Consider the following 57,671-nt stretch of genomic DNA (forward strand, 5'->3'; position numbering starts at 1 on the left):
ATCCACCTGCGCAAAGTCCTATTGGCAATGCCGAGTATCTCACAAACCTTTCTAGTACTGTAATAGCGCTCCAAAGGCCTACAAAAATCTTAATAAACCTTTACACTTGAAACTGCTGTGAAACCCTCTGGGTGGTATGTTGAAAGAGCAAGTTCAGTCTTTTCCTGGAAAATCCTCAAAAATCCAGGAAAATCGCATAAAACCTAATAAAAACGCATAAATCCTAATAAATCCGCGGAAATCTAAGCTCTAAGGCAGTTCATTCTATTCCAAAAAACTCGATCCTTTACAACATCCTCAATGTGAAAATGGGATATATCAGTTTCAAGTGTTACCTCAGGGTGGAACCTTATGCCTCCTTTATAAGGTCCAAGCGCATTGTTGTACTGGACTCTATAACCTTCGAACACTTCTAGTTTGCCATTATCCATTCTAATGGGAATCTTTACCTGCATCGCTCTATCTGGCTTGCTGAAGAAACTTATGATTATCTGAGCAAGCCAGCTAGGTCTATTGATTTTTTAAATGATGTACCGCTCTATAGTAATTCCATTATTGATATTTACTATGCGATTCAGGAACCATATAAAATATGATCGAATGGAATTGACCTAAAAGTCGATTGATCTTTAAAGCTTCTATGCGAATCGAACGAGGCCTTCCTTATACCTCTTCACTGCATCTGCTATTTGTACTAGAGCCCTTTCGAGCATGGATCTAGGACATGCTATATTAATCCTCTCGAAGCCCTCGCCTCCGCTTCCAAATATGTATCCCTCATCGAGAGCAACCTTTGCAATATCTCGCATGAGCCTTTCAAGCTTTTTCGGATCTGACTCAACCTTTCTGAAGTCCATCCAAACGAGGTAGGTGCCCTCAGGCTCTATAACTTCAACTTCAGGCATGTTCTCCTCAACGAACCTCTTGAGAAAATCTAAGTTTCCCTTCAAGTAGTTCAGCATATCATTGAGCCAGCCCTCTCCTTCTCTGTACGCCGCCTTTACAGCTTCTTCTGCGAAAACATTAGGCTTAGAAATCCCCATTGCCTCGAGAGAGCTCCTGAACATCTCCCTCATCTTTCTGTTGGGAACTATTATGTTGGAAGCCTTTATTCCGGCTAAATTGAAGGTCTTCGAAGGAGAGGTGCACGTTATCGAGATATCTGCGAGTTCTTCTGAAATTGACGCGAAGTTCTTGAAAGATATTCCGGGATACCTTATATCAGAATGTATCTCATCCGAGACAACGATGAGGTTGTTTTCAATTGCAATCTCGCCCAACCTCTCAAGCTCTTCTTTCCTCCACACCCTCCCTACAGGATTGTGAGGATTGCATAGTATGATCATCCTAGCCCTTGGATCCTTCGCCTTCTCTTCCAGATCTCTGAAGTTCATTTCATACCTCTTGTCATGAAGAACGAGGGGGTTGGCAAGTATCCTCCTCCCATTGCTCTCCACAGATCTGAAGAACGGATAGTAGACGGGAGGCTGCACTATGATCTTATCCCCAGGATTGGTGAATGTAGCGATTGCTGTGCTTATCGCGGGTATTACCCCAGGTGTATACACGATCCACTCCCTCTTTATGCTCCATTTGTATCTCCTCTCAAACCAATTTACAACGGTCTCGTAGTATTCCTCTGTCAGATCGGTGTATCCGAAGATTCCATGCTCTGCCCTCTTAATAATTGCATCTATGACGGGCTTCGGAGATTGAAAGTCCATGTCTGCTATCCACATGGGAATTAGATCATCTGAACCGAAAGTCCTCGAAAGGAAGTCCCACTTTTCAGACCCGGTTCCCCTCCTCTCAACGATCTTATCAAAATTTGACATTTTCCTCGCCTTCTCCGTTTTAATATGAAGTTCTCAGTATAAATGTTTTTAATGAGAGAAATTTTTCCATGAAAAATTTATATTTAAATGTCTTTCTTAATATTAGAGGAATTTTCATGATGATGAAAAACTTAGTGATAGAAAACGTGAGGATATTTTCAAGCGAGAAAATGAGTCTTATTGAGAATGGGAGGATCGTGATCGAGGGAGGATAAAGGAAGCCTGAAGCGAGGGGAGCGTTGAAGCTCCTAAAGAGCATGAAGTTATAGACGGGAGAGGAGGGTTGCTCTCCCTAAGCTCATAGATGCTCACCTCCACATAACCGGAATGAGATAATTGCAGACATAATGCTGGTTAGAGAGAATTCACTTTTTAATGTAGGATCTCTACTGAACAGTGATAAAGTTGAGCTGTTGTGAAGGGAGGAGAGATCATAAAAAATAAGCTTAAAGAATGATTCAAAAAAGAATTGGTTTAGAAAAATTACTGTGTGCTCTTTTTCAGCTCCTCTATCCTCGCTTCTATATCCTTCTTAACATCTTCCAGGTACTTTCTCATATCCTCAAGGTACCTGAGCTCTGCGCTCTTATCAGCCCAAAAAGGTGCTACCGGATAAGGATAGCTCGAGCTATATGGATAGCCATAGTACCACCAGCACCATCCTCTCCCATACTTCCATCCAGGCCTCTCCCATGGAGGCAAATAGCTGAAAGGACCGTTACCCGGATAGGGGCTCCAACCTCTACCCCAGCCTCTACCCCACCATCCCATTTTTTCTCTCACCAATTATGAAATATGTTTCTAAAACTTTATAAACTTTTCTGCAAATTTTCGCTTAAAAATTTTGAAACATAGATTTTCAAAATTTCTGTAAAATATAAATAGCATCATATTGATCCTAGTATTTGTTCTCTAGCAATGATATCAATCATCTTTATAAAAAGCGAGAGGATGATGCATGGATGCTTCAGAGAGGATAAATATTTCTTTTGCGCTCTCTCTTTCAGCCTTTTTATCTTCGGCCTATGCGCTTGTTCATTTGCTCTTAACAGATAGCGCGGGAATATCCTTTGATTATGCTATATGGATTTCATTCTTTTTCTCGGTTCTCTCTACATATTTAGAAGTTAAGAAGTTCTTCACAAAGCCCCTTCCATCTACGATTCTTTTTGAGATCACGGGTTCTTTCCTTTCAATATCAGGCAGGATAGGATCAATAATAGCCAACAGGGTTTTCGAGGTAGGGTACTTTTTTCCTCTCTTCGGCTCTTATTACAATACCTTAGGAATAGAGCTCTCATTATTGGTCATAATAGGGTCTTTCCTCGTGTTCTTCCCCTCTCTTATACATGCAATAAAGGGGGATGTGATCTCTTTTTATAGCGAACCTAATATAGAGGTGTCTTTCTCGACGATAAAGCATTTTTGGGTGAATTCTGTTGCCTTTTTCTCGAATAGGCTGATCTTGATAGCCCTGATCTCTGGAGTATTTGCATTTCTCTTCAGATTCTACCCGGAAATAACATACGGATCTTGGCTTATTGGATGGGACACTCCAGAATATGTTGCCCACCTTGAGGACTTTGCAGCGAAGCTCAATCCATTCACAAGCTACTACTGGCAGGGAGGGATGAGGCACATACCTCCAATGCTGGACTTGCTTCTCTCTCCGTTTGCGCTTATTGGCAAGGCTTACGGGATCTTCAAAATTTATCCGAGCTTTGCATTTGGAGCTTTAGCATCGCTCTCTTCCATCATCGCATATAAGCTCTATAACGTAAAACCAAAAGGGGCAATTATCTCAGGGCTCTTCACATCGCTCTTCGTTTTAAATCTGAGGATCTCTTATGATTACCAAAGACAGCTGCTTGGTTCTGTATTCCTCTTATCTTTTCTTTTAGCAGCTGAAATGTGGAGGGATGATATAAGCATTTCAAAAGCTATTGCATTAGTTGCTTTAGGAGTCACCGCGTCAATGAGCCATGAGGTTGTAGGATTCGCAGTATTCGTCTCTTCAATAGCTCTCTTTTTGGTCTCTTTTAAGAGCAGATCGCTTTATGGAGCAGCTTCTTCTTTATTGATTGCAGTATCTTCATTTTTCCTTGAAGCCTGGTACTGGAGTGGGGTTGTAAGCTACGCTCCGAGCATTGGTTACCTTCCTGTGGGAATTGTCCCCTCCTCTTATGGTATCGATGCCCCACTTGTTTTGAGCTATTTGATTGCGGGAATGGGCATTGCGATCCCCTTCTCTCTGTATACGATGAACAAGCATCCCAAGCTGCTGATAAACGTATCGACAATTGCACTCTTGCTAGCGGGAATTTCTCCTCTTTTAGCTCCATCTACAAGCGTCACCACTTGGTACAGGTTCTTAATAGGAGCTTCTCCTCTAGTCTCAACTCTCTCCGCTGTGGGAGCTGTTGAAAGCCTGAGGGATTGGAGGGCTCTCATCGCTTTCTTCGTCATATTCTCTCTTCCAGGCTTATCATTTGCATATGGCTACAACCTCTCCACATCATATACAAGAGAGCTTACCGAGTTCCCCTACGGATTGGTTCCAGCAAGCGCCGATTGTGGTTATTTGAATGTAGAAAAGTACTTCGAGGAGAACTACTCAAGCAAAGTTCCGATAATCGCGGATCCCGATATTGCTAGGTATGTCCATCTTGCTGTAAGAAATCCAACTCCAAGCGAACTTATTTGGTCGTATCCCTCTAACAGCACATTCTGTTATGCATCAAGCATATATAGTGAAGCTTTCGTTGTTACGAGGTATGATATTGCAAGTATGAATAGCATATGCATTTCAAGCTATACTTTGGAAGAGAACATCAAAGGGGTGGGATCATCTATATACATATACAAGATAAGTTTTGAAAATGAAACAAACAAAAGCTAGAAATAATTATACTCAATAAACTCACTTATTGAGATATAATATAAAATTTATTAGATGAACATCTATACAATAAATTGAGGGAAGTTGATGGAGACATGCGTTGTAATTACGACATATAAAAGAGCTTGGGCACTTCCATACTCTATTGCATCTCTGAAAGATCAGAGCATTCCTCCATCGAAGGTGGTATTTGTACTCAAACCTTCTGGAGATGAGAGCGAAAAGGTAATAGAGGAATGTGCGGAGGGCTTAAACTATGAGATTGTAATTCAAAATGAAGGAAATGTGGCAATGGCTGTAGAGCTTGGGATAAAAGCCTGCAAAGAGCATGATCTTATACTATTCCTTGATGATGATGCATTAGCTTCTAAAAACTGGATTGAAAAATATACGGAATTCTTTGAGAGGAATAAAAGTGCCGGAGGGGCTAGCGGGATTGTCTACAAAGCAGTGCTTGAAGATAATAAAGTTTCTCTAATCGATGAGCCTTTTTATGGAAAAGAAAATTATACGGTAAGAAGCGGTATTCATAGAAGACCATTGCCGGAATATAAAGATTACTGCGAATGGCTATCTACTTCTGGTCTTATAGGAACAAAACAATGCAATAGCAGTTTTATTCCATCAGTAATTTTAATCGGAGTAAACATGGCATTTAAGACAAATGCTGTTGAAAAATGTCCTTTAAGCGCACTGTATAAAAACAGTAGAAAGTGTCTGCATTATGAAGTAATGCTTAGTTATTGTGCAAAAAAGAAAGGATTCGAAACTTATAGGATAGTGGAAAAAGGTTTATCTCCTAAAGTTTACCACATCGCTAACGTAGAGAGTTTAACTAGGGGAAAAGGTTTATCTCATCAATTCTGGATTCAATATGATTTTTCGAAAGATTACTGGAGGCTGAGAAAGTTAGGAGCTAGAGTCAATTTTCTCCACTATTTGATCGCTATGGGGATAATAGCCAGAGGAAACCTATTTATAAAAATCCCAGCAACATTATATGCTATTGTAAAATAAACTGATGTGCAAATTTTTAATAAACAGATTTATTTTTGGAAGCTAACTAGCAATATTAGTGTCGTTTAAAAACTTTGAGGAGTTCAACAGCTTAAGGGTTATCGGAACTGAGGAATATGTCCTTGATGTAAATTTGCTAAAAAACGCATCAAGCGACATTTATTGGAGGATGACGTTTAAAAAATATTTGAAAGCATCGAAAAAGAAGGCACTGATTCGTTATTTAGATTCATTAAAAGAGGATGATTTAAGATTTTCAATCAGCGAGTTTTTGAGAGTTTTTCTTAGATTTTCTCTTAACACTCTTTTCTTATTCTTTCTCCTTCTTTTGCCCATTTCCTATTTTGCAAGCATAAAACTGTTCTATCTTCTCCTCTCAGCTGACATAATTAATTTGTTCGCTTTCCTATTGTACAAGAAAATGAAGGGATATCCGTTTTTGAAAGGCATCGTAAACAGAATAAAATTCATGATCTTTTCATTTTTAGTTTTTATATGGACTCCATATGCGTTGAGGGAGATCAGAAAGTTTTCAAAAAGTAGATAATCAACTTTAATTTTATAGTATAATAAACCTTGATAGCTGGTGAATATATTGAAGATCTGCATATTTTTTTCCACTCTCAATACCCTAGGAGGAGGAAATGTTGTTCTTGAAAGAATGATCGAGATCTCAAAAAAGCGAGGAGATTTTGTTACGCTGATCACAAATGAGCCAACAAATTGGGAAGGCCTTAATAGATATTATGCAAACGGCTTTCCCAAGCCTGACAGAGATCTACACGCGTTGCCAGTAAATGTCAACATCTTTGGAATTTACCTAAGGATCCTTCAGCCTCTCCATCCTTCCATGCAAAAGGACTGCGATCTCTATATTAATGCCCACGGAGACTTCATGCCCTTTCCGGTTGACGTAATTTATTTGCACTACCCAACTTTCTCAATGACTTCTGAGCAGTTTATGGATGTGAAATACAATAAATCTCTTTTCTGGAAAGCATACTTCATTCCGTATCAAAAAATTCAGGAAGCCATAGCCGGCCACTTCAAAAACTCCGGTATAATTTTAACGAACTCAAAATTTTCGCAAGATGCTATAAAGAGACACTTGGGAAAAGAGTCTTTCGTTATCCACCCTCCAGTTGATGTCTCGGACTTCATCCCAGCATCTAAGAATGAGGAGAGGGAGGACAAGGTAATAACGTGCGGGAGGTACTCTCCAGAGAAGAACTACGAGTTCGTTTTGAGGGTTGCCTCTCTCCTCCCAGAAATAAAATTCGAAATAATAGGTTCGGCGAAGGAAAAGGTCTCATATCAGTACTACAGCAAGCTTGTCAAGATGAAGGAGGAAATGAACCTGAAGAACGTCTCCCTATTAAAAGACCTCCCCAGAAAGGAGCAGGTTGAAAGGTACTCGAGGGCAAAGGTCTACTTCCATGCAATGAGGGGGGAGCACTTTGGGATTGCCCCTGTAGAAGGAATGGCGGCCGGATTGATTCCTGTGGTCCATAAAATAGGGGGTCCATGGACTGACATCGTTGATTATGGAAAGTATGGATTTGGATATGAGAGCCTGGAAGATGCGAAGCGAGCCATTGAAAAAGCTATAAACAACTATGAGAAGATGAAGGATTCTGTTGTTGAGAGATCGCAGTACTTCTCATCAGATAGGTTCGACAGAAAGTTCTCAATAGTTCTTGAAGCGTTTGAAAAAAATAAATAGAGAGCTTATTTTTATGTCAGATTCCGAGCTCCCTCTTAGCTATTTCGACAGCCTCCCTTACTTTAGTTCCCGCTGGAACTGTTATGCCTTTCACCTTTACTTCATCCAAGATGGCTTGGGCGTTTGGACCGAATGCGGGAGCTACCACAGCTTCAGCCCCTTCATCAATTACAGTTTGTATGATTTTAACAGCAGCTCCGCTCTCTGCATTTGCACCAGGATTGTCTATAGCCTTAACATCCAATATTCTTCCTTCATCCTCTAGCTCAACAAATACAATTTTTGGAGCCCTCGCAAATTTTGAAGCTACTATATCTTCTAATCCTCCACTTCCTTCACAAACAACAGCAATTTTGCGCATGCTATCACCAAAATACATATTTTGAAAGCTCATAAAAAACTATGAATATATACAAAAGGACTCTTTAAGCTTTCTCTCCAGGCTTGATGATAATCGGCACATATCTTGCAGGCTTAGAAGGCCTGTGAGACCTAGACCAGTCGCTCCACCCTCTGATTATCCTTTCCTCAACAATCCTTGCTATCTCAACGAGCGCCTTTGATGCGGGAGCTTCATTATACTGCTTGATGAGGGGCCTCATCTCAGCCATTGCTTTTGGAACGTGATCATCGTATGGCACCATCCCTATCACATCTATGTTCTCCTCTCTTGCATACTTAATTATTTCCTCAACGAATTCGCTGTTCATGTCGTATTTGTTAATTACAAGAGCTGAGGGAAGAGAGAACTGCTTAGCGATGGTATGTATCCTCTTCAGATCGCTCAAGCTTGCCGGAGTAGGCTCCGCTACGAGCAAAGCAACATTTGCTCCGGAGAGAGATGAGATGACCTGGCACCCTATTCCTGCGGCACTGTCCACTACAGATATTGTATTTTCTTTAGCCATAGCCTTAGCCCTGTTCTTTATTTCCGTTACTAGCCTTCCGCTGTTGGGCCTTCCAGGTGAGAGCTCCGAAGCCCAAAGAGGGAAACCGTACTTAGTATAGGAGAGCCTGATAACACCTCTGTTCACCCTCTTCCTTCTTATAGCCTTTTCAGGGCATGCGAGGGAGCATGTCAGGCATCCTTCACATATCATCGGATTTATATAGTACCTTCCTTCAACTAAGCTCACAGCACCGTATGTGCAGACATTGTGACATATCCCGCAGTTAACGCACCTGAAATAATCTATTTCTGAAACCCATGAGTCGGAATATGGCTCCTCCTTATCCCACCTCTCAACTTCAAATATTAGGTGGAGGTTTGGAGCGTCTGCATCAGCATCAACTGCTATGATATCATATCCTCTCTCTTTTAGGTACAGAATAAGCGTAGATGACAGAGTGCTCTTTCCTACTCCTCCCTTACCGCTCGCAACTGCTATTTCAAGCATTTTCCCACCTCTTAAACAACATCGAGTATTTCCTTAGCGATTGATCTGAAGATCTTAGAGATCTCGTGATCTGGATAGAATTCGACAATTGGGATCCCTCTTACATAAGCTTCAACGAGGTCTCTCGAATAGGGTATCTTTGCCTTTATTACTGCATTGTGCTTCTTCGCTATCTTCTCAGCTATGCTGTACATTTTCTCAGAAGATCCTATACCCCACCTGTTCACCAATACCCAAGCATCTATCCTGAGCTCATTCAGAACTTTGAGAATGAGCTCAAGGTCGTGAAGGCCTAAGGGGGTAGGCTCCGTCACAGCCAATGCTATCTTGGATCCCTCTAAAGCTGTAGATACGTGATTCGCGGTCCCAGCGCTCGTATCAATGACAAGGAGATCTCTTGAAAGGGAAATTGCCTTCTTCTTCGCTGGAAGGACAACTGGAGGAGTATGCTCTTCCCCCTCCCTAAGCATGCCTGTAACTAAAGTAAATTCGCAGTCTTTCAACCTCACCCTCGTGTAGTATATATAGCCTTCAACACGCTTCCCCTCAACTATAGCCTTCTCCGGACATGCGAAATAGCAAGCCCTGCAACCGCTACACAGCCTCGGGAGGACCATGGGCATCTTCTCCCTAGTCATTATTATCCCGCCTGTATCGCAAATCTTCGCACAGACCCCGCAACCTGTGCACTTCTTATAGTCTATGAATGGAAGCATTATCTCTACGGGCTCCTCGTTCTCAAGCTTAGCATTTAAAAGCAAGTGATCGTTTGGGGCCTCAACATCGAGATCTGCAAGGACCAATTCCCTCTCTCTAGCCAAAAGGGATGCGATATTAACTGCGACCATGCTCTTCCCTGTTCCCCCCTTACCCCCGGTAACTCCTATGCTACCCTTCATGAAATCCACCTCTCTTCAGAAGTTCAGGATAATGCGGATCCCTCACCACGATCCTGTTTAAGGAGATATCATCTAAGCTTCTGATCTCATCAAAAACCTTTTGGATTACATCTGAAACTTCGCGAGGCAATTCTACTTTCTCTTCGCATACATATTCAAAGCACTTTTTCTGCTCATTGATCTTTATGCACCTCTCGCTCCCATCCTTAATTCTCCTCTTTATTTCCTCTATTTCTGGAACTGCAAACCCTGCTTGGAACCCATCAACTTTAAACCTCAAGGCAATTGTGCCTTTTTCTTTAAGCATTTTCCAGTTTGCAAGAACAAGCATCCTGCTTATTCTGAAAGGAGAAGTGCAACCAGCTATGCTTAATATATATGCGACTGTATCCCTTATTGAGATCATTTTTATATCTCCCATAGACGTTAACTGCTCCTATCCTTTTCAAGTTTTAATATATACTTTTACTGCCCCTCACCTCTTGGAAAAGGAAGGATTTATATATAAAGAATTCAGTAAGAAACTTAGGTGAAAGTTTGACTTTAGCGGATATTGCAAGCATACTGTTCTGGTTCGTCTTCTTCCTTCTCATTTTCTCTCCAACCACGTCTCAAGCGAGGATAAGGGCTGCGAGGGCTAGGATACTAGCTTCTCTAGAATCCAAAATGAAGATGAGGTTTATAACTTTAATACACAGGCAGGAGAGGGTAGGGATATTTGGAATCCCCGTATATAGGTACATAGATATAGATGATAGCGAGGAGGTACTAAGAGCGATAAGAGAGACCCCTAAGGATATGGGGATAGCGATCATTCTTCACACGCCTGGAGGACTGGTCCTAGCCGCATCGCAGATAGCACTTGCGCTTAAGAGGCACCCAGGAAAGAAAGTTGTTATAATCCCGCACTATGCGATGAGCGGGGGAACTCTGATCTCCCTCGCAGCAGATGAGATATGGATGGACAGAAATGCAGTCCTGGGACCGATAGACCCTCAGATACAATTCCAGCAGTACGGGTCTCTCCCAGCTCCGAGCATTATTAAGCTCGCTAAGATGAAGGGTGAGAGGGCAGAGGATATCACATTGATAATGGCTGATATTGCTGAAAAAGCGACAAAGGGCGTTCAGGAAATTGTAGTCGAACTGCTCAGGGACAAGATGGGAGAGGAGAGGGCTAGAGAGCTCGCTGACCTTCTAACTAGAGGAGACTGGACTCACGATCACCCGATCACGTTTGAAGAAGCCAAAAAGCTCGGCTTGCCAGTAAAGGATGAGATCCCTGAGGAGATCTATGACCTTATGGCTCTCTACAAAGCTCCTCTCATGCAAAGGTCTGGAGTAGAGTACATCCCCTACACTCCGCAGAGGTCTGGAAGATAAAATTAAAAAGGCAGGATTATTTCGCTCCCAGTCCTAACAGAAACGTATTTTTTACCATATTTTTTCTTAACATACTCTTTAGCCCTGCTTCCAGAGCAGTGCGCTGGGGCGATGTATTCACTCACTTCTGCAAGTCTATCTAAAGCCCTCAGAGGCGGCTCGTGAAACCCACCTATAGTGAAGTATATTTTCCCCAACCTTTCAAAGACCTTTTTCGCAATAACGTCTATGCCTGGATGACTGCATCCTACAATGAGGATATTCAGATCATCAATTTTCAAGACCATCGAATGCTCCTTCAATCCAAGGCTTGAAAGGGGTCCTGTAGAGAATACTCCTTCTTCTATCTCTTCAAATTTTTCTACTACTATAGGGAGGAGCCCGAGCTTCCTCAAAATTCTATCCTTATCAGGCACATATACCTTGAAGCTCTTCTTCCCCTCAAAATATTCATATCCTCCGTAGTGGTCGCCATGATAGTGGCTCAAGAATGAAAAGTCGATGGAGCTCAGATCTATGTTTAGCTTTTGTGAGTTGTAGGCTATGATCTCCCCTCTTGTATCTGCATCGAAGAGTATCTCTCTTCCATTGAACTCTATGAACAGGCTCCACCCCCAGTCATTCCTCAATCCTGGAGAAGGCTCATTGTCGTTTAAAACGACCATCTTCAGCTTTATTTTTTATACACCACCTTTCTCATGGAATACGTGCTCCCCTTTCGCGATAACATCCCTTATCCTCAAGCTTTCTCCTTCAAGCAAGAGGATATCAGCGTCCTTCTTTTCCTCTATCCTCCCCTTATTGCTAAGCAGTAAATGATCGGGTTCAAATCCTATATAAGTTTATATTAGTTGGTGCATCCCTTCTTGGTTCTGCATGTGGCTTAGTGGCTTTCGAGAGCAAGGTATTTGAGGAATATATTTTCTATCTCAAATCAGATAATCAATATCAGCCCCTATAAACCTTTATGAAGCTAAAACAGCTTGTCTAAGCACTTGTAAGTAGAAGTTATAAATTGATTATTTCCTCGTGGTAGAAAACTTTTCTGCGGTACATCGCTACTTGAACATAGTGGTAGTAAAGAGCGTAAACTGAATGGGATCCTCTGTCCAATCTGTATCGCATAGTTATATATCTTTTTTTATAACTATAAGAACAATTCTATAGGGGGCTATTCATTCCTCCTTCATTGAAGGGGAACTTTTCTCCTTAACCCCCAAAAAGTTAAAAAAATTAAGGCTTATATATTACTATCCTGACCTTTCCATCCATGCAGCTTACTCCGATTACAGCCCTCAGGTTACCCTCTTTGAGCTCAAACTCCTTCGAGAATCCTTCTATTCCTACATCAACCCACCAGCCAAGCCTATTGAGCTCATAAGTCTTCTCCCTATCGTTTAAGTCGCACTTATCCTTTACGCTTAAGATCTCCTCAATGATTCCCCCCTTTTCGATCTCGTTTAGAGCCTTCCACGTCTCCACATCAGAGACGGTGTAAAAATAGGAGAACTCCGCTTCTTCTTTTCTCACCGATACCTTTTTCCATCCGGAGAAGAATACAGACAGGCTATCCATAATTACACCTCAAACATAGAAATAGGAAAATGCCCAGTATTTTCCATTCAAATAAGTGAAGAACACCATCACATTATCATAGTTGCTGTTGACCTTAATGTTTAAGAGTTGAACTGAAGAGGTGTTGAAGTACAGAGGATATAGGTTGATCCCGTTGCTCCCAAGCCAGAGGCTTAGAGGATAGTAGCTCGAGTCTGAAGAGTAAATCGGTTGCACCATAACCTGAGAGCTCTGCACCTGAATAACTGGCAGGCTCGTCCATTCGCTTGGATCGCTGAGGTTGAAGAAGCCCAATCCTTGGGAAGGCTCGCTTATCTGCTCCTGACCTAAGTATATAAAGGAGTTTTTCTGGATCGTGAGAACTGCTAGATAAATGGTTGATCCTTGAACGTATCCGACTTGGTAAACAAGGTTGCTACTTGAAGGATCGCTGTAAACCTTTAAGAGATTCAAGCTCATTGCGCTCTGCGATATTTCGCTTGAAATGTACTGGTTATTACTCAGATTTGAGCTGAAATCCTGAGCATAATACCAAAGCCCGCTGCTCATAGCGAGAACTGCCGCTATCAAAATGACAGTAGATATGAGCTCACTTGATGCCCTCATCTTCTTGCTACCTCGAATAAAGCTGGAATCCAATGAACTCCACCCCCAGAGTTACCTCATCATTGTTTGTCCCAGTTTCACTGTCATAAATATAAGGATCCCAAAATGCAACGGCGACCTCATACAAATGAGGAAAATAGGGCACTGGCAAGACAACGTTTATAGAGAATGAGGTTGTGCTCGGAGGATAGCAGGATTCAAGAGATGCAAGGTCTTGGTAGGTAAAGTTCTTTGAGCTTACAACTGAGTAGCTATTGTTCACATCTAAAAGCATTATTGACAAAAGCCCCCTATCTGTAGCAGTAATTGTTGAAAGCACATTTTGCCCATAGATACTGTCGTGGAAGTAGAGAGACGCCACGACGTCTACTCCTAAATATTGAGTACCATTTATAGGCACCTGAGTTAAAATCATCTCAAGAGGAACTGTAGTGTAGTCAACAGCGACATATTGAGCTTGAGCGCTTTTACCCGGAGGGATGCTGTCACCTGAACTATACGTGTCTGCAATAGTAAAGACACGAGGTTTATTGCTTCCGCCTCCTTGGACGGAATGGGAAAAGCTGAAGTCCTCGGTTGTAAATATCAGCTCTGGGTAACCATTCCCATCTGTATCAGCTATTATAAGATACGGATCATATGTGCTTGGCTTATTCGCAAGGCTAGTATTTGTGTTATAGAACTTTATGCTGCTAGCAACTCCTTGGATAATAATAGTAGTTTGAGGTACATTTATCATATTTGGAAGATTACTACTCGTATATATTTGCTCATCAACACCACCATAGTAATATTTGCCAATGCTCTGCGTTCCATTATGCCATATATAGAAATATGAGTTTGAATATGAGTTATAAGTATAGTACTTTATTGCTATGTTTGTAGCATTTAATCCTTCTATTTTTATCCTCCAAGGATTTGAAGATCCTGAAAGCCAATTTGCAAGTATGAAAGCGAAATTACTGGATGAAGAAGTTGGGGTCCATCCGCTATTACCGTACGTGATATTAAAACTGCAACCTACTGAGCTAACATTAAAATAACCGCTTTTTGAATCAAGCGGACTGGCGATTGCACCAGTGATAAGCATGTTAAAGACGGGATTAGATGCGTTTCTGTTGGGATTGCTCTCCCACTCCGGCTGGAATCCATTTATTATATTTCCAGTTAAGTTCAGCATTATGCTCACAGTTGCATTGTCGCACTCTTGATATAAAACTAAAGGATATGATATGTTTGTGGTAAGGCTATTCAGCCTGTAAACTCCTCCAGATAGATTTTGAACGAACGAGCTGGTTGGAGTAGCTATAAGATTCTCATCTAGCGAAATCTTTCCGCTTTTTATCTCATCCTCTAAATTGCTTGTAAAGAAGGTAACAGGATTGAGCAAATAGCTTATTCCGTTTAGATTCTGATTCAAAAGATATGAATAAGAGGCTTGATGCACATAAATAATGCTCCCATCGAGAGTTGTTACTGCTATTGGAATGTAATTGTAAGTAGGGAACCTCATGACTATGCTAGATCCAGGAGGTAAAAGGGCAAAGTTTTGAGAAAGAGAAGAACCTCCTGAAAAAGTAGGATTAAATTGAGAGAGAAAGCTTGTGCCGTTTATGCTTAAGGGAACAAATAAAATGCTTCCAGTCGAATTTACTATGAGATAAGCAAGATACTCATTTAGTGAACCTGTATTGTCGATTTCAAGGGTCCCATCAGAATATAAAGTAAGATCAACAGCCTTATTGACTCTCGAAACTGCATTGCCTACAAGCTGGTTCATATTTACAGTGAGCTTGCTCGATGAGTTCATAAAGCTCTGAAAGAGGGGAAAGATTAAGGTTGCTAGAATTGCGATGAATATTATTCCAGCTATTAGGTTTGCACTGCCTCTCAATTCCACCTTTCCCCTCTTTTAAGCATAAAAATTAAAAAAAATATATTGAAAAGAACAATCTCTTTATTATTTAGATATTGCTGTCAACTGTGTGCTGTATGATCCTCCAGCGCTTGTAATTATTGTAACTTGATAAGACGTACCTGGGGTAAAGCTTGTAAGACCGACATCGCTAGAGGTTACATTTATTATAAAATTAAAATCACTTCCAGCTTTTACTGTTATAGGTGCACTTGTCTGTATATCGCTACTAGGTAAGTTAACACCATTGAGCTTAACAGCAATTATTTGAGCATCTGCAGATCCAGAATTCTTGACGTGGAGCCATATTGTTGCATTAGTATTATTAGTACTAGATAATAACGTCATATTGCTGTCTGGCAAGATACCGAGTTGCTCTCCCCTTCCTGCACCACCAATTATACCCGACATCCACAGCGCTACTCCAACAGCTAGAGCGATCGTTATCACAACTAGTATTACCGTCGCGATAATAGGAGATATTCCTCTTTTCTCCATATTCCCACCATTTGTTATCATTATACATTCATATATGAGCGATAGATATAAAAGAGAGAAACCCTTCTCTTTTTAGCACATATACATATTGGTTTTTATACAGTAAAAAATTTATATAAACCAAAATATAAACATATCTCCAAATTTTTCTCAATCTTTTGTAGAAAAGTATCACTTCATCGGCATCGAGAATATTGGGACGAGGAGTATGTTTATCGTGAAGAGGGAGACTGCTAAGCTGACTGTTACGAGTATTACCGCGTGCTTGAATCCTCCTGCCACAGTCAAAGAAATGGACTTCCCAACCAATAGCCCTGCAAGCCATGAGTTCATGAGGAGCCCGAGGAGGAGCTGAAAGGTAAGAGAGGAAAGCCTAGCAGGGTTCACGGAAGAGTATGCACCTACAGCTGAGGCTCCGGTTGGATTCATTACATGCAATGATGTGACCATAAGATAAATGATCATGACCGTTGAGACTATGTTGAGAATTGAACCTATGTACGGGAGAAATACATCGGACCTAAGAGATGTCTTGAGCTGATTTTCAAAATCGGAGAGCTTTCTCCCATAAGAAGCAATCGTATCAAGAAGTTGCGGGGTTCCGCCGCCGTACTCTATTATATCAACGAGCATTCGCATTATAGCCCTCATGAACCAGTTCTTGTACCCTACAATGGCTATCCTCACGGCCCTCCTCATATTGACTCCAACTTGAAGAGAAGATGATAGCTTCCTCAGAATTGGGGTGAAGCTTCCGTAGTCCTTGCTACTTAAATAAATTATGCTTTTCTCAGGGTTCAGCCCGGCCTTCCTAATCTCAGAAAGATCGGTCAGGAAGCTCCCGAGATAGCGAGAAATGTTCCTCTCCATCTTCTCTATCCTTCTGTACGCAAGCATAGGAGGAATTGATGCTAGTATAAATGCAATACCTATTGCGGAGATCGCTAGGTTTACGCTCATTCTATCTGGAGAGGTGAAAACCCTATATCCTCCTAAAGCCATGAGGATCGAAAATGCGAATAAGCTTAAAGGTATCGATATTCCCAAATAGAGATAAGGCTCCTTATAAACAACGTTATACTTTGGGAGGATCCCCCCTACTATTATTATTGAAAATATTGTCACTATCGGCATTAGTATGAAGTTGAAGGTCACTATCATCGGTGTTGCACTCATGCTCGATCCTATGTATTGCGATAATCCCCCTCCCTGTACAGCAATTATTATGTTTATCGTTAACCCGACGACAACAAAGATAATCATGTAAGTGCTCAATACAGTTCCAACCCCCTCAACGAGCTTATCCATGTCCCTCTCCTTCTCCTTAAAGTAAGATTCAGTTTTTAACTGGAGGTAGTGTACCACATCGCCCCCTCCCCTTATCGTAGAGACGTAGCCTATCATGAACTCTCTGAACTCCTTGCTCGGGTGGTTCTTAGCTACAGACTCTATCGCGCTTAGAGAGTCTAAGCCAAAGATCCTCATGTTCCTCTTGATAAGCTGCGCCTCCTTCTTAATAGCATCGAAGAGGTCGCTCTCAGCTATCGCCTCTATAACCCTCTGAGGCCCTATGCCGGAGACAACCATAGAAGTAAGGTAGGATGCAAAGAGGGGGAGCTCGGATTCAACATTGTGAGCCCTAGATGATATGTATGAGTTCAGAAATGCGATTCTGAGGAGGAAGTAGAGGATTGGAGCGAAGAGGATCAGAATGGGGAGCACTACGCCAAATGCTTTAAGATTGAGGACTAAGGCTTTAAATTGGATGAAAAGGTATACAGAAATTATAAGCGATGGAACTGCGATGAGAAAAGTATTCATGAGCAGCTTTGATGCATAAACTACTGGATGGTTAAAGGACATTGCCTGCTCAAGCTTATTATCTAGTTGGTAGGTTTTTACTAGCTTTTTCCCTAGCTTTCCGAAGTAGAAGAGGGAGATCCTCTCATAGAGGAGGGAAAGACCTATCCCCTTCTTCTCTTTCCTTCTTCTGAAATGAATCAAATTCCCTCCACCCTGCCTTCAAGCCTTCCCCTCACTTCACTCATGAGCTTCTCAGGATTCTGGTAATACATCCTAACGTACTTTGCTATATCCAAGTAAAACCTCTTTTTCTCTAGCCTCAAATACCTTAAAACCAGCTTCCTGTTCTCTATCTCCTTCTCTATCCACTCCATATCTTTCCCTCTCATCTCAGCTATCTTTTTCAGGTTCTCGCTTTTCGAGATGTCGAAGTAGAACTTATCTTTGTTTGGATCCCACCTAAATATTTCCACATAGTCTCCGTAGTCGTATATTTCCCATAGGTTTGTTATCCTCCTAACGATCTGAAAAGTCCCATCAGGGTTGATTATCATCTGCCTCTTCGTAACAAAAGCGAAGTTTAAAAATGGGACAAAGGACTTGGGTATGTTCATGGGCTCGCTCGTAAGCCTGTTTATAGCCTGAACTACGCTCTCTGCATGGAGTGTAGTTAATCCTCCATGTCCAGTAGCTACAGCCTGCATTAGCGAATAAGCCTCCTCCCCCCTCACCTCTCCCACTATTATGTAGTCCGGTCTGTACCTCAGGCTCACCTTTATTAGATCGAAGAGGTTTATTTCCCCTATCTTCTCGCTCCCTATGCCGTAGCTTTGCCTCGTAACAAGCTGAACCCAGTTCTCAAGGGGGAGTCTGAGCTCAGGAGTGTCCTCTATAGTCACGACCTTCATTGAAGGCCTAATGAGGGAGGCTATAGCATTCAGGGAAGTAGTCTTTCCAGAGCCTGTTACTCCAAGAACTAACCCGGTCATCTTGTGCTCTAGCATTAGCCATAAATATGCGCTCATTTCCTCCGAGAGGTTGTTCCATCCAATCATATCAACAAGGGTAATGGGATCTTCGCTGAACTTCCTTACGGTAAAGCTCGATCCCTTTGTAGTCACCTCCTTCTTGAAAGTTCCCGCGAGCCTGTGCCCTCCTGGAAGGATTGCATCAACTATGGGGAAGGCGACGCTTATATGAGCACCAGCCATGTGAGAGAGCTTAACGAGGAAGCTGTCCAGGGCCTCTTCATCGTCGATTTTAATGTTTGTTGGCAGGCTCTCGTACTTCCTGTGCCAAACATAAATTGGCTTCCCAACTCCGTCGCATGAAATATCTTCGATGTTTGGATCCCTCATGAGGGAGTCGATATATCCATAACCCACTACATCTCTTTCGATGTAGTACATCATCTTCGCCCAAGAAACTCCAGGAGTCCTCCCGAGCCTTATCATGTACTTTTTAAGTATCCCCTTTGCGCTTTCCTTAAAGTACTGCATCGTGTCCGTTCCACTTGGAGGTGGGCTGAGCTCCCTTATAAGTATGTTCACCAAAATGCTGTAGACCCTAGTCTCTAACGGACTGAGCCTGACCTCATCTAGAGCGTAAATGTAACTCCCGTCATCTCTATTGAACATTATCCTGGCGTATGCCCAAGGCGGATTTAAGGGGTAACTCTCAACTTCGCTATAGTTCCCTCCTATATTCGCGTAAGTTACTCCTCTTGCCCTCTGTATATGGTAAAATGTGACCTCTTCCTCAAATAGGTTCTCTAATGTGAGCTCCTCTTCCCCTTTCTTCTCGATTTTTTCTACTTTTTTCTTCTTCTCATCTTTACTTCTTAAAAACGGAAGCTTAGGCAAGGCTAGAGCGCCTCCTCAACTTCTTGCTGAGAAAGAAGCTCCAGCCTCTTCTTTACATACCTCCTTGAAATTACAATAGCGACTGCCGCAATAGCAATTATAACTATGTATATTAGATATGCCCTGAAGTAACCTAATAACGTGTAGCTCATCTTTACATATATTGTTTGAATTGATGAAGAGTTCACATTGATGATCTGGGTGAAAGAAGAGCAGTAGGGAGCAGTTACGTTTATTGCATAAAGACCGTATGGAATTGACGCCCTTACCTCTCCCGTGCTGTCTGTAATGAAGGTATAGCTGTTCTTGTTGTCGAGCCCTTCTATATTTACTACAGCCCCAGAAATGGGGGATCCGCTACCAAGCGAAACGATTATGTCCAGAGATCCAAACAGCCTCCTCAGCCCTATCGATATGGAGGTGTTTCCATATAGATTAACAGCTTGCAAGTATGATTGGTAGATCCCTCCCCCTACATTTACAGTATACGTATCTGAAGGAAGAATAATCGAGATAGTCCCATTGGAGGGGACTGTATATTCTAAACCTCCAATGCTCACATTCGCGCCCCTCGCATAAGCCCCTGAGTCTAAATCCCTCACGCTGATAGTTAATGTGTAGTTGTTCCTCTCAATGCTAATGGGGTAAACCATACTGCTGTATGCTGGAACAGTAGTTGAAGTCGGCTGGTACATTTGAGCACTTGACCCCCCGCTTGGGGAAATCTCCACGCTCATATTGCCTACATCGTTAAGGGTAAAGTACGCAATTGTATTGTATTGCGTTACAGAGGAGTAAGAGTTTCCAAGTGTGTCGTTGAGTGTTATTAAGAATGTGCCCTTTGCTGGAGAACCAGTAAGCTGATCTATAACCTGGATTCCGAAAACATATGTAGTTCTGCTCAAGTTGACTTCGAATGAGAGGTTCTCTGGAACTGAGAAGTATATCCTCTCCTTCTGGTAGATAGAAGAGTAGCTGGGAATTATGTCGATTGCATACTGCCCATATGTAAGGTTGAGTAAGAGGTGTTGGTACTGGGGAATCCAAGTACCAGAAGAGGTATTGCCCGAGGGATAATACAAACTGTATTGAAATGACCCCTTCGGAGGAGCTTTTATGAGCGTATCCATCAATCCTATTGAGACCTGAAAAACATGAAGCGAGAGGGCAATTGGGATTCTTGAGCTCCCGGTCACGTCAATGCTGACTGCTTCAGGATCGTAAATGCTTTGATAAGGAGTCACGGTTAGAGTATAAGCACCTTGAACGACATCCTTGAAGAGTACGGTGTTGTTGTAGACAACCCCTGTATAGTAGTCTGCAGGACCGCTTAACGATATAGAAAAGCTCTGGGGTGTGCTCCCGTCCGCCCCGTAGACGCTTATCTCAACGCTACATAGAGCTCTTTCGCTCATGTTGAGATAAGAAAATGAGAATATTTCACTTATTCCATCAACAACAAGCAAAGAGCTCCCGGTAAAAAAGAGAGCCCTGTCCTGATTCGTTAAGTAGCTCTTGATCACGCCCCCAATTGAATAGCCCAGGCTGTTTTCATCCCTCAGTATTGGCCAGAGAGTGTTGTTTTGAGGAGAATATATGAGGGCATTGAAGTAGTTCCCATCAAAAGCTATGATTGAGAGAGGCGAAGAGCTCAAGGCTTTGAGGAGGGAGGGAGAGGAAGTGAGCTTATAGCTGTGAAAGGCTGAATAACCTTTTCCATTATAGGAAAACGCTATAAGTGTTCCATCCGGATATCCTAATATTAAATAAGATCCGTCTTTAGTTGAGTCGAAAGAGCTCACGTTGCACATATAGTAGGTATCGTTTCCTATAGGCTGGAGGAATTGAGAAAGCCTTATGATATTAAGTGTGCCGCTTTCAGAGAGAAGCAGTATGTATTTGAAGCCAAGAGAGTTATCCGTGCTCAGTAATCCTATAACCCGATCTGCAGAAAATGAGTACGTATTCGTGAACACCAATCCGCTTGGAGATGGAGTTGCTTTGTATAAGATATAGTTTGATGCAAAATATGTAACTCTAACAATTTGCATGGAGCTGGGCGGATAGGGTATTGTGACCAACGTGTTAATTATGCTTCCTAATATATACTGGGCATAGTAGTAGAAGCCGCTTTTCTGTGAAGCGATGTATATGTCAACGCTGCTACTCAAGCTTGCTCCAGAGGGTACGCTTACTTCTAGGCTTCCATTGCTGTCGGTTATTCCCTTCGATATTAAGTTTACCCCCGTGAAGTTTACAAGGACTTCTATCCCAGAAACAGAGGTTGAATTTGATGAGGGGACAAGCTGTATGTATATCTTATTGCTCCCAGCAAAAGTTGGAGTGCAGAGCAGAAGAACGCTTCCTCCATCCTTCCAAATGCTCAGAACCTGATAGCTTTGGACGCTTTCAGCTGTCGAGTTGAAGCTTAAAGGTCTGTATGCGATCCACGAGTCATTAAGAATGTCATACTGAAGCATAGATCCATCTGAGAATAAGGAGAGAACATACCTACTATCAAGGACGTATAGCTGAGATACTTGAGAAAAGCCCGCCTCAAACCTTCTCACAGAATAATTGGATGACTCATCTATTATTAATACCTCTCCCGTGCTCGTTCCAACTACTATATAAGGCCAGCCCTCATCCACTGCAGTAACGTATCCGTTTACCGAATACCTAAGCTCAGTTTCATTAGTGTAGAAGTTGTATATTTCCACAAATGCAGGTGAAGGTTGGTAGAGGATTGAGCTTCCATCCGAGAGCACATAAGGATTTAGAAAAGAGCTGTCTATTTCATAGACGAACGGCTTCTGCACGACGCCCTCTATACTTTGAAGGGTTGGAACATATACAGATTGAGAGCTAGCAACGTGAGTAGAAAGCAGTGGTAAGAGAAAAAAAATTAAAAGGAGTAGAAGCTTTTCTTTCGAATTCAAAAAAATTACCTACTTGACAGTTTTCAGAACGATATGCTTCGGTATGTTTTGATCAAGAACGAGAGTTGCTGATATAGAGAGTTCTGGAGATGATAGAAGCTTAGAAAGAGCATTCTTAAGGTTTCTATATGCATTGAGCTCCTTATTTAGGTTTTCTGATATTCCCTCATATATGTTCACAAGCGCATCAGGTGGAGGATCTATCATTATAGTTATATCGCCTCCTAGCTTTATCCCTTCATAGCCTCTGTCCTGAAGCTTCAATCCTAGAGCTTCAAATACTCTCCTCTTATTCTCGACGATACCGTGAAGAGCATCGATCCTCCTCAGAACCTCACCAAGCTCTGCGCTAAGCTCAGCGATCCTCTTCTCAACAAACTGCTTCAGCTTTTCAATGTTTTCAAATTCCATGGTTGCGCTCAAAGTTGTGCTCAAAAGTAAACACCCCCAAGTAATTAGAGATCCATTATTTCTTATTTAAATATTTCTTACTTGTTTTCAGATAGAAAAACTTGGAATTAAGAAAATCAGAGGCTTAAAGAAAGCTTTATCTCTTTTTGCTCGCTATGGAAAAATAATACTAGAACCTTTTGATAATGACGTTATAATATACTCAAGATCCCGCATAAATCCATGCGAGGGTAATAACTCAATAGGTAATAGCTCGTTTTATCTCGCACAAAAAGTTAAGGGCAAATACTATCTGCATATTAAGGAATTTATCTTGGCGATGAGAGGAAGAAGCCCCTCTATATAGCTTCCCACGATAATATAGAGGAGAAGTGGGCCCGCTGGGAGTCGAACCCAGGACCTCCGCCGCGTCAGGGCGGCGTCCTAACCAGCTAGACGACGGGCCCCTACAAGATTTAACTAAAAATTGACCTATAAAAACATTTTCTCAAACAAAAATAAATGTGAAATGCTTATTAACTTTTAGATATATCTAGATATATCGAAATGGTGATCGCCTTTGCCTAAAAGAAGGAAAAAGGAAGATTACATCTTTGAAGATAGCAAAAGGATAATGCAGAAGGGAGGCTTCAAGATGATCCTAATGTACTTTCTTGAAGAGAAAAGCATGAGCGGGTATGAGATAATGAAGACTATAGAGTCTTACTTTAATGGAGAATATTCGCCAAGTCCAGGGATTGTATACCCCACCCTTCAGATGCTCGAAGAGGTCGAGTTTGTCAAATCTCAGGCAATAGGCAACAAGAAAATATACATGCTGACTGAGAAAGGGAAGAAGTATCTAGAGGAAAACAGAGAAGAAGTTGAGGCGATCCTAAGAAAAATTAGAGAAGTATCATCTCTCAAAGATAACACAATATTCAACTCTTTAAAAAAGCTTATTGGGACGCTTCACTTGTACTCCTCTGAAATAAATGAGGAAAAGGCAAAGGCGGTAACCGAAATTCTAGATGATGCTAGGAAAAAGATCATAAAAATATTTGAAGGTGATCAAAATGGATGACATAGTAGTTGAAAATCTGTGGAAAATTTACCCAGGAAATATAGCGGCTGTTAAGGGGATATCCTTTAAAGTCGAGCATGGAGAGGTTTTCAGTCTCCTAGGACCCAATGGGGCAGGGAAGACTACTACGATAAGCATACTCACAACTTTGATAAATCCTACAAAAGGTGTCGCCAAAGTAGGGGGCTACGATGTTGTTACTCAGGCGAACAAGGTTAGGAGCATAATAGGGCTTGTGCCGCAAGACGTTGTCACAGACGATGATCTATCTGGATGGGACAACTTAATGATTCAGGCATCTCTCTACCATCTTCCAAGGAGCGTTGCAGTGAAGAGGGCGGAGGAGCTCCTGGAGTTCATGGAGCTTAAGGAATTCGCAAATAAAAAGACTGAAACCTATTCGGGAGGAATGAGGAGAAGGCTTGAGCTTGCAGCTGCTCTCCTCCACAGACCGAAGATACTCTTCTTAGATGAGCCCACCCTTGGGTTAGATGTTCAAGTGAGGACTGCTGTGTGGAACTACATAAACAGGCTAAGAAAGGAGGAAGATATGACGATTTTCCTCACGACTCATTACATGGACGAGGCAGACAAGCTCTCAGACAGAGTTGCGATTATAGACTATGGTGAGATAAAAATCATAGGAACACCAAAAGAGCTGAAGGACTCGCTTGGAGGAGATATAATAGAAATACAGCTTATAAGCGATCAAATAAAAAGAGAAGAAGTTCAAAAGATTCTCTCAAGCAACGGTAATGGGAGCGTTAAAGAAGTATCTATTGGGGATAGCGGTTTGCTAAGGATAAAGACTGCAAACGGGGAAGAGGTGCTCCCTGAAATAATCACTAAGCTATATGAAAAGGGTTACAAAATTAAGAGCGTCGATCTTAAAAAGCCCAGCTTGGATGAGGTGTTCCTCCAGTATACTGGAAAGAGGATAAGGGATTCTGAGGTTTCAAGTGAAGAAACTAGGAGAGAAAGAGCTATAATGAGGAGAAGGAGGTGAAGAGATTTGGAGTCCAACTTTAGAAATACGATCAGAGAGATAAATGCTCTAACGTATAGAGAGCTGAAAAAATGGATAAATAAGCCCCATGTAGTAATAATGATGCTGATCCAGCCAGTTCTCTGGATGGGCCTCTTTGGAAAAGCTTTTAACTTAACGGGAATATTCAAAATACCGGAAAACATATTAAACTCGCTCCCACCATATGCAACTCAAGCAGTGCAGCAGATCTTCAACAGCATACTTACAAATCTCTTCGGTCAGGCGAACATAGATTACTTCTCTTATATGGCAATAGGAATGACCGCAGTTGTAGCATTGTTCGCTGGACTTCAGACGGGTATGAGCCTTTCGTGGGATAGAAGGCTTGGGTACCTGAACAAGCTACTTGCATCTCCCATAAGCAGGGGAAGCATAATAGTAGGAAAGGTTCTGGGAGGAACTGTTAAGGCATTAGTTCAAGTGCTCGTCATAATATTAATAGCAATCCCATTTGGACTTAAGCTTCAGATAGCAAGCGCTTCAGCAGTTGTAGCGGCAGCTCTTGGAATAACGCTCTTTGCAATGGGCATAGGAATGCTGATGATATCAATAACTCTAAGGGTAAAATCCTGGGAGACGCAGATGACGGTTATGAACCTTTTGAACCTTCCCCTTATGTTTGCAAGCAATGTCCTCACGCCTTTGGCAATGATGCCAAGTTGGCTTCAAACAGTTGCTAAGTTCAACCCGCTTACATATGCTGCAGATATAATGAGGCAAGCACTTATAATGGGAAGCTATGCAAGCTATGCAGAAATAATGAGGGATCTCGTAATCTTAGCAGGTGTCGCTATTGCATTGATAACTATCGGTGTAGTAGCTGCAAATAGGGCGCTGAGAAAAGAATAAGCTTTTCAAAGTATCAATTTTTAACCTTTGTATTTTAACTCGTCTTTATATTTCTTAATTTACAAATAATTAGTGTCTAATGTCTGCAAAATTTAATACAGTACTAGAAAGCTTTATGCGATATTGAGAGGTGGGTGCTTTGAAGCAGCTCGTGCTTGCATCAACGAGCAAAAGAAGGATAGAGATCCTGAGGGAAATAGGAGTTGATTTCCTAGTAATTGAGCCTAAATACAGAGAAATCATAATAGAGAAGGAGCCTTTAAGAACTGTTTTAAACAACGCGAAAAATAAGGGGATGAGCGTGCTTGATGCTTCTCCAAGCAATTCTCTCATCTTAAGCGCAGACACAGTTGTAGTTGCTGAAGAGGGGGAGATCCTCGGAAAGCCGGATTCTTTAAGCACAAGCATATCAATGCTTAAAAAGCTGAACGGAAGGTATCATTATGTCTTGACAGGTATATGCGTCATAGACAAGGATTCAGGCTCATTGGAGTGCTCTCATGAGACTACAAAGGTTAAGTTCAGAAAAGTGAGCGATGAGATGATCATACAATATGCCTCGACCCTAGAAGGAATGGACAAAGCTGGAAGCTATGCAGCTCAAGGTCTTGGAGCCCTGCTCATAGAATCGATAGAGGGAGACTTCTATAATGTTATAGGTCTTCCTATAGGTTTGGTGTATGCTCTTCTTGCTAAGTACGGCTACGATTTATTTTCCAATGGTATAAAGTCTAGGATTGCGGCAATAAAAAGAGGGTAATACCATATTCAACTTTAAAAATCTTACCGAAAAGACCAAAGCAAAATTTTCAATAAATTGGCAGAAAGTGTTAGAAAAAAGGTAATACCGATTTTTCCTTAAAAATTTTAAAAAACTAGCTTAATTCCAAAGCTAATTTTCAAAGATTTAGGAAAAATCCTTTTAACATCTATACATTTTAAAAGAGAAACGCCTCAAACAAACATGAATAGCTTTATATATGCTCAAGCATATATGATATTCACGAATAAAGCCCATACGGGCAGAAAAGGTGTAAATTATGGAGTTCGAAGCATTTGATGTAAAAGCGAGAAAGAAAGTCAAACTAATCAATCCAGAAGTAGTTACTCTAAAGAACGGTAGAGTTGCAGTAAGAGGAAAGAGTCCAGAAACTGGGATTACGATATATAGGATACTTAGCAAGGCAGAAGCAGAGAAGCTTCAGCAGAAGAAATAAACTACTTCCTCTAAATTTTTTATTTTTTTAAATCTCTCCTTTTTAGAATCTAAAATTTCTCTTGAGAAGATTAAACTAGCGTGGTAAGAAACATTGCTATTATAATATATGCGAAAATTGCGGAAGCGAAGTAGCTTCTCTTCATGGCTATGCTTGTAAGCAACTTGAACCCTTTCTCTCCCAAGAATTTAGCCTTAACTCTCAGCTTCAGGTACTCAACTCTCTTCTTTTCCATATCACTTTCAGCCATGCTTATAGCTTGTAGAGCCTTTTTCTCTATTACTTCAAAAGGAACTCTCTCGCCCGCAACCCTATAACCAAACCCTCTTCCAACCCCAGTCTCCCTATGGTTGTCAGTGGATATTATCTCAACTGTGTCGTAACCCTTCTCCTTGAGCTTTTCAACGAGCCTCTCCCTTATTCCTACTTTTATGTTATTACTATCGAAAATTAACAAAGCCGTTTTCTTATTGGAACAGGAAATTACCAAGGAAGATATCCCAAGCTGGCCGAACTCGCTCCTTGTTTTGTCAGCATCCCCCATGCTTACATTCCCTATTCCAATATAGTAGTCCTCGCATTTTTCCTTTTTGATGTTATCGATGAGCGAAATTAGATCTTTAAGGTCTTCCTCACTCCATTGAACATCGCCATCAAACCTGTTCTGGGCATCCACTAAGATATCGTTTTCTTTAATCATCCTTGCAAATGAAGAGGGTATATCATCCATAGAGGACTTTACCTTTGAAACTATGTGAATATTTGGACCAGGATCGAGCGGTAGCGATGTTACCATGACGTCTTTCTTAATCCCTTGTCCTGGAATGCAAGGATTCGCGCTTCTCCAGAGGCTCCCGCCATCCTCCAGCTTACTCCCTATAATCTCAGCTATTTTCTTCACATCCTCTGAAGAAGCAGGATCATTTTCATGACTACCGACTCCATGCATGAAGAGAAGCTTGTAGCCCTTTTTTCCAACCTCAGAATTGATAAAGTCTATGAGTTTAGCACCGCTCACCCCCTTAAAAGGACCTGGATGAACGTTTGAAACAACAGCGACAGCTCTGCTCTTCTCACCATGTAGTTTGAACAGATGGATGTCTACCTCCTTCTCTTCCCCAATTTTTTTTAGCTCCTCCTCAAATTGTTCTCCTTCTCCGAATACTGAGAAAAGGAAGGCACTGAAAAGATTGAATGGATCTATTCCATAGGAGATCTTGGAAAATGCAAACCTGAGGATAGGGATACCGATAGCTAGTAAAAGACTCGTGATCATCGCCTCCATGCTAATCTTGTAGTAAATAAGAGAGGAAAGAATAAAGGGTATTATCCATGACTTTGATTTCGGATCGATAGTTGCTAAAATGAGGGATGTGACTACCGGTATAGCGAGGAAAAAGGTGAAGGGCGGTCTGAGCAGTACTGTTTCGAAAGCCGCTACAAATCCAACTGTTATAGATGAAATGTATATTATCTTCTTCAAGCTCAAAAATGGAGTCCTGAAAAAGTAAAGTGTCCCAGTAGCAAAAGCCAGTTCCCCAAAATATACGAGTGATCCTCTTAAATATGAGATAACAACTGTAATTACCAGGGAAGCTATTGACAGCTTTTTTGCTGAAAAGCCGAAAAGTAACTTATAAGAGCTTTCAAACACTCTTGACATATCGATGCACGATATCCTATTTTTCAATCTTTCCTTTAGAATTTTATTATTAATAGTTAATATTGTTTAAAAATTTTAAGTTTTTATTAAGCATGATGTAACAAAAAACGTTTCTTTTTTGCATAAATTTATTTTTTAAAGTAAAAATCTGAATCAAAAAAATATACAAAATTTATTTATCAAAAGGTCCGATTATTATTAACAAGGTGGAAATTTTGAGTCTTAAAAATAAAATTTCAATAGTAACTGGGGGAGGCAGTGGAATTGGAAGGGCTATAGCAGAAAAGCTGTCCTCTCTAGGCTCAACAGTTATAATATTCGATGTTTCTGAAGAAGGTGGGTTATCTACAGTAAGAGAAATAAACAGCAAGGGGGGAAGCTCCTACTTTTTCAAAGTTGACGTATCAAATGAGGAAAGCGTAAAGAGAGGGATAGAAAATGCGGTAGAAAAGACGGGAGGAATTGATGTGTTAGTAAATAATGCGGGAATTGAGCCCCCAAGCAAATCTTTGCTAGAATTGAGCGTTGAAGAATATGACAGAGTACTCAACATAAACCTCAAAGGAGTCTGGCTCATGACTAAGTATGCTACACCATATATAGCAAAGAGAGGTGGGGGATCTGTTATCAATATTGCCTCCGTTGCAGGCATAATGCCCCTAGCTGGAGCAATGCCATACAGCGTCTCAAAAGCAGGAGTTATAATGCTGACTAAGGTATCTGCGGTGGAGCTTGGAAAGCTCAAAATTAGAGTGAATGCGATTGCTCCTGGATGGGTTGACACCCCTATGATTGAAAGAGCTGCTAGGAATTTGAAGCTCACCCCAGAAGAGTTCAAAAAGATCAATTCTCAGAGGATAATACTAGGAAGGTTTGCAAGTCCTGAGGAGATAGCTAATGCGGTTGCATTCCTCGCTTCTGACGAGTCCTCTTATATAACTGGAAGTTTAGTGGTTGTTGATGGAGGAATTTCCATAACCTAACTTTTTTTAATTAACTAATTTTTCTTGTACGTTCAACAATTTTTAAAATATTTTAAAAAACTGATAACTTAGTTATGATGATTATTTTATCCCGGTGGTATCTTGAGCGCTTCAAAAAGTACATCGACCCTCAACAGAAATCATCTTGAAATATTTGCAATTGTGTCGATGAGTTTCTTCTTAGATGGGGTTCTTTTCTCTTTGATACCTACAACACTCTACCTCATACCAAGCATTTTACCATATGCATCTTTAATACTGATGCTGAATTCCGCCTCATTCATGCTCGGCTCTCTCACTTTTGGAGTGGTTTCTGATAGAATTGGAAGGAGGAGAGGGTTGATAACTTCTCTCAGCATCTACACAATTTCAACGATCGCATTTATCGCATTCTCATATGCAGAAAAAATAGGATTAATTGAAGCCGCAATTCTAACATCAATAATCAACTATGGAATTGGAGCTGAGACAGGTCCCTCATATGCTGCACTTTCAGAATTTATGCCTGATGACCACAGAGGAAAGATGCTCATGCTCGCATTGAACTTCTGGAACGTGGGGGCTGCTGTTATTGCTCTCCTCTCGCTCTTTTACTCAAAGCTGACAACTGATTTAAATACAATTTTGCTTTATACGCTGTTTTCTGCGCTTTTTCTCTCTATCGTAGTGCTATTTGCAAGGCTACACATACCAGAGTCTCCTAGATGGCTTGTTCTGAAGGACAGAAAAGATGAGGCTGAAAAAATAGCGGAGAAGTTTCCCAACATTAGTATAATCACCTCGGAAGAGGGAGGAGTGGGGATTGGAGATGCTATAAGGAAGTATAGCCTGAGGTTTTTTATTTTGGCAGTCATCGTAGCTGCACAGGCCATAAACTACAACTTCCCCTCATACTATGTACCATACTCTAAGAATTTTCCATTTGGAGAGAACACCGCTCCATTGATTATAGCTATATCAAACATAGGAGCTTCTGTAGGAGCTATACCATTCATCTGGCTGATAGATAGGAGCAGAAAGCTTTCCCTTTTTGCCTCATTCATATTCGGCTCTGCTACTGCCTTGCTCATATATTTCTCTGCAATATCTCAGGAATTTTCATACTTCCTAATTGTTCTTTTCCTCAACATGATATTCTGCGAATGGGTTTATGGCTCCGAGGCAACTTTAGAAGGAGAGCTTTTCCCCACAGGGATGAGGGCATCTGCTGCTGGAGCAATAACTGCTTTCGCATGGCTCTTAAATACGATCGATGTCGGCATAATGGGATACTTGGACTCAAGCACTATGCTTGAGATCAACTTTGCAGTATGGATATTAGGGCTTTTTGCATCTTCAGTATGGTTGATAAGGGGAAAGGAGACTGCAAAAAAGCCGCTCGATGAAACTGCAAGAGCTTAATTTCCATCAATCCTTTTTGAGATCTCGCTTGAAAGCTTTGAGCTTGAGCTTAACGGGTCTTTAAGGTCTAATGCTTCATCAAGATCCGGCTCATATCTGCTGATTAAGTACATCGTTCTTGGGGATCCCTTCGGAATACCCTTCAGTTCCTTTATTTTTTTCACTTTTTCTTCATCGAAATAGGCAAATGCCCTGCCTGGAGAGACTACAATTATCATTGAAGAGTCCTTCAGAGAGGAAAAATACGGGAAGAGAGAGTCGCTGAAAGACTCTACAATGATAGTATTGAAACCTTTCCCGATCCTCTCCAGACAAATATCAAAGTTGTCTTCAAGCTCCCTCGATCTTAGGATCTTGAGAGCTTCATCTAAGCTTATAGGCAAAGCTTCAGTTATTGAGGAAAGATGCTCTATATTCTTTCTAAAGCTAGGAGGAAAAAGATCAGTGTTGTCTCTTATAAAGTAGTGCTTTGCACTCATGGTCTTGCACTCAGTTATCCTCATTAGGCTCACCAGTTTAAAGAGGTTCTCCTGATCTTCATAATAACTTGGAAGCCTTGAGTTCTTGAGGTAAATTGAGGGATCTGTAGGACTCAGAAGGAGATCTAGGGGATTCGTCGCTTTCAGCATATCAATATCAAAGTCAAAAGCATGCTTGTATTGAAGCGCATCGCCTCCAGCTAGAAGCTTCATATTTATGCTCTCGCTGAACGAGGAGGATTGAGTAAATATGTTGTGCGATGACACCGGTTTGAATGGATGAGCTTTTATCCCCATATCTCTTAAATGTAATATAAGCGAGATTGAAAATGTCGTCTTTCCAGAATCATAAGGAAGAAGACCTGCGATCAGGATTTTCTTCACTTTTGCTCACTTCCACTTCTCTTTCCCATTTCCGTAAGATGCGTCCCATCGCAGGATCTGGCTTTGAAGTATTCAGGAGAAGTTAGCCCTTCTCTGCATGTAGCATATTCAAGGCCAAGCTTTTTTGCCTCATCGACCACAAGCTTTAAAAGCCTCTCCCTCAAGCTCTTGCTTAAGTACATATATCCTCCAATCCTTTCTCCTTCCTCAAAATAGAGCCTTTTCCACTTTTCCCTCATATCTGGAAAAACGTTAATCATGTCCTTAAAATCTACAAATCTAGCCTTATAAGTTGAAGTTATTATAAGCCTCGCTCCAGCTTCAGCCAGCGCATTAACAAGCTCCTTTAGCTCCTTCTCGTCGTCGTTTAGCCCGGGTATTATAGGATCTACTCTTGCACCTAATGGGATATCGTTCTTGTTCATTTCCTCCATTACCCTGATCCTTTCCTTCGGACTTGGTGCCATCGGCTCAAGCTTTTTTGCAAGATCCTCATTCAAAGTTGTGACGGTAGGAGTAACAGCTACTTTTCCTTTTTTCATTAGGTCTGCATCCCTCAACAATAGCTCTCCTCCCTTCGTTGTTATAAGAACTTTAAAGTTCATATTTATGAGTATGCTTAGAGAAGCTCTTGTGAGTTTAAATTTTTGTTCTATATCAGGATATGGATCGCTGCTCGTCCCAATGTTCACTGGCAACGCTCTGTTAAGCTTTCTAGCTGACCTCTCCAAAAGCTTGACGTAGTCCTTTTTTGGGGTGCTCTCTCTCTTCCCTATGTATCCCTTAGCATAGCAGTATAGGCAACCGAATGAGCAACCTGTATATGGATTCAATGAGTATTTCTTTGGGCACGTGCACAAGCTGCTCTGCCAAGGATCGAATATTGAGAAGGGATATATGCTCCTCTCCATTCCGTTTCACTTTCGAGCTCAAACATAGAAGAACAAAAATAGTGATGTAACGAACAGAACAACCCATACCCTCTTATCAGCTTTAAATATCTTTGCGCCATCAAACGGACCGAATGGTATTAAGTTGAAAAGCGCGAGCCATGTGTTGATTATTGAGAAATTTATGAAGAAAGCTGGAAGGAAGAAGTACGAGAAAGCAAGTCCAGCTATAGCCAAAATTAGATTGACTGTAATTCCGGAGGCGCTTATGTTCAGATTATCTCTTTTGCTCAGCATAATGCCGAAGCAGTAAATACCAACATATCCAGGAGCTAGGAATCCGAAAGGAAGTATTGCCGAAATTAGGGTTATTATGAGCCCAAAAGGATCTAGAACAAATCTGCTGTAGCAACCTGCCCTCCTAGCGAAATACCTATGGGAAAGCTCGTGGAGCAGAAAACCTATGAGGACGCTTATTATTCCATAATATGAGAATTTTGTGTATAGAGCTAAAACAACAGATATAGCGCCAATTGCTAAAGCTACGAACTCATTGTCGTTTAGCCTTTCAAATAAGCTGCTCTGCGTTTTTCACACCTTCTTTTTTATAAGCTTTCCTAGTAAGTTAATAAATATTTAAATTTTCTAAAATTTTTAAAACAAAGCACTTGGATGAACGACCAGAGAATTTCTCATTTTAGCGAGAAAATGAATGGGCAAAGGTTTAAAATTCTTTGTTTTACAATTAAAATCTGGGGATGCCCCCTGCTAAAAGGGAAGGTGAGCCCTTAGAACCTTCAAAGAAGACTAGAAGCGTGAAGTCCTATTTGAGCGCTGGAAGCCCCACAATTAAAGACAGGGTAGCTCACAAGCGCAAGCATATACAGTATCGTCTAGATGTACAAATGGGCGCTAAATCCTATTAATTATCACTTGAGAAGCTTTCAATAAAAAGGGATGATGTAGCCGTCCCAAGAAGGGGAAGAAGGTTAAAACCGATGTTTTTCTCGCGACGAGCTGACCTTTCAAACTTAAGATTTTTAATCGAAAGAAAAGAAGAATTTTAAATATTTTATTGTATTAACTATATATTAACCGCAAAAAGAAAAGAATATGTAAAAAAAGAGGTAATGTACTATGGCATTTTCGCCCGCAATGATGGGTTATGATAGAGCACTAACTGTATTCTCACCAGATGGAAGGCTTTATCAAGTGCAATATGCATTTGAAGCAGTAAAACAAGGATGGAGCACTGTAGGAATTAAAACGCCAGGAGGAGTTGTTCTTGCCGCGGAAAAAGCTGTTACAAAGAGCTTAATGGATGTCGTAAGCATTGAAAAGGTAAGCATGATTGACACACACATAGGAGTGACCTTTGCTGGCTTCGGCGGAGATGGGAGAGTGCTGATAGAGTATGCTAGACAAATAGCGGTTTCTCACAGGCTAACTTATGGAGAACCAATTCCAATCGAGTATTTAACTAAGCAGGTAAGCGATTTAAAGCAGGCATATACGCAACATGGTGGAGTGAGGCCTTTTGGAGTCTCTCTTCTGATAGGAGGTATAGATTCTTCTGGTCCACAGCTCTTCAAGACAGATCCAGCAGGACAATACTTTGGATACTTTGCAACATCCATGGGAAGAGGAGAGGCTCAGATAGAGGAAAAGCTGGAAAAGAACTATAGGAAGGACATGAGCCTAGAGGAAGGAATATTACTTGCTCTGAAAGTGCTGAAGGAGTCAAGCGACCAAGACCTAAAGGCTCAGAACTTCGACGTCGGAATAATTTTGGCTGAAAAGAAGGAGTTCAGAAAGCTTACTCTGCCAGAAATAGAGGATTACTTAAAGAAAATCTGAGTTTTTATTAAAATTGTTTTTTAAGTGAAATCAATTTGGAGAATATATAATAAATATTTATATTTAAATTTTGCGCATTAAATTCTTGGTGAAATTAAAATGAAAAAATTTGGAGAATATATTTATTCACCAGAGCAGGCATCTGGAGAGGCAATTTCAAAAGTAGAAACGCATACTCCTAAGATAGAAGCCCCCGAATCTGTTAAGGCAAATGAGGCTTTTACAGTTAAGATCTCCGTAGGTCCTCACCCTAATCAGGTATCTCATTTCATTAGGAGCTTAACTGTATACTTCGTTGAAGAAGGGAGGGCTTTCAATCCAGTCCATTTAGCAACAGTGGAATTTGAGCCGGAATATTCTGAGCCAATAATAACTTTGACCTTAAAGCTAAAGAAGAGCGGTACTATTTATGCTTTAGGATACTGCAACCTCCATGGAGTATGGGAAGGGAAGAAGGAAGTTAAGGTAGAGTGAATCAGATACCAAATTTATCGAAATAATAGTAAAGATAATAGTAAAGCGCAAGCAGAGTTTTTCCATCAGTAATTTCTCTTTTTTTGAGCATCTCTTTAACTTCTTTTATTGAGAGCTCTTTCAATCTTATCAACTCACCTTTTTCAAGAGATTGCTCGGACTTCTTCAAATCTTCAGCAATATATAGATACATGAGCTCGTCTGAATAACCAGGAGATACGAAAAAGGAAGCTACTTCTTCTATATTCCTCGCAGTATATCCAGTCTCTTCCTTTAGCTCTCTTAATGCTGCGTTTCTTGGATCCTCACCCTTCTCTACCCTTCCGGCTGGGATCTCAATTATCCACTTATTTATAGGGTACCTAAACTGCTCTATAAGGACTATCCTGTCATCATTAATAGGAAGAACTGCAGCGCTTTTCCCAAACTCTACTATTTCTTTTTCAAACTCACTATTTTCGTATATATATTTTCTTTTCTTGACATTAATTCTAATTCCAGAATAGATAAGCTCTTCTTTGCTTATTTCTAAAAAATCATTCATGTTTTTCACCTTGAAAAGTTAAATATTAAAACAATATTAAATTAATTTAATAAAAATTATTAGGTGAAAAACGTGATAATAAAGAACTCCCTTATAATTAATGCTAATAGGGGAAAAGTCGCGAGCATTTTAAAAGATGTGAGAAATTTTTCAGATTGCATTCCCAATGTGATCTCCTCGAGAACTGAGGGCTCGAAATTCTCAGGAAAGGTGAGGTTCAAAATAGGAAGCGTTTCAGGAACTTTTGATGTAGATGGAGAAATATTGGAAAAAGAGCCAGAAAGAGCATACGACTTTTATATAAAAAGCGGAACATCTGGAAATATTATAGAAACAAAGGGAACTATAACCTTAAGCGATGCAGACAACGGAAAAACTCTTCTGGAATATCACGCTGAAGCGAAGCTTGGCGGGATGATCGCTGCTCTTGGTAAGATAATAGAAAGCACATCCAATGACTTAATCAAGCAGATGTTCTCATGCATTGAGCAAAAAATTTCTAAATGATTTTTTATTTTAATAAATCACAAATTTAATATTGGGGCTTTTCCGAAGTCGCCTAAGTTTACCTCCTTATCTTTAAAGTCCTCATTAATATAAATCAGCCTCACTCCATATGGCCTTCTCTTTACTCTCGCAACTGCATATATATCTCTCAAAAGATCCTCAAACTGCTCCTTCTTTCCTCTTACAGGAATCATATCCATGCCAGCGACACATACATAAGATAAAAGGAGGAGATCCTTTATCGTAAGTTCCCCATTTAAAGCGAGACTCATCAAATAGCTGTCCTCTCCTAGTGGTAACATGATCTCGTTGAAACCTAATCCTTCATGTTTTGAAGCAAAATCAGAGAGTATGCTATTGACCTCATATACTGTTTTCATGCACTTCAGATCACTAAGCTTGCATCTTCCGATTTTCTCCAATGCCCTTCCTACGCTTTCTTCCATCCAGGGACTCAAAGAGTAATCAATGCCTCTCAGTTTCTTTTTCCCGATCCCTTCCCTTATGAACTTACTTAAGCTTCTATATGCTTTTTCTATTGCTAATTCAACGGCCCTTAGATCCTCTCCGCCTTCAACATCCTTTGGGTACAGAAGGGCGATCGAGAAATAATCCTCTTTTACCGAGGAATCATGAATAGAAAGAGGGAAGTAAGGCGTCGTTATCCCAAGCCCGCTCATTTCTACTGCAAATCTTGTTGAAAAAGCTGGATCCTTAAGCGATAAATTATAAATAAGATCTAATATTTTTGAAAGATCTCTTTCAGACCTGAGGAATATGCCGGCATTGTAGCCTCTGCTCACAGCCCTAAAAACTTTTTCTTCATTTAACAAATCTGAAGTAGAAGTATAAATTACGGCTTTGATTTCCTTCTCCTTTTTTAACACATCCATAGAACTATCGCTCAGCTCCCAGTTTATTGGAATTGAAACCCTCAGCGACCAAACTTCTAACCCTATTTCCTTCTCAATTTTTTCTTTCGCGCTGTATAAGTCAGATACAGCATTTTTTAATGCTTCTTCTTCCTTTCTTTCTCTGCTCAAATTCAGGTGAAGAGTTAAAGCTCTTATTCTCAAATCTATCACGTCTCTCTAGCAATTTATATTTCTTATAGAATAAAGCATTTTAATAAAGTTATGATTTGATTTTATTCTGACTCTCTTATCCATAAATCGAAAATTTCTTTTAATCTCTTTGAGCTTACATCTTTCATTCATAGAGAAAGCAGGAATGTTAAGGATTCGTTTTGAGTGTTGAAGGAGGTTTACTCGTTGTAAGCATTAATGCAAATTTTTCCATAATAGAAATCTCTACCGCCTTGCAAAGCTGATCGCTAAGCTTAAATAAAAGGTAATTTCCTAAAGATACTTAAACATCTATTCACGCCTAGACAAACTGTTTTGATTTTCATATAAGTTTATAATGATCGGTATCAAACTATATCAAGCCCTATGAAGCTTGAATCCCATAAACAGTAGAGCTTTTAGTTATAATAAAAACATGGATCGGATAAATGAGGAGATGAGTTATGAATAAGGTCAAGCTGGTCGCCTTCGATGTAGACGGCGTCTTTTTAGAAAACAGAAACAGCTGGGATACCGTGAGCTCTTTTCTAGGTACCGAAAAAAATATACAGAATTATCAGCTTTTCATCAGCGGAAAAATTAGCTACTATGAGTGGATGTACTTAGATACGCTATCTTGGATAAGGGGCTCAAAAAAAGGCTATGTTAGCAAAGAGGATCTAGAGAGAGCTTTTCAAAGCATAAAGGTTAAAGTAGAAGTTGTAGATCTTGCTAAAAGGCTCAGGCAAAGTGGAAAAAAGATCGTACTTCTCAGCGGAGGAATAGATGTATTTGTCAGAAAGGTTGCCTTAATGATAGGAGAAGATGTTACTTGGTTTGCAAACATTCTAATTTTCGATTCAAATGGAAGGTTAGTCCCTGGCGGGATCCCTTTAGTGCCTGCCGGCAAAAAAGGAGAAATTCTCAGGAGGATCAGGGAAAAGCTGAATATTATTAAGAAAGAGACAGCTTTCATAGGAGACAGTGCTTGGGATAAGGAAGGGTTTACTGAATCTGGATTGAGCATTCTATACAACGGTATAAAAGAGGAGCTTTCTGAGATGAAGGTCTGTGCAGTAGCTGAAAATGTGGAAGAAGTTGAAAAAATAATTAATTTATATGAAGCAGGGGAAATTTTGTGCGAGGATTTCTAATTGTGTACTTTTAATTAAATAAAAAATAACAAAAACTTAGATCTTGGCTTATAAAATTCTGTGAAAAATAATTAAACCTTTAAGTATAAATTAAAAGTAGCGTTATGATGAATTAAATGTTGCTGAAAAGTGATGCAGGCCTGTGTTGCTGAGCGCTTTTTATTTCAAAGCCGGTTTTCTCTCTTTTTAAAACCAGCTCAATTTAATTAATAAGTATTCAGAAAATTTTATAAAAATGATGAGCTTGATCTAATTGGATGAGCGTAATGCGATGATGCTGTTATCCCCGTCTGATTTTAAAAAGATAGAAAGGTTTAAATCTGTGGGGAAATGATAATTTTTAACTACTCTTTTAGAAGATGATGACTGCCCTATCGAAGATGCCTAACGGCGATGATTCCTTGAATCCCGTCTGATAAAGCTTAATTTAAAGGATGAAAACATGCTCAGCTTCAGCATTAATTCAAGCGATGTTGATATGCTTGCCACCCTCATTATTTCATTTTTAGAAGGAGGTCTCTTAGGACTAGAAAGGTATAAAGTTGGAATGGAGAAGCAGGATAAAATTGAAAGTGAAGAGCTACCTGGAGTAAGGACATATGGACTAATGAGCATATTAGGAACTATACTTGCCTTGCTTAATTCTGACAAGATCTCCGTAAGCCCTTTTGCAAATGAGGTTTTAACCGTTTCTGGCGCTATTTTCGTCACGATCTTGATGGTATCTTACATATACTTCAGGCTCTACAGACTGAAAATAGCGGGATTGACTTCATATTTCGTCTTCTTCCTAACATTCATCATAGGATTTCTCACTGGCTATGGATACTATATTCTTTCTATGAGCTTAACCTTTCTCATAGCAGGAATTTTGGCGTTTAAGAGAGCAATAACCGCCTCTCTGGAAAAGCTTTCGTATGATGAACTCACTGCGGGTCTTGAGCTTGGGATGATTATCTTCATACTTGGTCCTTTCGTTTATGCGACAAACTATGAAATTTATGGTCTAAACCTTCAAGGAGTGTACATTTTCTTTACGCTTATTTTAGCAATCTCTTACATAAGCTATATGGCTTATAAGCTTAAAGGAGAGAAGAGCCTTCTTGCCGTTTCACTACTTGGTGGACTTATCAATAGTGAAGCAACGCTAATGAATATATTAAAAATTGGGGTAAAAGGAAAAAAATTGGCAAAGCTTTCGTCTATTAATAACAGCGGAATGGTGATAAGGACTGCTCTCACAGTATTAATAGGTGCGTATCCATTCCTCATTTCTGATGGATACGAAATATTTGCAAGATACATAATCTCAGGTGTATTACTCTCAATTATGATTCTATACTTAACATATACTCTTTCTGGAAGGGAAAAGAAAGCTGAGGAAAATGGGGAAAAAGTACTGTATCTTGCAAGCCCGTTGGAAGTAAAAATTGCAACGAGAGGAGTCATTCTTTATATCTTAATTTTCGTTTTGGTTAAGGTATCAAACTACTATCTTGGAAGCTATGCCCTCTTTATAACATCATTCATAGGCGGCTTTGCAAGCTCCATCGCTACAGTTCTTTCTCTGCTTTCTCTAGGTTCTACTGTATCAATAAAAATAATATCGAGCGCGTCTCTATTATCAATGGGCGCAGCAATGCTGAATAAAATAATTTACGCAAAAATAACCACCGATGATAAAGATGCCCTTAAAGAGGTCCTGGTTTCATCTATACCGTCTGGCATAGCTCTTATAATCCTCTCACTCATATTCATCTATTTTTAATTGCTTCTATCTTTGAGCAGTGTTTTTTATATGAGGAATCCTTAAGAATTCCTTCTCCTGTTTTCTTAATAGAATCGAAAACGCTTTTTTGATAGAACCGGATAAGTCAGCATTACAGCAAGAAATAAGTTTAAAATAGGATATAATTTAACATTATTTAGAAAATTTAATGGTGCTATGTATGAGTGAACAGCTAGCAGAAACGATAATTGTAAGTAATAAGGACGTAAGTGAATATGCGCTGAGAGTAATTGTGGCTTTGAGAAACATCACTGAGAATGAAGTAGTTGTAATTAAAGGAAGAGGGGACTTTATCGAAAAAGCAATTGATGTCTATAACGAAGTTAAGGCGAGGATGGGGGATTCTATAAAGCTTGTGTCAGTAAATATTGGAACTGAAAAAGCAGGGAGAAGGTACTTCCCTACAATTGAGATAAAACTAACATATTCAGCATAACCTTCTGTACTACTAGCCTTTATATAAGAGCTTCATCCATGATCTTTACCGGTGTTTCTGCTGCTAATTCCACTTCTGAGATCAACCCAAGTCTTGTCAAAGCATCATACAATTTAGCCAGCAGTGCAAGATAGCTTTCCTTCCCCTCCTCTATAGCATCCATATCTTCTTCAAGCTTCCTTGTAGTCTCCTCGCTAACTAGCGAGCTGTAATTGCTACTCAAGTACTGATATACTTTTATTCCTGTATTCGTAGGTATGACAAAGTTCCTCTTTTTTGAAATTACCACATATCCGTGCCTCCTCAGGCTATCTAGGATCTTTGCATAAGTGCTGGGTCTTCCAATCTTTTTCTCTTTCATCAACTTTACTATTTCCCCTTGAGTATACAATGGAATAAGAGAGCCTCTATAGATCTCAACTTTACTAACGTCGACAGGGATCCTTCCCTCTTTTATATAGTCAGCAATTTGAGTTTGTTCATTAATATTATAAAGCAGGCCGTAAAAGCCTGTCTCTTTCTCCCTTAATATAAGTTCTTTCTCAAAAACCTCTTTTTCTCTATTATAGCTGATTGATAGATTCAGCTTTAATTTCTCAACCACCGATGGTCTTGATTGACTCGCAATGAACCTTCTGAATATTAAGTCATAGAGCTTAATGTGTGCCTCGGTGACATTAATGTAAGTTTTTAGTGTACCATCAACTATGCTTTTCTTTAGATCGCTAGCAGACAGCGCTTTGGTTGGCCTTATAGCTTCATGCGTCCCCTCGCTTCCCCAACTCCTTGGATAGAAGATTTCAGGCTTACCGATGCCCTTTGAAAGATACTCGCTTGCAATTTGAATTCCTTTATTAGAAACATGAGTGCTGTCCGTTCTGTGGTATGTAATGAGCCCCGCCTCGAAAAGATCCTGGGAAAGTTTCATTGTAAATTGCGCTCCGTAGCCATAAACCATATTCGCATCATGTAATAATTCATCAGTAGTATAAGGCGGAGGAGGAAGGAGTTGCTGCTCGTATATTTCATATGAATCTATTTTCAAGGATCCGCTCTTAATTATCGCATTCTTGAGATCTTCAGCTTCTTTTTTATCCTTCTTAAACAGCTTCACAGCGAATAAGTTGATGAGTGGAATTCTTACCCAATAGCCTCGTGCATTCTTCCATTCTTCATGTCTGGAAATGATCCATCCCAGAGTTGGCGTCTGCACTCTTCCTGCTCCAAGCCAGGGCTTTTGGAACTCCGACCAAAGCCTGCTTGAGAGAGGGAATCCGATCCACCTATCGGTTACTCTTCTCAATATCTGGGAGGAGACCTGACTTTCATCTATCTTTCTCGGATTTCTAATTGCCTCTAATATTGCCTCCCTCGTTACCTCGTGGAACTCTGCTCTTATGATTTTGCTGTTGTATGGCTTTATAGCCATCTCAACATCCCATGCTATCTTTTCTCCCTCAACATCGGGATCAGTGGCTATGTATATTTCCTCAGATTCCATAGCAATTTTTCTGAGAACATGAACGGTCTCCATTGAAGATTTTATTTTGAAGCTTTCACCGCAGTAAGGGCATTTGTTGTGCAAACTTACAAATGTCCTCCCGCAACTCAGGCATTTGCTTATGGGAGCGTATACAGGTATAAATTCTTCATTTACTTTTATTACGCCGTACGTTCCTATGTTGTTATCGCTGACCAAATCGAACAAGTGACCTTTTGTCGCAACAATCATTGCGAGGTACGTCTCAAGGGTCTCTTGGTCTACAATGGGTATTTCATACACAACTACTGATCCGAACCTTCTCTTTGCCGGCCTTCCGAAAAATCCAGCTATTGTCTTAGCTTTATGCGGAGATTCAACTACAAACATTATGGACTTTGCTGGTTTGAAGCTTTTTGATCCGTCTTTTCCCATTCTAGAAAGAATTAGCCTTTCTGATATCTCCTTGAGATTTATCGAGCTAAGCTCCTTTGGATCGAAGCTGTAAACATAGTTTCCTATTTTTTTCTTAAACACTTCCAGGTACTCCTTACTCTTTTCGAAAATTAGGCAAAAGCCAAGCGTCATTTTATCGTTCAGAAACCTGCTTGTCCTCCCGCTTGCCTGAATGTATGTTAAGGGGTCAGGATTTATATAATAGAGCGAACCATCTTCTCCTCTTTCTATTAATGAAGTGCCTAAGTTTAGAACTGCCCCCTTCTCTCTTGGAATAATGCTATCAAGCTTAATAGTAACTTCAGAAATGGTCTTAAGAATAACATCTGCAACTTCTCCGAGCCATCCACTGAGTTGCTTAGTTGTACCTTTCTGAAGCGCAATCCTCAATGCAAACTGCTCCCCTGGGTTTAGCTTATTAATCTTGCTCTGCAAATCTTCGAATCTAGCCTTGATGTTTTCGTCTTTATCAGAAATGTATATTAAAGCCTGCAAAAGCCTTCTTGGGCTGAATAGTGCTGAGTTTAACGGCATCTTATTCTTTGGAACGCCTACAAATATCGCATACTTAATGACCTCAGGTAGGTCGATCCCCCTGACTATGACGCCGTAATAGCTTGAAACGCCCACTAAGACTTGAACTTCCCCTCTAGCCAGCTTTTTAATAACGCTTTTACCAGCTGTGGCGAGCGATGTCTTTATTCCTTCATCTTCCAGCTCCTTTACCAGTTCTTTCGCCCTATTTACACCGAGGTCTTTTGAGACAAAAATTAAACCTCCGCTTCCTAAATTGTTCACTATTTCCTTAATTTTTTCAATTAGCTCTTTATCCTCCTTGTATAGGTAGAATGAGTCTATTATGTTCCTCATATAATCATGTATGCCACCTATTTCAAAGCCTAAAAGCTCCTTAAAAAGCTTTGGCTTCGATCCTGCCTGCCTTCCTGTAGCGCTTGCAACAGCAAGCTGTCCAATTTTCTTTTTCGCTTTTGCTTCTTCCAAAGACACCTCTAGCTCTTCGCACCCTTTTTTCAAATTTTCTGTTTTTTCCTTGTTATTTGTCCCAAGGTAAAAGAATAGCTCATTTCTACACTTAATTAGCCTCTCAGCTATTTTCACATCATCTTCGTCGAAGCCTATAAGGACTAAAACTTTCTCAATGTTCACGGAATTCTTTAGAAGAGAGTCTGCATCGTCTACTACTATCAAGTCGAACTTCAGTTTTTTCAATATATCATAGCGCCTTGAAAGAAAACTAGTTGTTGTTATAAGAACACCGAATTTACCTTCTTCTATCTTTTTTAATACTTCTTCCCTTTTCTTCTTACTAGCTCTACTTTGATAAACTACGATTTCCGCATCGATCCCCATCTTATAGCATATTTCCTTAAGCTTTTCTTCAGTCTGGTTAAGGAGGGATTCCGTTGGGACTAGAATGTATACTTTTTCTCCTTTCTTCAACTGATAAGCGGCATAATGGAGCAAGAGCGTGGTCTTTCCCACTCCAGTAGGAGCGGTAATTGCAAAGCTTTCCCCAAGAAGCAATCTGTGAGCCCATGTTTTCTGGAGGCTCCAGATGTTTTTCCCAGTACTCTCTCTGAACAACTTTTCGAAACTTTCAAGCTCTTCAAATGTATCGCGCATGAGGTGATATGCACTCTGAGGATTATCCGAAAGAGATTTTGAAATAAGCCTTATCTTTTTTTCTAGAGGATATTTTGAAATATCCTCCATATTATCCAGCTTTGAAGAAGGAAGGCAAGAATTGCAAGGCACGCCCAAACTCAACCTATAAGATGAAATCGGCCCTGCGCAGCTTGGACATAGACTTTGAAATACAGCCTTTATCATTAAGCCCAGCACCACTTGCAGAAGATTTATGATCTTAGCATCTAATGATAAATGTAGATAGTTGCTTAGGTTTTTAAGGAGGAGATTAAAGTATTCAAAGAGAGATTTAAAGCTACTTACAAAAGCATAATATAAAAGCTGGTTTTATTATTAAGTGCTTTAAAAAAGAGGTAAAACTTGAAAGCTAAAATTAAATGAAAAATCCAAAATTTATAACAATTAGAAGTTTAGAGACCAACTTTTCTGAACACATAACATTTAACCGGGTCTAAAGCTAATGTAAACACTGCAGAATAGACGAGAGCAAACAGTGAAGCTTTCAAACCAACGGGCTCTATTATTATTCCCAGCGCACCAATTATCGTGAAAATTACCAGCACTGAAGACGTGGATATCAATAGAGCTTTTCCAGGCATAGAGGACCAAAAATGCCTTCTCTCTCTTACTAAGAGGACGTTGAATTGGCTCGAGAATATCACTATCAGTAGTACAAACGACTGAATTTTGCTTATAGAGAAGTGGAAATAATCCCTCGCTATGAATATTCCTAGCATTCCCTCTATGAATAAGAGGATACCTATAACTGAAGACGAAAGCGTTATATTCTTTACATTCCACTTATTTGGGTTTATAGTAGATATTACATTATCAGTTGCTATAGAAATCGTCGTAAAATCATTCGCAAAAAGTATCAGTGCTACTCCGAAAAGAGTAATAATGTCATATTTAAACAATATAAAGCCGACAGTCATCAACATAACGTATTGAAGGACCTTAATTGTTTTATTTATGACCCATGTTAGTGCTCTCTGATAGCTTTGCCTGCTCACCTTTATAGCTTCTACAATTCCCTTTAAACCCGGCTCTAGAAGAACAAGGCTTGCAGCTGCCTTAGCTGCATCCGATGCGTTGCTTACAGCGATGCCCACCTCTGCCTGCTTCAGCGCAGGTGCATCATTAACGCCATCTCCCGTCATTCCCACAATGTGACCGTTTTCCTGCAGTGTTTTTACTATAGTATATTTGTCCTCAGGATATACCTCTGCAAATCCATCAGCTTCTTCAATTATTTTCTTCATCTCATCTTCATTCTTCCCCTTAATTTCGCCCATGGAAAAGATCTTATCTCCTATGCCCACCTCCTTAGCAATTTGCTTTGCAATAAGCACACTGTCTCCAGTTATCATTTTTGGTCTTATTTGAAGGCTTTTAAGTTCCTCAATCAGTTTCATGGAATCCGGTCTGGGAGGATCAGCTAAAGCCATAATTCCTAAAGGCTCATATTTTCCATCGGAACTTTCATCTTTTCGTGCTACCAGAAGGGTCCTATATCCCTTTTCTGACATCTCCCTGATTTTTTCTTCTATTTCTTTGGAGCCATTTTCATAACCACACAGTTGAAGTATAACTTGTGGTGCTCCTTTTGTAAACCTGACTTCTCTCCCATCGATTTTCGCAATAGCTTCTGCCCTTTTCAAAGCAGGATCGAAAGGTATGAATTTCACAACTGTGTAATTGTTCCTGCTGATACCTTTCTTTTGAGCGTAATCAATGACAGTCTGATCGATTGCATCTCCTCCTTCTTCACTTGAAGCGATGAGAGCTGCTTCTAGAACTTCTTTCTCGCTATGACCCTTGAATGGAACTACATCAACTACTGAGAGCTTGTTCATTGTAATTGTTCCGGTCTTGTCTAGGGCTATCACATCCACTGAAGCTGCATCTTCAACTGTATCAAGTCTAGTGACTAAAACGTTTTCTGATGCTAGCCTCATAGCTCCTACTGCCTGAATTATAGTCATGACCGCTGGCAACGCAACTGGCACGCATGCCATAAGTACTCCAACATCAAAAGTCAATATAGATATAATATCATTTTTGACATGAGCTATAATTGCGTAGGCAGTAGCTATTGCCATAGCTATAACTCCAAATATCATCATAGCTTTTGTAACAGAGAGTAAAACTTCCTGCTGGTGAGATTTGGGGTGAGCGATTTTTACAAGCTCGACAGTTTTTCCAAAATACGTATTCTTTCCAGTATTCACTACAACACATACGGCTTTTCCCCTTTTTATCAACGAACTGGAAAAAATTATTCCTCCAGCGGAAACCTCAACAGGCAACGATTCACCAGTTAAAGCTGACTGATCTACTGAGAGCTCTCCTTCAATTACTTTGCAATCAGCAGGCACAACATCCCCCAAACCCACTACTATTATATCTCCCGGGACTATTTCACTCGCATCAATTTCTTTCCAACTACCATCCCTCAGTACCTTAGACTTTATCTTTAACTTGGATTTTAAAAGTTCAACTGCCCTTCTACTATTTACCGAGTGCCTATATCCTATTACTGCATTTACAACTAGGAGAGCCGCTATTATTGCCGCTTCCAAATAGTGCTCTATTAATATTGATAGAACAATTGCTATTTCAAGAAGCCAAGGCATTGGACCATAAAACTTCTTCAAGAATTCTACTATTGGATTTTCTCTCTTTTCCTCAATCGAGTTTCTCCCGTAGATTTTCAGCCTGTTCTTAGCTTCTTCCTCGCTTAAACCATTCCTGCTTGTCTTTAATTCTTCTAGCACCTTTTCAATATCCATTTCCTTGTAAGCGATTGTTTTCAAAAAAGCACACCCCTTGTATAGTTGTTAGCAATCTTTAAATTCATTTTCTTTTAGAAATACGCCAAAATAATATTTTTATTATCTGTTTTATTATCTGTAGGTCGACCTCTTACTCGCTTTTTCAAAACGAGGCTACCAGTTTTAAAAATCTTCTGGCCTCCAAACTGAAAAATTCTATGTATTAAATTCTTCAAGAAAAGCAAATATATCCTTTAAAAGGTTTGAAGCTAAACTCAACCTTTATGTTGAGAAGAAATTCGGATAGGTTCTTTTAGATGGAGAAGCATAACAGCACCATGTAACATCACATAATACTTACAATGCTTGAAAACTTTCTTAAAAATGAGGTAAATTTCTGCGCTTGATGGAAGTCTAATGTATGTCTTCTTCAGGATTCTGTAAAGTTCAAAGCCATTTTTTCCCATGAGAATCGTTCCAGCAAAAATTGGGAATATTGACATGTAAATTTTCTCCATAAAGTTAGCAATGATCCTTTTTTCATAGGGCTTATTCAAATCTAATATAAATAATTGACCGCTTCTCTTCAGAGTTCTGCTTAGTTCGAGAGCTACAGAAAGATAATTTATTGCGTCTCTATATGCAAAAGATGAAACTTCCAAGTCAAAAGTATCTTCTCTAAAAGGAAGGTGCTCGAAAACCCCCCTTACAAAGTCTACATTATCTAAATCAATGAAGTTCTTTCTAGATGTGTTGATCATCTCCGGCAAAGGATCTAGTCCAATGCAGTAATGCTCCTTTCCGCTTTTTTTCAAGATATATACAAGAGAAGTCCCTGGTCCTGTGCCTGCATCCAATATTCTTAGCGCTTTTCCGTCTTCAATGTTTTCAAAAACGAATTGAAAAAACTTCTCTCTTACGTACTTAAGAGTGAATAGGCTCATTATGTTGTTTGCCTTCTCATATACTCCAACTATTTCACTTAGAGATAAAATTATCTCCTTCCAAAAAGCATTATCATTTTCTGAATTGATTGGCGTTTTCACTCCCACCATTCTTATTTTCTTGTAACTAAGTACTTTGTTTCGCTTCCCTTATCCATTAGCTGTATCCCGATATTCCCAAGCTCACTTCTTATTTTGTCCGCTAGCTCATAGTTGCCTTTTTCTCTGAGCGCTTTCCTTACGTCGATTAAAAGCCTTATGAGGCTTTCAGCGAGCTCAGACTCTCCTTCACTCCTAACTTTTTGAGGAAGAATGTCGAAGACTCTATCTATCTCATCGAATAGAAACTTTAAAGACTGAAAGAGGCTCAAATTTTCACTATTACTGACTTTTTTGTAGTAAATGCTTGTTGCCTCCATCCAATACTTAAATGCCAAAGTAGTGTTAAAATCCTCGCTCATAGCGCGATGGAACTCCCTGTGCAGATTTATAATTTCATTCATAGTTTCGATCTCTTCCTTGCTCAGAGAAAATCTAGGTTTAGCGCTTTTCATCTGATTTTCGATTTCGATGTAGGCAGTAGTGATCCTCTTATAGTTTGCTTCTGCCTGCCTTAATAATTCTTCGTTAAATTCTATCTGATTTCTATAGTGGGCGCTGAGAACCCATAGCCTTATAACTTCAGGTTTGTATTTAGATAGTAGATCTTTCAGGAATACAATGTTACCTAAGCTTTTGCTCATTTTTTCTCCTCTTATAGTCAGCATGCCTGTATGTAACCAGTATCTTACCCACGGTTTAATCCCGAAGAGCGCTTCAGACTGCGCCCTCTCGTTCTCGTGATGAGGAAAGATGAGGTCTCCTCCCCCTCCATGTATGTCTATAGGAACTCCTAAGTATTTAGAAGACATTACACTGCATTCTATATGCCATCCTGGTCTGCCATATCCCCAAGGGCTCTCCCAATATGGCTCTCCTTCCTTCATCTTCTTCCACAATGCAAAGTCGAAGGGATTTTTCTTTTCCTTTATAACTTCCTCTTCCTGCCTCCAATTTTCTCCACCTGTCTTCTTTGAAAGCTCTCCGTAAGCATCATATTTGCTCACATCAAAATACACACTTCCGTTTGACTCATATGCATATCCCTTTTCTATCAGCCTTTTCACAGCATCAATAATATCTTCAATATGATGCGTAACCCTTGGAAGAATGTCTGGCTCAATTCTCAGTTTCTCTATGGCATTTATATAATCTTCTGTATAGAAATCTGCGATCTCCTTCCAGCTCTTTCCCTCCTGATTCGCCCTTTTTATTATCTTATCATCAATATCTGTTACGTTTTGGACATGAATCACCTTGTAGCCTCTTAGCTGGAAGTATTTTTTAATCGCATCAAAAGAAATATAAGTTCGGGCATGACCGATATGGGAGTAATCGTATACTGTTGGACCGCACACGTACATTTTCACAATTCCTTCTTCACTCGAAACGAACTCTTCGATCTGTCTGGTCAAGGTATTATAAATCTTGATTTTCGGCATCAATTTTGAACAGTCCTCGTAAGAAATTTTTTTCCAAAGCTAAAATAATTAATCTTTATATTTTGTAGATAGAAAAGTTGTTTATAAAAAGTTTCTTCATTCATTTGATATGGAAACATTCCTAAATTTGTTTGGAAACCCGCTATTCTTTTGAATGATTCTCACTTCTTCCCTGTCCTTAAGGTTTAGGTCTTGCGCAATGATTTGTCATCTTGGGGCTATATACCTCGGAAAAGATTAATGCTATTTCTGGCTTTGCTAAATTTTCTCGATAATACAATAACCAAGATCTTCAGAAGGTTAAATTGTTCAAAATTTAAAAGAATAAGTTTAAAAAGTAGTAAAGACTTATAAATGTCAGAATTAAATAAATTCAAACAAGAGTGATGACAGAGCTAACCTTAGGGGTTAGCTCGGAACCGTCAGTAAATTGTTGGAATACAAAAATTCCTAAAACGGAAAATATTAAAAAGGTGGAAAACATGGCAACCCAAGGAACTACCCCAAGTAATGTAATATTAGTTGGTAAAAAACCAGTTATGAACTACGTAATGGCTGTATTAGCCCTCCTCAACCAAGGCGTTGACGAGGTAATAGTAAAAGCAAGAGGGAGGGCTATTAGCAAAGCTGTAGACGCTGTAGAAATAATAAGAAATAAACTACTAGCAGAAAAAGTAGAAGTAAAAGACATAAAAATAGGAAGCCAAGTAGTTCAAGGACAGGATAGAACAAGCAGAGTCAGCACAATAGAAATTACATTAAAACTAGGAAGAAAATAAGCACGAAAAATAAAGACTAAAAATACAGTTTTTTGTTTTTTATATTTTTAACAACCCAAAGTCTTAATAAATGAAAACCTCGTCTTTAAGCGGGGATGGGGTAAAGTTTTAAATATTTCTTCACAAAATGAATTTGGGATGTTCCCCGCTATGAAGGATGTTTAATATATCCCATACATTAATGAGATGCATGAGATGGGGGAGCAGTGAGCCTCCCGAACCTTCAGAGAAGGGCGGAGGCGCAAAACCCTCAGCTAAGCGCTGGAAGCTCCGCCATTTAATGGCGGGGTAGCTCACAATGCTCTGTTACTCTTAGAAATATAACATAGTCAAGAGATAATAGATTCATCTGGCTTTTAATACTAAAAAAGGACATCAATCACGTACCAAATATATCCCGCTAGTCCTATTGGAGCAGTAACTCCAAAATAGCCAAAATAAATAGCTATAGCTTCTATTGGAGAAATAATCAGCGCGATTGCCAAAGCTGATACGGATGAATAAGATAATTCATATATATTCAAAATAAGTGCTATAGCTGGATAAAAGGTTCCGAATAATGCTTTTTCGCCGATTATCACGCTAATCCCTTCGCTATCCCTTCCTTTAATTACAAAAATAAGCCCTACTATAAATTCTGGGATAATCCCAGCTAACGGTGTAATGATCACTGAAAGCGCACTCTGATCTAATCCATATTCCTGCCCCAAAGAAAAAATTCCATTTACTATGAGCTCACCACCCACATACAAAAGCACTATTGACACAAATACCTGCAGTATGGAATTCTTCAAAGAGAGATTCCTTCTCTCGACTTCCACTTCACTCGTCTTAAGAGATTTTTTAGCATAGACGAAATAAATTAAAAGAAGAGCTACACCGTAAATTCTCCCTAACAATCCATATTTTTCAGGATGGAGAAAAATTATTGGAAGCAGAGGAAGTGTAAATATTAATAAAGGGATTGCGACGCTTCTGTCCACATGCAAGATTCTGCTACTTCTCTTTCCCAAATAGTATCCTAAAAAAGCAGCGATGACAATTACCGGATATACAATCGTGCTGGCCATAAATGGCTGGGAAACTATCGATCCCCAAAAAATTCTATACTTTCCCTCAAATAAAGCGATGAGGAGAATAGCAAGCTCAGGTGCAGAAGTAAATATGGGAGCCAATATCATTGATATTCCTATAGATGACTTCTTAAACCTCCAGCTGATCCAGTCTACAAGTTGTTCTACAAGCATGCCTGCATATATAGAAACTAGGACTCCTATGCTCGTCTCTGCAATCGTCCAAACTGAGCTTCCGTTAATCAATTTTGATCTCTCTTTTTTATTTTTCTGAAAGAATAAAAAGTTAACGTTGAGAATGAAATTAATAATGAACAAAAATAACTTCTTTAAAAATTTTTAAAACAAAGCTATAAGATAAAAAAAAGAAACAACTACAAGAAAAAATAAAACAATCATATCTAAAAAAATATAAATTACTATGATTTTAAATAAATGGTATTATAATGTTTTTTAGTAAACAAAAATTTTTTAACCCAAAATAAAAAAAATAATACATTGCGAAAAAATTTATCGTGTTTAATGGTGATGAATTTGTCAAAATATTTTGAATGGGAATTAGGAGTTTTAAAAGAAGCAGTAAACCTTGCTGGATTACCTAGCGAGGTTTTTGACTACCTAAGCAAGCCAGATAGAATTATTCAAGTTAAGATTCCATTAAGACTTGACAATGGCAAACTAGTCGTATTTGAGGGTTATAGAGTCCAACACAACAATGCGCTTGGACCTTATAAAGGAGGAATAAGATATCATCCAGAAGTTACATTGGAGACCGACATGGCGCTAGCTCTTGGCATGACACTTAAGAACTCTCTTGCGGGAATTCCTTATGGAGGAGGCAAAGGCGCAGTAAAGGTTGATCCTTCTAAGCTCAGCATGAGGGAGCTTGAAGCTTTAAGCAGAACGTATGTTAGAGGGATTTACAAATTAATCGGTCCAGAAGAGGATATACCAGCACCTGACGTTAATACTAATCCACAGATAATGGCTTGGATGGTAGATGAATATAGCAAATTAACTGGAAAGAACGTGCCAGCTGTATTTACTGCAAAACCGCCAGAGCTTTGGGGCAACCCCGTGAGAATTTATTCTACTGGATATGGAGTTGCTGTTATGGCAAAAGAAGCGGCAGACCTATGGATGGGAGGATTAAAAGACAAGAAAGTTGCAGTGCATGGCTTCGGAAATGTTGGTAGCTATGCAGCCTACTGGATTTCAAAGTTCGGAGCAAAAGTTATAGCTATTAGTAATGCATATGGAAGCGTATATGACCCAGAGGGAATTGATGTGGAACTCGCTTTAAAATCTCCAGAGATCTTAAAAGATGTAAGAAACTATCCAAGAGGTCAAAAATCCAACGATCCTGATACAATACTATATACAGATGTTGACATATTGCTTCCATGTAGCTTAGAAAATGTTATAACGGCCGAAAAAGCTAAGAACATAAAAGCTAAACTTATCGTCGAAGGTGCAAACGGTCCAACAACTCCTGATGCAGAAAAGATTCTCTATTCAAGAAAGGATTTCGTTGCAGTAATTCCAGACATTCTTGCAAATGCAGGAGGAGTAATAATGTCTTACCTCGAGTGGGTGGAGAACTTGCAGTGGTACTTCTGGGATGAGGAAGAAACTAGGCAGAAACTTAGCTCAATAATGAGCAACAACTTCAATAGGACTAACATATACTGGAATAAACTAAGAGAGAGACATCCAGAGAGATTAGTTACTATGAGAGATGCAGCATTCGCTCTTGCGGTAGAAAGAGTTTACACTGCAATGAAGCTCAGAGGATGGATCTAATTTTTCAATCTTTTTTAAATTTTTATTAACTTTTTTCTTTTTAAAAAGAATTGTCTTTCGGTTAAAAAAGAGTACAAATGAGGTTATTGTTTTTGGAAAAAAAGGAATTATTAGTTGCCATAGCATTGCTCTCCTTGATTTTTCTGACAGCTACAGCAAGCATAATGCATGCTGAACAGACTTCCTCTTATGTTAAATTTTTCGTTTATGGAGAAACGAGATGTCCTTATTGCATGCATCAGATTTCTTTCTTTAATACTACTTTTTCTCAGAACTACTATTTCTGCGATATATCATCAAACACCACATGTCTGACAAATTTTGCAAATTGGCTTAGATTCTCTAACATGTCTTTATCCGTTCCTCAAACTTTTGTGATATATAATAATACCAATTTGCTTGCAATCGTTATTGGAGATGTTGAAAATACCACATTTTGGAATTTGTTCCTTTCCTCACCCCCAAATCAAACAGGCTTTCCCGTTTATGTAGCAACTGATACAGGTGAAGTTTTAGCAGGGTATGTAAATGCAAATACACAACAACAAGAGTATATCATCTATAGATTCATCCTAGGACAAAACGTCACATTTACTACAACATCGACTCTAACGAATACGACAACTGCGCCCGCTAACACTACAACTTCGATTACAAATACTACAATTCCTAATTCATACCAATATTCGGGTAATTCTTTCATTGCAACTCTAGTCTCTTTGGCTGCTAGTGATGCCGTTAACATTTGTATAATATCTGTATATAGCTTGCTAATAGTTACAATAGCAGTAAATAAATCGAGAAAGCGAGCAGCAATTTCAGGCCTTGGATTTGCATTAGGAATATTCACAGGCTATTTAGCTCTTGGGCTAGGACTTCTGAAGGTAATATCATCTTTAGGGACTTTACCCTCAACAATTGCTAGATACATTTTAGCATTTTACGGAATTATATTGATAATATATTCCGCATATTCTTATTTAACTCAGAAAAGGAACTGTATAATATGTAAAGAAAATGAGGGTAAAAATAATAAGTCCTTCTTAAACATAAAGAGCTGGATGAATAAAAGTCCTGCGTTGCACTACATTCTCGGTCTAATTTTATCAATTTCACTCATACCATGCTCTGCAGGACCATATATAGTTTTTATTTTGCTACTATCTACTGTAAGCGGAATGCTGACAAAAATATTATATCTACTTATATATGATATAATATTTGTTGCCCCTCTCCTAATACTCCTTGAAATTATAGTGCTTACATTGAAAAAGGTTAATGAAAGAAAAGTTGCTATTGTGAGAGAGTTGGTCTTTATAATAGCTGGACTCTTATTGATAGTTTTAGCAATAAGACCTATCTAGCTAATCAACGCTTTTTTAATTTAATAAAATTGCAGAAAAAGATTATGTGATGATCATTGAAAAGGGTAAGACTTTTTCTATCTGATGTTAGAAGAAAGCTTCTCTATATTTACCTCTCTCTGATTTACAGAATATATCCTGCTAGCCCAAAATTTGAAGAATACAGAATAGCAAAAAATGAAGCAGAGCTGAACAATTGTCGTAAGATTCTCGATATCGGTTGCGGTAAAGGAAATTTTGGTAAAATACTAGACAACTTTGAAATGTATATTGGAGTTGATGTTTTGAACATTTTTGATAAAGATGATAAAAGAGAATATATAAGATCCTCCATGGATAGCCTACCATTTCGCGAGGGATTCTTTTTTGACTGTTCTTTTTTCATAAACTCTATTTTCTACTCAAATTCTTGGAAAAACTCACTTACTGAAGCAAAAAAATACAGCAAAAAAATTGTGCTGATTGACATAGACAAGACATATCCACACATATTCTTTCTTGACCTGTTAGAGGGAAGAATAAGGAAAAGACCTAGCGATATAGTAAAAGAGCTTCCACAAGGGGTTAAAGTCGTAATGCAAAAAAGTGGAGAAACATTTATGATCCTTATAGAAAACTTAAACACTGATTATCGTGACAATTAGAAATGAATGTATAGATATTTCAAAAAAGCCTAGACAAAGTGTTTTGAGTTTCATAAAGGTTTATAGGGGCTGATATTGATTATCTGATTTGAGATAGAAAACATGCTCCTCAAATACTGTGCGCGTGAAAGCTCCAAAGCTACATGCAGAACCAAGAAGGGATGCAGGGGAATAGAAATGATAGGATGATATTGATCTATGAACTTATATGAGACCTGAACCCCTTGTTATTTTATCTCATAGACAATTCTTTGAAAACATTACATTAATTAAAAAGAAAACTTTTCTGGATAGAATCAAAGTTACATTCTTATGCCCATTGATCCTTAAAAATATTATTTTTTAAAAAAATAATGATAGAGAGATGTAGAGATGGAAGAAAAGAGAAAGCTTGTTGTTTACGGTTTAAAAGGCTGCAGTCCTTGTGAAAGAGCTTTTTTATTTCTCAAAAAAGCAGGAATAGAGTTTGAGTATGTAGAAATTAGCAATTGTGATGATGCTAATATTGAGGAGGTTCTCTTTTATGAGGACGGAGAGGCTCTTCTTCCATTAATATTAGATAAAAAAACCGAATCGATCTTGATCGGATGCCCTAAAAGCTATGAAAGATTTATTGAAGAGCTTAGAAAGAGTATAAAAATATATGCTATTAATGATAAACAAAAAACATAGGTATTGGAAAATGGCAGAAAAGGGCAAAGAAAAAGAAGTTTGGATCGAGGAAAAAATAAAGATTCTAGATGAAAAGTACAAAAATGCAAGTGAAGAAATAGATGACCTCTTCCAAAGTACACTAAACGAGTTTGAACATCTGCTGAAAAGTAAAGGAAAAGAGTATAGTGAAAAGCTTAAAGAGAGGAAGTGAAAAATTACATATCATCTTAAAAAGACTTTTACAAGTGGTTCTAGATGTCAGATGACTTTGCATTTTTGGAAAAAATGGATTACATAAAAGTGGATGGGGCAATCAGTTCTTGCATAAAAAATTATTTAGAAAGAAGCAATGCTTCTGGATATGTAATCGGATTGAGCGGCGGACTAGATTCAACTGTCACATTATATATGCTTGTAAGATCCGTAGGGAGAGAAAAGGTTTTTGGTCTAATAATGCCAGAAATTGAAAGCAATTTGGAAGATATCAATGATGCTATTTACATTGCTGAAAAATTAGGAATAAAATATAGCGTTTTAGATATAACCAATGTGGTAAGATCTGCTCTTGATCTCTTTGGAGAAAGTTACGAAACGGCTGATAAGAAAGCTAAAGGTAATTTAAAGGCAAGAGCCAGAATGATGATCCTCTATTATTTTGCAAACAAAAACAATTACTTAGTTGCTGCAACTAGCGATAAAAGCGAATATCTTCTCGGGTATTTTACGAAGTGGGGTGACGGAGCTGGAGACATTTATCCCATCGCAAATCTTTATAAAACACAAGTTAGGCAACTTGCTCTTTACCTCGGGGTGCCGGAAAAAATCTCTTATAAGCCGAGTAGCCCTGGACTATGGCCTGGGCAGAAAGCTACTGATGAGTTAAAATATGACTATTCAATTCTGGACAAAATAATTTTTCTATTGGTAGAGAAGCAGGAGACTGTAGAAAACGTAAGCAAAATGCTGAACATTGAAAAATCTGATGTAGAAAATATTTGGAATACAATTTTAAAGAACTCTCATAAGAGAATACCACTTAATTCTTGCACCGTATCAGGTGTTAGAGAATGAATGAGGAAAAACTCATTTTTTCAGATTCTCATGCTCACAACAATCCTATAAAGGGAATAGGAGCGAAGAAGATCGCGGAAAAGTTCAGGGAAAATAACGGATGGTTTATAGCATTTTTAAATAATCCGGCTTGGGATTACTCTGATTCTTATATTTTTGATGTTGACGAGTATCTTAAGCTGGTCAACCTTCATATGAGAGATTGCAAATCCGCAACTGAAACTGGTTTGAAGGTAAAATGTTTCGCCGGGATCCACCCAGCAGAAATTGACAAGCTTGCAGAGTATGGGCTCCCTACATTAAAGGTGAGAGATTTCGCATTAAAAACAATCGAGAAAATTTTCGATATGTGCAAAGAAGGGTTATTGGATGGAATCGGGGAAATTGGAAGGCAACACTACAAGATCAGGATGGACGTTGCTGTTATAACTCAGGAAATTTTGGAGAGCTCCTTTACGTTCGCAAAAGACTATGGATGCAAGATTCAACTGCATTTGGAAAACATAAAGGGATTTACCGTAGAAAATATCGCTTCTTTAGCATACAAAACCGGTTTAAAAAGTGACCAGTTCTTGATACATCATGCTACCTCAAGCATTGTTGAAGAAGCAAAAAACAGGAGGGTATGGACGACTTATCCGGGAATCATAGAGGGCTTGAAATCCCTTTTTACTACAATAAGAAACCCTGAATATGTACTTATTGAAAGTGACTACGTAGACTCTAAGAAAGAGGGAGGGAGGATCACATATCCTTGGAATCTTCCAGACATCCAGCTATCTCTCCTGGAAAAAGGAGACGTAAGCAAATATTTCTTAGAAAAAATTAATATTGATAATGTTGAAAGTTTTTTTGA

General features: G+C 39.5%; 55 protein-coding genes, 1 tRNA gene and 1 pseudogene (2 of these 57 only partly in view). 27 read left to right on the forward strand and 30 right to left on the reverse strand.

The annotated features are described in order from the left end of the window. The 4 genes from FFONT_RS03335 to FFONT_RS03350 all read right to left on the reverse strand — a co-directional run. Positions 1 to 74: the beginning of a helix-turn-helix domain-containing protein gene (locus FFONT_RS03335; RefSeq protein WP_148683595.1), read on the reverse strand. The gene continues 91 nt to the left of window position 1, outside the view; only the first 74 of its 165 coding nucleotides appear in the window; its start codon is at positions 72 to 74; its stop codon lies off the left edge, out of view. A 168-nt stretch (positions 75 to 242) separates the two neighbouring features. Further along, on the reverse strand, positions 243 to 431 hold the full coding sequence (locus FFONT_RS07230) for a Glu/Leu/Phe/Val dehydrogenase dimerization domain-containing protein (protein ID WP_014557815.1): 189 nt from the start codon (positions 429 to 431) through the stop codon (positions 243 to 245). Positions 432 to 638: 207 nt separating this feature from the next. After that, entirely contained in the window at positions 639 to 1,835 is a 1,197-nt protein-coding gene (locus FFONT_RS03345) for a MalY/PatB family protein (RefSeq protein WP_014557816.1), read from the reverse strand. Positions 1,836 to 2,318: 483 nt separating this feature from the next. Further along, on the reverse strand, positions 2,319 to 2,606 hold the full coding sequence (locus FFONT_RS03350; RefSeq protein ID WP_148683596.1) for a DUF5320 domain-containing protein: 288 nt from the start codon (positions 2,604 to 2,606) through the stop codon (positions 2,319 to 2,321). A gap of 187 nt (positions 2,607 to 2,793) precedes the next feature. On the opposite strand from FFONT_RS03350, the gene FFONT_RS03355 reads away from it, so the two are divergent. From FFONT_RS03355 to FFONT_RS03370, 4 genes are all read left to right on the forward strand, one after another. Next, entirely contained in the window at positions 2,794 to 4,734 is a 1,941-nt protein-coding gene (locus FFONT_RS03355; protein WP_014557819.1) for a hypothetical protein, read from the forward strand. An 87-nt stretch (positions 4,735 to 4,821) separates the two neighbouring features. Next, on the forward strand, positions 4,822 to 5,751 hold the full coding sequence (locus FFONT_RS03360) for a glycosyltransferase (protein WP_014557820.1): 930 nt from the start codon (positions 4,822 to 4,824) through the stop codon (positions 5,749 to 5,751). 58 nt (positions 5,752 to 5,809) lie between these two features. Next, positions 5,810 to 6,298, forward strand: coding sequence for a hypothetical protein (locus tag FFONT_RS03365; RefSeq protein ID WP_014557821.1), 489 nt, complete (start codon positions 5,810 to 5,812; stop codon positions 6,296 to 6,298). A 48-nt stretch (positions 6,299 to 6,346) separates the two neighbouring features. After that, entirely contained in the window at positions 6,347 to 7,474 is a 1,128-nt protein-coding gene (locus FFONT_RS03370; RefSeq protein WP_148683597.1) for a glycosyltransferase, read from the forward strand. A 16-nt stretch (positions 7,475 to 7,490) separates the two neighbouring features. On the opposite strand, the gene FFONT_RS03375 is transcribed toward FFONT_RS03370, so the two are convergent. The 4 genes from FFONT_RS03375 to FFONT_RS03390 all read right to left on the reverse strand — a co-directional run bounded on the left by FFONT_RS03375 (position 7,491) and on the right by FFONT_RS03390 (position 10,176). Beyond that, positions 7,491 to 7,835: a NifB/NifX family molybdenum-iron cluster-binding protein gene (locus FFONT_RS03375; protein WP_158308301.1), complete on the reverse strand. Its 345-nt coding sequence runs from the start codon at positions 7,833 to 7,835 to the stop codon at positions 7,491 to 7,493. A gap of 64 nt (positions 7,836 to 7,899) precedes the next feature. Continuing rightward, on the reverse strand, positions 7,900 to 8,871 hold the full coding sequence (locus FFONT_RS03380; protein WP_014557824.1) for a nucleotide-binding protein: 972 nt from the start codon (positions 8,869 to 8,871) through the stop codon (positions 7,900 to 7,902). Between the two features lie 11 nt (positions 8,872 to 8,882). Next, complete coding sequence (locus FFONT_RS03385; RefSeq protein ID WP_014557825.1) at positions 8,883 to 9,770, reverse strand: nucleotide-binding protein; 888 nt, start codon at positions 9,768 to 9,770, stop codon at positions 8,883 to 8,885. Then, the gene (locus FFONT_RS03390; protein WP_148683599.1) at positions 9,760 to 10,176 is read right to left on the reverse strand and encodes a hypothetical protein; all 417 of its coding nucleotides are present in this window, start codon (positions 10,174 to 10,176) and stop codon (positions 9,760 to 9,762) included. Before FFONT_RS03390 ends, FFONT_RS03385 begins: the two co-directional genes overlap by 11 nt. Before the next feature lie 131 nt (positions 10,177 to 10,307). Between FFONT_RS03390 and FFONT_RS03395 the strand changes: the two genes are divergently transcribed. Then, positions 10,308 to 11,153: an SDH family Clp fold serine proteinase gene (locus tag FFONT_RS03395; protein WP_014557827.1), complete on the forward strand. Its 846-nt coding sequence runs from the start codon at positions 10,308 to 10,310 to the stop codon at positions 11,151 to 11,153. 2 nt (positions 11,154 to 11,155) lie between these two features. Here the strand turns inward: FFONT_RS03395 and FFONT_RS03400 are convergent, their stop codons facing one another. From FFONT_RS03400 to FFONT_RS03450, 11 genes and pseudogenes are all read right to left on the reverse strand, one after another. After that, positions 11,156 to 11,818 carry an MBL fold metallo-hydrolase gene (locus tag FFONT_RS03400; protein ID WP_014557828.1) on the reverse strand — a complete coding sequence of 221 codons (663 nt, stop codon included), beginning with the start codon at positions 11,816 to 11,818 and terminating at the stop codon, positions 11,156 to 11,158. Between the two features lie 349 nt (positions 11,819 to 12,167). Then, a pseudogene (locus FFONT_RS07295) lies at positions 12,168 to 12,278 on the reverse strand (IS200/IS605 family transposase); the annotation flags it as partial. Positions 12,279 to 12,386: 108 nt separating this feature from the next. Continuing rightward, on the reverse strand, positions 12,387 to 12,728 hold the full coding sequence (locus FFONT_RS03410) for a hypothetical protein (RefSeq protein WP_014557829.1): 342 nt from the start codon (positions 12,726 to 12,728) through the stop codon (positions 12,387 to 12,389). 9 nt (positions 12,729 to 12,737) lie between these two features. After that, entirely contained in the window at positions 12,738 to 13,367 is a 630-nt protein-coding gene (locus FFONT_RS03415; protein ID WP_148683600.1) for a hypothetical protein, read from the reverse strand. Continuing rightward, positions 13,342 to 15,228 (reverse strand): hypothetical protein, encoded by a 1,887-nt coding sequence (locus FFONT_RS03420; protein ID WP_148683601.1) that lies wholly within the window; start codon positions 15,226 to 15,228, stop codon positions 13,342 to 13,344. The genes FFONT_RS03415 and FFONT_RS03420 overlap by 26 nt, the downstream gene beginning before the upstream one ends. Positions 15,229 to 15,294: 66 nt before the next feature. Further along, entirely contained in the window at positions 15,295 to 15,747 is a 453-nt protein-coding gene (locus FFONT_RS03425) for an archaellin/type IV pilin N-terminal domain-containing protein (RefSeq protein ID WP_158308302.1), read from the reverse strand. A 171-nt stretch (positions 15,748 to 15,918) separates the two neighbouring features. Further along, positions 15,919 to 17,751 carry a type II secretion system F family protein gene (locus FFONT_RS03430; protein WP_014557834.1) on the reverse strand — a complete coding sequence of 611 codons (1,833 nt, stop codon included), beginning with the start codon at positions 17,749 to 17,751 and terminating at the stop codon, positions 15,919 to 15,921. Next, positions 17,748 to 19,412, reverse strand: a complete 1,665-nt coding sequence (locus tag FFONT_RS03435; protein ID WP_014557835.1) for a type II/IV secretion system ATPase subunit — start codon at positions 19,410 to 19,412, stop codon at positions 17,748 to 17,750. The genes FFONT_RS03430 and FFONT_RS03435 overlap by 4 nt, the downstream gene beginning before the upstream one ends. Positions 19,413 to 19,414: 2 nt before the next feature. Next, a complete protein-coding gene (locus tag FFONT_RS03440) occupies positions 19,415 to 22,351 on the reverse strand; it encodes a carboxypeptidase-like regulatory domain-containing protein (protein ID WP_014557836.1) in 2,937 nt (978 codons plus the stop codon). 9 nt (positions 22,352 to 22,360) lie between these two features. Continuing rightward, complete coding sequence (locus FFONT_RS03445) at positions 22,361 to 22,786, reverse strand: hypothetical protein (RefSeq protein WP_148683602.1); 426 nt, start codon at positions 22,784 to 22,786, stop codon at positions 22,361 to 22,363. A gap of 348 nt (positions 22,787 to 23,134) precedes the next feature. Further along, positions 23,135 to 23,208: transfer RNA gene (locus tag FFONT_RS03450), tRNA-Val, on the reverse strand. A 113-nt stretch (positions 23,209 to 23,321) separates the two neighbouring features. Here FFONT_RS03450 and FFONT_RS03455 point away from each other — a divergent pair. From FFONT_RS03455 to FFONT_RS07050, 5 genes are all read left to right on the forward strand, one after another. Beyond that, positions 23,322 to 23,825: a PadR family transcriptional regulator gene (locus FFONT_RS03455; protein WP_014557838.1), complete on the forward strand. Its 504-nt coding sequence runs from the start codon at positions 23,322 to 23,324 to the stop codon at positions 23,823 to 23,825. Next, a complete protein-coding gene (locus FFONT_RS03460) occupies positions 23,818 to 24,831 on the forward strand; it encodes a daunorubicin resistance protein DrrA family ABC transporter ATP-binding protein (RefSeq protein ID WP_014557839.1) in 1,014 nt (337 codons plus the stop codon). The genes FFONT_RS03455 and FFONT_RS03460 overlap by 8 nt, the downstream gene beginning before the upstream one ends. Positions 24,832 to 24,837: 6 nt before the next feature. Further along, positions 24,838 to 25,722 (forward strand): ABC transporter permease, encoded by an 885-nt coding sequence (locus FFONT_RS03465; RefSeq protein WP_014557840.1) that lies wholly within the window; start codon positions 24,838 to 24,840, stop codon positions 25,720 to 25,722. A gap of 139 nt (positions 25,723 to 25,861) precedes the next feature. Then, positions 25,862 to 26,482, forward strand: a complete 621-nt coding sequence (locus FFONT_RS03470; protein WP_158308303.1) for a Maf family protein — start codon at positions 25,862 to 25,864, stop codon at positions 26,480 to 26,482. Between the two features lie 280 nt (positions 26,483 to 26,762). Then, entirely contained in the window at positions 26,763 to 26,939 is a 177-nt protein-coding gene (locus FFONT_RS07050; RefSeq protein ID WP_014557842.1) for a hypothetical protein, read from the forward strand. 70 nt (positions 26,940 to 27,009) lie between these two features. Here FFONT_RS07050 and FFONT_RS03475 read toward each other — a convergent pair whose 3' ends face one another. Continuing rightward, positions 27,010 to 28,602, reverse strand: a complete 1,593-nt coding sequence (locus FFONT_RS03475; RefSeq protein ID WP_014557843.1) for a DUF2070 family protein — start codon at positions 28,600 to 28,602, stop codon at positions 27,010 to 27,012. A gap of 215 nt (positions 28,603 to 28,817) precedes the next feature. Here FFONT_RS03475 and FFONT_RS03480 point away from each other — a divergent pair, with 215 nt between their 5' ends. After that, positions 28,818 to 29,585, forward strand: a complete 768-nt coding sequence (locus FFONT_RS03480) for an SDR family NAD(P)-dependent oxidoreductase (RefSeq protein ID WP_158308304.1) — start codon at positions 28,818 to 28,820, stop codon at positions 29,583 to 29,585. Between the two features lie 102 nt (positions 29,586 to 29,687). Continuing rightward, positions 29,688 to 30,986 carry an MFS transporter gene (locus tag FFONT_RS03485; protein ID WP_148683604.1) on the forward strand — a complete coding sequence of 433 codons (1,299 nt, stop codon included), beginning with the start codon at positions 29,688 to 29,690 and terminating at the stop codon, positions 30,984 to 30,986. Here FFONT_RS03485 and FFONT_RS03490 read toward each other — a convergent pair. The 3 genes from FFONT_RS03490 to FFONT_RS03500 are packed head-to-tail and all read right to left on the reverse strand — an operon-like array spanning position 30,983 to position 33,036. Then, a complete protein-coding gene (locus FFONT_RS03490; protein ID WP_014557846.1) occupies positions 30,983 to 31,849 on the reverse strand; it encodes a P-loop ATPase/GTPase-like protein in 867 nt (288 codons plus the stop codon). The genes FFONT_RS03485 and FFONT_RS03490 overlap by 4 nt on opposite strands. Then, complete coding sequence (locus tag FFONT_RS03495) at positions 31,846 to 32,760, reverse strand: SPL family radical SAM protein (protein ID WP_014557847.1); 915 nt, start codon at positions 32,758 to 32,760, stop codon at positions 31,846 to 31,848. The genes FFONT_RS03490 and FFONT_RS03495 overlap by 4 nt, the downstream gene beginning before the upstream one ends. Before the next feature lie 18 nt (positions 32,761 to 32,778). Further along, the gene (locus FFONT_RS03500; protein WP_014557848.1) at positions 32,779 to 33,036 is read right to left on the reverse strand and encodes a zinc metalloprotease; all 258 of its coding nucleotides are present in this window, start codon (positions 33,034 to 33,036) and stop codon (positions 32,779 to 32,781) included. 461 nt (positions 33,037 to 33,497) lie between these two features. Between FFONT_RS03500 and FFONT_RS06985 the strand changes: the two genes are divergently transcribed. The 3 genes from FFONT_RS06985 (at position 33,498) to FFONT_RS03510 (ending at position 35,070) form a co-directional block, all read left to right on the forward strand. Next, positions 33,498 to 33,665 carry a hypothetical protein gene (locus FFONT_RS06985; RefSeq protein WP_158308305.1) on the forward strand — a complete coding sequence of 56 codons (168 nt, stop codon included), beginning with the start codon at positions 33,498 to 33,500 and terminating at the stop codon, positions 33,663 to 33,665. Positions 33,666 to 33,876: 211 nt separating this feature from the next. Then, positions 33,877 to 34,596 (forward strand): archaeal proteasome endopeptidase complex subunit alpha, encoded by a 720-nt coding sequence (gene psmA, locus FFONT_RS03505; protein WP_014557849.1) that lies wholly within the window; start codon positions 33,877 to 33,879, stop codon positions 34,594 to 34,596. Between the two features lie 99 nt (positions 34,597 to 34,695). Then, the gene (locus FFONT_RS03510) at positions 34,696 to 35,070 is read left to right on the forward strand and encodes a class II SORL domain-containing protein (RefSeq protein ID WP_014557850.1); all 375 of its coding nucleotides are present in this window, start codon (positions 34,696 to 34,698) and stop codon (positions 35,068 to 35,070) included. A 1-nt stretch (position 35,071) separates the two neighbouring features. Here FFONT_RS03510 and FFONT_RS03515 read toward each other — a convergent pair whose 3' ends face one another. After that, positions 35,072 to 35,614: an NUDIX hydrolase gene (locus tag FFONT_RS03515; protein ID WP_148683605.1), complete on the reverse strand. Its 543-nt coding sequence runs from the start codon at positions 35,612 to 35,614 to the stop codon at positions 35,072 to 35,074. Between the two features lie 72 nt (positions 35,615 to 35,686). On the opposite strand from FFONT_RS03515, the gene FFONT_RS03520 reads away from it, so the two are divergent. Further along, positions 35,687 to 36,121 carry an SRPBCC family protein gene (locus tag FFONT_RS03520; RefSeq protein WP_158308306.1) on the forward strand — a complete coding sequence of 145 codons (435 nt, stop codon included), beginning with the start codon at positions 35,687 to 35,689 and terminating at the stop codon, positions 36,119 to 36,121. Positions 36,122 to 36,138: 17 nt separating this feature from the next. Here FFONT_RS03520 and FFONT_RS03525 read toward each other — a convergent pair whose 3' ends face one another. After that, positions 36,139 to 37,206, reverse strand: a complete 1,068-nt coding sequence (locus tag FFONT_RS03525) for a DUF711 family protein (protein ID WP_014557853.1) — start codon at positions 37,204 to 37,206, stop codon at positions 36,139 to 36,141. Positions 37,207 to 37,649: 443 nt separating this feature from the next. Between FFONT_RS03525 and FFONT_RS03530 the strand changes: the two genes are divergently transcribed. From FFONT_RS03530 to FFONT_RS03540, 3 genes are all read left to right on the forward strand, one after another. After that, positions 37,650 to 38,339, forward strand: coding sequence for an HAD-IB family phosphatase (locus FFONT_RS03530; protein WP_014557854.1), 690 nt, complete (start codon positions 37,650 to 37,652; stop codon positions 38,337 to 38,339). Positions 38,340 to 38,781: 442 nt separating this feature from the next. Beyond that, positions 38,782 to 40,107, forward strand: a complete 1,326-nt coding sequence (locus tag FFONT_RS03535) for an MgtC/SapB family protein (protein ID WP_014557855.1) — start codon at positions 38,782 to 38,784, stop codon at positions 40,105 to 40,107. A gap of 181 nt (positions 40,108 to 40,288) precedes the next feature. Beyond that, positions 40,289 to 40,564, forward strand: coding sequence for a hypothetical protein (locus FFONT_RS03540; RefSeq protein ID WP_014557856.1), 276 nt, complete (start codon positions 40,289 to 40,291; stop codon positions 40,562 to 40,564). Positions 40,565 to 40,583: 19 nt separating this feature from the next. Here FFONT_RS03540 and rgy read toward each other — a convergent pair whose 3' ends face one another. From rgy to cysS, 4 genes are all read right to left on the reverse strand, one after another. Then, positions 40,584 to 44,351, reverse strand: a complete 3,768-nt coding sequence (gene rgy / locus FFONT_RS03545) for a reverse gyrase (RefSeq protein WP_148683607.1) — start codon at positions 44,349 to 44,351, stop codon at positions 40,584 to 40,586. Between the two features lie 227 nt (positions 44,352 to 44,578). Next, positions 44,579 to 46,984: a plasma-membrane proton-efflux P-type ATPase gene (locus FFONT_RS03550; RefSeq protein WP_211206207.1), complete on the reverse strand. Its 2,406-nt coding sequence runs from the start codon at positions 46,982 to 46,984 to the stop codon at positions 44,579 to 44,581. A gap of 233 nt (positions 46,985 to 47,217) precedes the next feature. After that, complete coding sequence (locus tag FFONT_RS03555; protein WP_148683608.1) at positions 47,218 to 47,997, reverse strand: class I SAM-dependent methyltransferase; 780 nt, start codon at positions 47,995 to 47,997, stop codon at positions 47,218 to 47,220. Between the two features lie 2 nt (positions 47,998 to 47,999). After that, positions 48,000 to 49,427 (reverse strand): cysteine--tRNA ligase, encoded by a 1,428-nt coding sequence (gene cysS, locus FFONT_RS03560; protein ID WP_014557860.1) that lies wholly within the window; start codon positions 49,425 to 49,427, stop codon positions 48,000 to 48,002. A 482-nt stretch (positions 49,428 to 49,909) separates the two neighbouring features. On the opposite strand from cysS, the gene albA reads away from it, so the two are divergent. Further along, entirely contained in the window at positions 49,910 to 50,206 is a 297-nt protein-coding gene (albA, locus tag FFONT_RS03565) for a DNA-binding protein Alba (RefSeq protein ID WP_148683609.1), read from the forward strand. A gap of 362 nt (positions 50,207 to 50,568) precedes the next feature. Here albA and FFONT_RS03570 read toward each other — a convergent pair whose 3' ends face one another. Then, a complete protein-coding gene (locus FFONT_RS03570) occupies positions 50,569 to 51,525 on the reverse strand; it encodes a sodium:calcium antiporter (protein WP_211206208.1) in 957 nt (318 codons plus the stop codon). A 276-nt stretch (positions 51,526 to 51,801) separates the two neighbouring features. Here FFONT_RS03570 and FFONT_RS03575 point away from each other — a divergent pair, with 276 nt between their 5' ends. From FFONT_RS03575 to FFONT_RS03605, 7 genes are all read left to right on the forward strand, one after another. Continuing rightward, positions 51,802 to 53,082, forward strand: a complete 1,281-nt coding sequence (locus tag FFONT_RS03575; protein WP_014557864.1) for a Glu/Leu/Phe/Val family dehydrogenase — start codon at positions 51,802 to 51,804, stop codon at positions 53,080 to 53,082. Positions 53,083 to 53,174: 92 nt separating this feature from the next. Then, on the forward strand, positions 53,175 to 54,446 hold the full coding sequence (locus FFONT_RS03580; RefSeq protein ID WP_148683610.1) for a hypothetical protein: 1,272 nt from the start codon (positions 53,175 to 53,177) through the stop codon (positions 54,444 to 54,446). 56 nt (positions 54,447 to 54,502) lie between these two features. After that, positions 54,503 to 55,090, forward strand: a complete 588-nt coding sequence (locus FFONT_RS03585; RefSeq protein WP_014557866.1) for a methyltransferase domain-containing protein — start codon at positions 54,503 to 54,505, stop codon at positions 55,088 to 55,090. A 372-nt stretch (positions 55,091 to 55,462) separates the two neighbouring features. Next, positions 55,463 to 55,762, forward strand: coding sequence for a glutaredoxin family protein (locus FFONT_RS03590; RefSeq protein WP_014557867.1), 300 nt, complete (start codon positions 55,463 to 55,465; stop codon positions 55,760 to 55,762). Positions 55,763 to 55,772: 10 nt separating this feature from the next. Next, positions 55,773 to 55,955, forward strand: coding sequence for a hypothetical protein (locus FFONT_RS03595; protein ID WP_014557868.1), 183 nt, complete (start codon positions 55,773 to 55,775; stop codon positions 55,953 to 55,955). A gap of 44 nt (positions 55,956 to 55,999) precedes the next feature. After that, positions 56,000 to 56,815 (forward strand): NAD+ synthase, encoded by an 816-nt coding sequence (locus tag FFONT_RS03600; protein WP_014557869.1) that lies wholly within the window; start codon positions 56,000 to 56,002, stop codon positions 56,813 to 56,815. Beyond that, positions 56,812 to 57,671 carry the 5' portion of a TatD family hydrolase gene (locus FFONT_RS03605; protein ID WP_014557870.1) on the forward strand. Its footprint extends 13 nt past the window's final position, so the window shows 860 of its 873 coding nt (coding positions 1-860); the start codon lies at positions 56,812 to 56,814; its stop codon lies off the right edge, out of view. The genes FFONT_RS03600 and FFONT_RS03605 overlap by 4 nt, the downstream gene beginning before the upstream one ends.

It is taken from the genome of Fervidicoccus fontis Kam940, assembly GCF_000258425.1.
GTDB classification, from domain to species: Archaea; Thermoproteota; Thermoprotei_A; order Sulfolobales; family Fervidicoccaceae; genus Fervidicoccus; species Fervidicoccus fontis.

Bases quoted from the DNA above. Each gene is read 5' to 3' on its own strand.
- FFONT_RS07230 (WP_014557815.1), bottom strand. From the start codon at position 431: ATGGATAATGGCAAACTAGAAGTGTTCGAAGGTTATAGAGTCCAGTAC.
- FFONT_RS03345 (WP_014557816.1), bottom strand. From the start codon at position 1,835: ATGTCAAATTTTGATAAGATCGTTGAGAGGAGGGGAACCGGGTCTGAA.
- FFONT_RS03350 (WP_148683596.1), bottom strand. From the start codon at position 2,606: ATGGGATGGTGGGGTAGAGGCTGGGGTAGAGGTTGGAGCCCCTATCCG.
- FFONT_RS03355 (WP_014557819.1), top strand. From the start codon at position 2,794: ATGGATGCTTCAGAGAGGATAAATATTTCTTTTGCGCTCTCTCTTTCA.
- FFONT_RS03360 (WP_014557820.1), top strand. From the start codon at position 4,822: ATGGAGACATGCGTTGTAATTACGACATATAAAAGAGCTTGGGCACTT.
- FFONT_RS03375 (WP_158308301.1), bottom strand. From the start codon at position 7,835: ATGCGCAAAATTGCTGTTGTTTGTGAAGGAAGTGGAGGATTAGAAGAT.
- FFONT_RS03380 (WP_014557824.1), bottom strand. From the start codon at position 8,871: ATGCTTGAAATAGCAGTTGCGAGCGGTAAGGGAGGAGTAGGAAAGAGC.
- FFONT_RS03385 (WP_014557825.1), bottom strand. From the start codon at position 9,770: ATGAAGGGTAGCATAGGAGTTACCGGGGGTAAGGGGGGAACAGGGAAG.
- FFONT_RS03390 (WP_148683599.1), bottom strand. From the start codon at position 10,176: ATGATCTCAATAAGGGATACAGTCGCATATATATTAAGCATAGCTGGT.
- FFONT_RS03400 (WP_014557828.1), bottom strand. From the start codon at position 11,818: ATGGTCGTTTTAAACGACAATGAGCCTTCTCCAGGATTGAGGAATGAC.
- FFONT_RS03410 (WP_014557829.1), bottom strand. From the start codon at position 12,728: ATGGATAGCCTGTCTGTATTCTTCTCCGGATGGAAAAAGGTATCGGTG.
- FFONT_RS03425 (WP_158308302.1), bottom strand. From the start codon at position 15,747: ATGGAGAAAAGAGGAATATCTCCTATTATCGCGACGGTAATACTAGTT.
- FFONT_RS03460 (WP_014557839.1), top strand. From the start codon at position 23,818: ATGGATGACATAGTAGTTGAAAATCTGTGGAAAATTTACCCAGGAAAT.
- FFONT_RS07050 (WP_014557842.1), top strand. From the start codon at position 26,763: ATGGAGTTCGAAGCATTTGATGTAAAAGCGAGAAAGAAAGTCAAACTA.
- FFONT_RS03475 (WP_014557843.1), bottom strand. From the start codon at position 28,602: ATGTCAAGAGTGTTTGAAAGCTCTTATAAGTTACTTTTCGGCTTTTCA.
- FFONT_RS03495 (WP_014557847.1), bottom strand. From the start codon at position 32,760: ATGGAGAGGAGCATATATCCCTTCTCAATATTCGATCCTTGGCAGAGC.
- FFONT_RS03500 (WP_014557848.1), bottom strand. From the start codon at position 33,036: ATGCTGAGCAAAAGAGATAATCTGAACATAAGCGCCTCCGGAATTACA.
- FFONT_RS06985 (WP_158308305.1), top strand. From the start codon at position 33,498: ATGCCCCCTGCTAAAAGGGAAGGTGAGCCCTTAGAACCTTCAAAGAAG.
- psmA (WP_014557849.1), top strand. From the start codon at position 33,877: ATGGCATTTTCGCCCGCAATGATGGGTTATGATAGAGCACTAACTGTA.
- FFONT_RS03510 (WP_014557850.1), top strand. From the start codon at position 34,696: ATGAAAAAATTTGGAGAATATATTTATTCACCAGAGCAGGCATCTGGA.
- FFONT_RS03515 (WP_148683605.1), bottom strand. From the start codon at position 35,614: ATGAATGATTTTTTAGAAATAAGCAAAGAAGAGCTTATCTATTCTGGA.
- FFONT_RS03530 (WP_014557854.1), top strand. From the start codon at position 37,650: ATGAATAAGGTCAAGCTGGTCGCCTTCGATGTAGACGGCGTCTTTTTA.
- FFONT_RS03535 (WP_014557855.1), top strand. From the start codon at position 38,782: ATGCTCAGCTTCAGCATTAATTCAAGCGATGTTGATATGCTTGCCACC.
- FFONT_RS03540 (WP_014557856.1), top strand. From the start codon at position 40,289: ATGAGTGAACAGCTAGCAGAAACGATAATTGTAAGTAATAAGGACGTA.
- rgy (WP_148683607.1), bottom strand. From the start codon at position 44,351: ATGATAAAGGCTGTATTTCAAAGTCTATGTCCAAGCTGCGCAGGGCCG.
- FFONT_RS03555 (WP_148683608.1), bottom strand. From the start codon at position 47,997: ATGGTGGGAGTGAAAACGCCAATCAATTCAGAAAATGATAATGCTTTT.
- cysS (WP_014557860.1), bottom strand. From the start codon at position 49,427: ATGCCGAAAATCAAGATTTATAATACCTTGACCAGACAGATCGAAGAG.
- albA (WP_148683609.1), top strand. From the start codon at position 49,910: ATGGCAACCCAAGGAACTACCCCAAGTAATGTAATATTAGTTGGTAAA.
- FFONT_RS03575 (WP_014557864.1), top strand. From the start codon at position 51,802: ATGGTGATGAATTTGTCAAAATATTTTGAATGGGAATTAGGAGTTTTA.
- FFONT_RS03590 (WP_014557867.1), top strand. From the start codon at position 55,463: ATGGAAGAAAAGAGAAAGCTTGTTGTTTACGGTTTAAAAGGCTGCAGT.
- FFONT_RS03595 (WP_014557868.1), top strand. From the start codon at position 55,773: ATGGCAGAAAAGGGCAAAGAAAAAGAAGTTTGGATCGAGGAAAAAATA.
- FFONT_RS03600 (WP_014557869.1), top strand. From the start codon at position 56,000: ATGTCAGATGACTTTGCATTTTTGGAAAAAATGGATTACATAAAAGTG.